At 39.0% G+C, this 46,775-nt stretch carries 43 protein-coding genes; 11 read left to right on the top strand and 32 right to left on the bottom strand.

From position 1 onward, the window contains the following. The first annotated feature begins 103 nt into the window (after positions 1 to 103). Entirely contained in the window at positions 104 to 280 is a 177-nt protein-coding gene (locus CLNEO_RS16000; protein ID WP_157723606.1) for a hypothetical protein, read from the top strand. Positions 281 to 335: 55 nt separating this feature from the next. Here the strand turns inward: CLNEO_RS16000 and CLNEO_RS14535 are convergent, their stop codons facing one another. The 10 genes from CLNEO_RS14535 to CLNEO_RS14490 all read right to left on the bottom strand — a co-directional run bounded on the left by CLNEO_RS14535 (position 336) and on the right by CLNEO_RS14490 (position 9,782). Next, complete coding sequence (locus CLNEO_RS14535) at positions 336 to 1,490, bottom strand: AI-2E family transporter (RefSeq protein WP_066090792.1); 1,155 nt, start codon at positions 1,488 to 1,490, stop codon at positions 336 to 338. Positions 1,491 to 1,511: 21 nt separating this feature from the next. Further along, complete coding sequence (locus CLNEO_RS14530) at positions 1,512 to 2,969, bottom strand: aminoacyl-histidine dipeptidase (protein ID WP_066090789.1); 1,458 nt, start codon at positions 2,967 to 2,969, stop codon at positions 1,512 to 1,514. A 273-nt stretch (positions 2,970 to 3,242) separates the two neighbouring features. Next, the gene (gene rnc / locus CLNEO_RS14525; protein ID WP_066090786.1) at positions 3,243 to 3,938 is read right to left on the bottom strand and encodes a ribonuclease III; all 696 of its coding nucleotides are present in this window, start codon (positions 3,936 to 3,938) and stop codon (positions 3,243 to 3,245) included. 2 nt (positions 3,939 to 3,940) lie between these two features. Beyond that, complete coding sequence (gene acpP / locus CLNEO_RS14520) at positions 3,941 to 4,171, bottom strand: acyl carrier protein (protein ID WP_083532060.1); 231 nt, start codon at positions 4,169 to 4,171, stop codon at positions 3,941 to 3,943. A 228-nt stretch (positions 4,172 to 4,399) separates the two neighbouring features. Further along, entirely contained in the window at positions 4,400 to 5,392 is a 993-nt protein-coding gene (gene plsX, locus CLNEO_RS14515; RefSeq protein WP_066090783.1) for a phosphate acyltransferase PlsX, read from the bottom strand. Between the two features lie 122 nt (positions 5,393 to 5,514). Beyond that, positions 5,515 to 5,694, bottom strand: coding sequence for a 50S ribosomal protein L32 (gene rpmF, locus CLNEO_RS14510; RefSeq protein ID WP_066090780.1), 180 nt, complete (start codon positions 5,692 to 5,694; stop codon positions 5,515 to 5,517). A 2-nt stretch (positions 5,695 to 5,696) separates the two neighbouring features. Further along, positions 5,697 to 6,203, bottom strand: a complete 507-nt coding sequence (locus CLNEO_RS14505) for a YceD family protein (protein ID WP_066090777.1) — start codon at positions 6,201 to 6,203, stop codon at positions 5,697 to 5,699. Positions 6,204 to 6,250: 47 nt separating this feature from the next. Beyond that, positions 6,251 to 7,447 (bottom strand): acetate/propionate family kinase, encoded by a 1,197-nt coding sequence (locus tag CLNEO_RS14500; RefSeq protein ID WP_066090775.1) that lies wholly within the window; start codon positions 7,445 to 7,447, stop codon positions 6,251 to 6,253. A 96-nt stretch (positions 7,448 to 7,543) separates the two neighbouring features. Next, a complete protein-coding gene (gene pta / locus CLNEO_RS14495) occupies positions 7,544 to 8,545 on the bottom strand; it encodes a phosphate acetyltransferase (RefSeq protein WP_066090800.1) in 1,002 nt (333 codons plus the stop codon). 190 nt (positions 8,546 to 8,735) lie between these two features. After that, positions 8,736 to 9,782, bottom strand: a complete 1,047-nt coding sequence (locus CLNEO_RS14490) for an ATP-binding protein (protein ID WP_066090771.1) — start codon at positions 9,780 to 9,782, stop codon at positions 8,736 to 8,738. A gap of 507 nt (positions 9,783 to 10,289) precedes the next feature. Here CLNEO_RS14490 and CLNEO_RS14485 point away from each other — a divergent pair. Together CLNEO_RS14485 and CLNEO_RS14480 are read left to right on the top strand one after the other, a co-directional pair. Further along, the gene (locus CLNEO_RS14485; RefSeq protein ID WP_066090768.1) at positions 10,290 to 11,516 is read left to right on the top strand and encodes a nucleotidyltransferase; all 1,227 of its coding nucleotides are present in this window, start codon (positions 10,290 to 10,292) and stop codon (positions 11,514 to 11,516) included. Between the two features lie 163 nt (positions 11,517 to 11,679). Further along, positions 11,680 to 12,783, top strand: coding sequence for a nucleoside recognition domain-containing protein (locus CLNEO_RS14480; RefSeq protein WP_066090765.1), 1,104 nt, complete (start codon positions 11,680 to 11,682; stop codon positions 12,781 to 12,783). A 4-nt stretch (positions 12,784 to 12,787) separates the two neighbouring features. Here CLNEO_RS14480 and CLNEO_RS14475 read toward each other — a convergent pair whose 3' ends face one another. Genes CLNEO_RS14475 through rsmD form a run of 3 tightly spaced genes read right to left on the bottom strand, consistent with a single transcriptional unit; the run spans position 12,788 to position 14,338 of the window. Next, positions 12,788 to 13,291 carry an ATPase gene (locus tag CLNEO_RS14475; protein ID WP_066090762.1) on the bottom strand — a complete coding sequence of 168 codons (504 nt, stop codon included), beginning with the start codon at positions 13,289 to 13,291 and terminating at the stop codon, positions 12,788 to 12,790. Between the two features lie 10 nt (positions 13,292 to 13,301). Then, the gene (gene coaD, locus CLNEO_RS14470) at positions 13,302 to 13,781 is read right to left on the bottom strand and encodes a pantetheine-phosphate adenylyltransferase (RefSeq protein WP_066090759.1); all 480 of its coding nucleotides are present in this window, start codon (positions 13,779 to 13,781) and stop codon (positions 13,302 to 13,304) included. Beyond that, positions 13,778 to 14,338: a 16S rRNA (guanine(966)-N(2))-methyltransferase RsmD gene (gene rsmD, locus CLNEO_RS14465; RefSeq protein ID WP_066090756.1), complete on the bottom strand. Its 561-nt coding sequence runs from the start codon at positions 14,336 to 14,338 to the stop codon at positions 13,778 to 13,780. Before rsmD ends, coaD begins: the two co-directional genes overlap by 4 nt. 439 nt (positions 14,339 to 14,777) lie before the next feature. Between rsmD and CLNEO_RS14460 the strand changes: the two genes are divergently transcribed. Together CLNEO_RS14460 and CLNEO_RS14455 are read left to right on the top strand one after the other, a co-directional pair. Beyond that, a complete protein-coding gene (locus tag CLNEO_RS14460; protein ID WP_066090754.1) occupies positions 14,778 to 15,593 on the top strand; it encodes an EFR1 family ferrodoxin in 816 nt (271 codons plus the stop codon). A gap of 71 nt (positions 15,594 to 15,664) precedes the next feature. Further along, on the top strand, positions 15,665 to 16,531 hold the full coding sequence (locus CLNEO_RS14455) for a DMT family transporter (RefSeq protein WP_066090751.1): 867 nt from the start codon (positions 15,665 to 15,667) through the stop codon (positions 16,529 to 16,531). Positions 16,532 to 16,639: 108 nt separating this feature from the next. Here CLNEO_RS14455 and CLNEO_RS14450 read toward each other — a convergent pair whose 3' ends face one another. The 3 genes from CLNEO_RS14450 to CLNEO_RS14435 all read right to left on the bottom strand — a co-directional run bounded on the left by CLNEO_RS14450 (position 16,640) and on the right by CLNEO_RS14435 (position 21,833). Continuing rightward, positions 16,640 to 18,568, bottom strand: coding sequence for a 5'-nucleotidase C-terminal domain-containing protein (locus tag CLNEO_RS14450; protein WP_066090748.1), 1,929 nt, complete (start codon positions 18,566 to 18,568; stop codon positions 16,640 to 16,642). Between the two features lie 458 nt (positions 18,569 to 19,026). Continuing rightward, on the bottom strand, positions 19,027 to 21,438 hold the full coding sequence (locus CLNEO_RS14440) for a M56 family metallopeptidase (RefSeq protein ID WP_066090742.1): 2,412 nt from the start codon (positions 21,436 to 21,438) through the stop codon (positions 19,027 to 19,029). Further along, positions 21,435 to 21,833 carry a BlaI/MecI/CopY family transcriptional regulator gene (locus CLNEO_RS14435; protein WP_066090739.1) on the bottom strand — a complete coding sequence of 133 codons (399 nt, stop codon included), beginning with the start codon at positions 21,831 to 21,833 and terminating at the stop codon, positions 21,435 to 21,437. Before CLNEO_RS14435 ends, CLNEO_RS14440 begins: the two co-directional genes overlap by 4 nt. A gap of 141 nt (positions 21,834 to 21,974) precedes the next feature. Here CLNEO_RS14435 and asnA point away from each other — a divergent pair, with 141 nt between their 5' ends. Beyond that, positions 21,975 to 22,982: an aspartate--ammonia ligase gene (asnA, locus tag CLNEO_RS14430; protein WP_066090736.1), complete on the top strand. Its 1,008-nt coding sequence runs from the start codon at positions 21,975 to 21,977 to the stop codon at positions 22,980 to 22,982. A 550-nt stretch (positions 22,983 to 23,532) separates the two neighbouring features. Here the strand turns inward: asnA and CLNEO_RS14425 are convergent. Both CLNEO_RS14425 and CLNEO_RS14420 read right to left on the bottom strand, forming a co-directional pair. Beyond that, positions 23,533 to 26,028 carry an EAL domain-containing protein gene (locus tag CLNEO_RS14425; protein ID WP_066090733.1) on the bottom strand — a complete coding sequence of 832 codons (2,496 nt, stop codon included), beginning with the start codon at positions 26,026 to 26,028 and terminating at the stop codon, positions 23,533 to 23,535. 38 nt (positions 26,029 to 26,066) lie between these two features. After that, positions 26,067 to 28,946, bottom strand: coding sequence for a transporter substrate-binding domain-containing protein (locus CLNEO_RS14420; RefSeq protein WP_066090729.1), 2,880 nt, complete (start codon positions 28,944 to 28,946; stop codon positions 26,067 to 26,069). Positions 28,947 to 30,034: 1,088 nt separating this feature from the next. Between CLNEO_RS14420 and CLNEO_RS14415 the strand changes: the two genes are divergently transcribed. Beyond that, positions 30,035 to 31,243, top strand: coding sequence for an FprA family A-type flavoprotein (locus CLNEO_RS14415; protein ID WP_066090726.1), 1,209 nt, complete (start codon positions 30,035 to 30,037; stop codon positions 31,241 to 31,243). Between the two features lie 260 nt (positions 31,244 to 31,503). Continuing rightward, a complete protein-coding gene (gene rd / locus CLNEO_RS14410) occupies positions 31,504 to 31,665 on the top strand; it encodes a rubredoxin (RefSeq protein WP_066090722.1) in 162 nt (53 codons plus the stop codon). Between the two features lie 906 nt (positions 31,666 to 32,571). Here the strand turns inward: rd and CLNEO_RS14400 are convergent. Beyond that, positions 32,572 to 32,991 (bottom strand): universal stress protein, encoded by a 420-nt coding sequence (locus CLNEO_RS14400; RefSeq protein ID WP_066090717.1) that lies wholly within the window; start codon positions 32,989 to 32,991, stop codon positions 32,572 to 32,574. A 41-nt stretch (positions 32,992 to 33,032) separates the two neighbouring features. Beyond that, complete coding sequence (locus tag CLNEO_RS14395; protein ID WP_066090798.1) at positions 33,033 to 34,496, bottom strand: SulP family inorganic anion transporter; 1,464 nt, start codon at positions 34,494 to 34,496, stop codon at positions 33,033 to 33,035. Positions 34,497 to 34,748: 252 nt separating this feature from the next. On the opposite strand from CLNEO_RS14395, the gene CLNEO_RS14390 reads away from it, so the two are divergent. After that, positions 34,749 to 35,291 carry a recombinase family protein gene (locus tag CLNEO_RS14390; RefSeq protein WP_066090714.1) on the top strand — a complete coding sequence of 181 codons (543 nt, stop codon included), beginning with the start codon at positions 34,749 to 34,751 and terminating at the stop codon, positions 35,289 to 35,291. 334 nt (positions 35,292 to 35,625) lie between these two features. Further along, the gene (locus CLNEO_RS14385) at positions 35,626 to 35,910 is read left to right on the top strand and encodes a hypothetical protein (protein ID WP_066090711.1); all 285 of its coding nucleotides are present in this window, start codon (positions 35,626 to 35,628) and stop codon (positions 35,908 to 35,910) included. A 398-nt stretch (positions 35,911 to 36,308) separates the two neighbouring features. Here the strand turns inward: CLNEO_RS14385 and CLNEO_RS14380 are convergent, their stop codons facing one another. The 12 genes from CLNEO_RS14380 to CLNEO_RS16810 form a co-directional block, all read right to left on the bottom strand. Next, a complete protein-coding gene (locus tag CLNEO_RS14380) occupies positions 36,309 to 37,289 on the bottom strand; it encodes an ATP-binding cassette domain-containing protein (RefSeq protein WP_066090708.1) in 981 nt (326 codons plus the stop codon). 14 nt (positions 37,290 to 37,303) lie between these two features. Next, on the bottom strand, positions 37,304 to 37,990 hold the full coding sequence (locus tag CLNEO_RS14375) for a GTP-binding protein (protein WP_066090705.1): 687 nt from the start codon (positions 37,988 to 37,990) through the stop codon (positions 37,304 to 37,306). A 32-nt stretch (positions 37,991 to 38,022) separates the two neighbouring features. Beyond that, positions 38,023 to 39,042: a FecCD family ABC transporter permease gene (locus CLNEO_RS14370; RefSeq protein ID WP_066090795.1), complete on the bottom strand. Its 1,020-nt coding sequence runs from the start codon at positions 39,040 to 39,042 to the stop codon at positions 38,023 to 38,025. Between the two features lie 240 nt (positions 39,043 to 39,282). Continuing rightward, entirely contained in the window at positions 39,283 to 40,299 is a 1,017-nt protein-coding gene (locus CLNEO_RS14365) for an ABC transporter substrate-binding protein (RefSeq protein ID WP_066090703.1), read from the bottom strand. 34 nt (positions 40,300 to 40,333) lie between these two features. Then, positions 40,334 to 41,332: an ABC transporter substrate-binding protein gene (locus CLNEO_RS14360; RefSeq protein WP_066090700.1), complete on the bottom strand. Its 999-nt coding sequence runs from the start codon at positions 41,330 to 41,332 to the stop codon at positions 40,334 to 40,336. Between the two features lie 19 nt (positions 41,333 to 41,351). Next, positions 41,352 to 41,951, bottom strand: a complete 600-nt coding sequence (locus CLNEO_RS14355; protein ID WP_066090697.1) for a class I SAM-dependent methyltransferase — start codon at positions 41,949 to 41,951, stop codon at positions 41,352 to 41,354. Between the two features lie 16 nt (positions 41,952 to 41,967). Further along, positions 41,968 to 42,834, bottom strand: a complete 867-nt coding sequence (locus CLNEO_RS14350) for an ABC transporter substrate-binding protein (RefSeq protein WP_066090694.1) — start codon at positions 42,832 to 42,834, stop codon at positions 41,968 to 41,970. A gap of 68 nt (positions 42,835 to 42,902) precedes the next feature. Next, positions 42,903 to 43,709, bottom strand: a complete 807-nt coding sequence (locus tag CLNEO_RS14345; protein WP_066090692.1) for an ABC transporter ATP-binding protein — start codon at positions 43,707 to 43,709, stop codon at positions 42,903 to 42,905. Between the two features lie 289 nt (positions 43,710 to 43,998). Beyond that, the gene (locus tag CLNEO_RS14340; RefSeq protein WP_066090684.1) at positions 43,999 to 44,337 is read right to left on the bottom strand and encodes an ArsR/SmtB family transcription factor; all 339 of its coding nucleotides are present in this window, start codon (positions 44,335 to 44,337) and stop codon (positions 43,999 to 44,001) included. Positions 44,338 to 44,914: 577 nt separating this feature from the next. Beyond that, positions 44,915 to 45,247, bottom strand: a complete 333-nt coding sequence (locus tag CLNEO_RS14335; RefSeq protein WP_066090682.1) for an SEL1-like repeat protein — start codon at positions 45,245 to 45,247, stop codon at positions 44,915 to 44,917. A gap of 300 nt (positions 45,248 to 45,547) precedes the next feature. Continuing rightward, positions 45,548 to 46,027: a tetratricopeptide repeat protein gene (locus tag CLNEO_RS14330; protein ID WP_066090679.1), complete on the bottom strand. Its 480-nt coding sequence runs from the start codon at positions 46,025 to 46,027 to the stop codon at positions 45,548 to 45,550. A 42-nt stretch (positions 46,028 to 46,069) separates the two neighbouring features. After that, positions 46,070 to 46,348: a transposase gene (locus tag CLNEO_RS16810; protein WP_408605495.1), complete on the bottom strand. Its 279-nt coding sequence runs from the start codon at positions 46,346 to 46,348 to the stop codon at positions 46,070 to 46,072. Positions 46,349 to 46,432: 84 nt separating this feature from the next. On the opposite strand from CLNEO_RS16810, the gene CLNEO_RS15995 reads away from it, so the two are divergent. Beyond that, on the top strand, positions 46,433 to 46,639 hold the full coding sequence (locus CLNEO_RS15995) for a hypothetical protein (RefSeq protein ID WP_157723605.1): 207 nt from the start codon (positions 46,433 to 46,435) through the stop codon (positions 46,637 to 46,639). The last annotated feature ends 136 nt before the right edge of the window (positions 46,640 to 46,775 follow it).

The raw sequence follows: 46,775 nt of genomic DNA, 5'->3' as shown, positions 1-46,775 counted from the left end.
TTCCCATGTTGTATGTGCTAAACTATTATTAGTCATTTTGAATCCTCCTTTTGGTCTTTGATGTGGTTGGCAAACCTACATTTATTCTACCAAAGGAGGATTCGTGCTTACATCTAAAGAACAAACCTTTCCTACCACCGGCATAGCCGGTGGTTTTCTCAAGCTAAAGCGAACAATAAAAGGCGGTTTGATTACCTCAAAACCGCCTTTTGCTGATGCTTTTTTTGAAATGACATTGAATTATACTTATGTTTCCTATCATTCATCACAAAGTTTTTGATTATTGTAAACCAGACGTTTGAATCAAAAAAAAGTAAAACTGGTTCTTTTCATTCTTAAATTTCCGCTTTTTCATCCTTCTTGTTCATGAGCCAGAAGAAAAAATTTTTCAACAACGCCCCTAGCGGCACCGCAATTAAAAGGCCCCAGAAACCGAAAAGTCTGCCAAAAACCGCCAGAGAAAGCAATACTAAAACGGGATGCAGCTCCACCTTTTTCCCAACAACCCTGGGCACAATAAACACACCGTCTATCTGTTGTAAAATCAAAATTAGAATCGAAGCATAGAGTGCTCGTATAGATTCCCCACTGATAAATCCAGCCAATACTGCTAATACAAATGCCATAATAGCACCAAAGTACGGAATTAAATTTGAAAAGCCGGAAATCAAACCCAATGCAACGCCATAAGGCAGCCCTACAATGGTAAAAGCAATAGAAAACAGCACCGCCATAATGCCTGCGTCCATCAATTGCCCCCCTAAATACCCCGTTACCACATTATCCACCTCTTGAATAATACGTCTTATTCGCCTTGTGGTTTTTTCGCCGAAAAAAAGCAATGACGCTTGGGTGCAAAAATCAAATATTTTTCTTTTTTCCATTAAAAAATAAAACGCTGCTGCAAGCCCAATTGCAATATCCACTATTCTGCTGCCAATCCGAGGTATATAAGCAGTACATCCAGATATTTTCACCTGTATCCAAAGGGCTGCATTTTCTGTCCATGCAGACAGAATACCCTCCACATTTTGCAAAATACCAAGCTCCGCCAGCTTTAGATTCAGCAAAACCAACATATCTCCCATTTTTTGAATGAATGTGGATAAATGCTCCGCCAATCCGTCCAAATCCGCCGTGCCCAAGCTTTTTGCTGCCCAAGAGCCCCCCAGAAACAGTATAATAAGCACAGCAAAGTATGCTGCTGATGTACCAACCTTTCTGTTTTTGATTTTACTTCGGCGTATTGCTGTTAACCGTGATTCGTAAAACTTTTGAAAAAACCCAGTAACTGGCTCTAACAATATGGAAAAGAAAACTGCCCATAAAAGGGGTGCAAAAACGGCAAGGATTCCCCTCACCGTCTGTATTATGACATTTTTCGCCTCGGAAAGCTTAAATAGAAACATCCCCATTACTACTAAAATACCAACCGTGAAAATCACATGGAAAGAAATAACAAGATATTTTTTGTTCCAAGGCAGCCGCATCGCTTCACCATTCCTTTAAAATCAGTGATCCATTTTCTTTAACACTTCTTTTAGAAATTCCCAAACACGAATTGTGGATGAAATAGAAAGCCGCTCATCTGGAGTGTGTACATCATGCAGTTCGGGACCAATAGATACCATATCTAAATTAGGAATTTTCTCCAAAAAAAGCCCACATTCAAGCCCTGCATGAATTGCGGAAATCTCTGCCTCCTTGCCATAAAACTCCCGATAGGTCTTTGCAAACAACTCTAAGAGCTGTGAATCCGGGTTAAACCGCCAACCGGGGTAATCATTTAAATTCTCAACGCTTGCACCGCAAAGATTAGCAATCCCATAAATTTTCTGGCAAATCAGTTCCTTTCTGCTTTCCACGGAGCTTCTGACTGCATTGTCGAAATAGATATGTTCAGAAGTCGTTCTTACAATGCCGATATTGTTTGAGCTTTCCACCAGACCCTCCATCTCCATGCTCATGGTCTGCACACCATAGGGGAGAAGTAGTAAAATATAAATGAGCTTATTTTTCGTATCCTCTGTTAAAACCTTGAAAACCTCTTCCTGCAAAGTTTCCATCGTTATAGTTATAGACGTTTCACGAGAATTATATTCCTCCTGAAAACCTTTCTCTATTTTTTTCAAAAGCTCTCTTACTGTTTCCTCATCTTTATCAGCAAATAAAACCGTTGCCTCTGCTTCACGGCAAATGGCATTGTCCATATTCCCTCCATCAACGCCAGCCAGTGAAAAATCAACAGCTTCCTTTAGCATATATAAAATTCTGCCCATCAAAGGATTTGCATTTGCCCTTTGCAAATGAATATCCGCACCGGAATGACCGCCCTTTAACCCCCGAATGGAGATCATATACCCCTTTCTTCCTACGGGACTATCGTTACGCTCAGCAGGCAAATAAACCCTGATCCGACGTCCCCCTGCACAGCCGGAGAGCAAAACCCCTTCTTCCTCCGTATCCATGTTTAAGAAACGCTTGCCTTCCAAATCAAACGTTTCAAAGGCCCTTGCACCACCCATGCCCGTTTCTTCTTCAACGGTGAAAATTGCTTCTATTGGCGGATGCGCCAAGGCATCATCCTCCAATAATGCCAGCATGTATGCCACTGCAATTCCGTCGTCTGCACCTAGGGTTGTTCCCTTGGCATGAATGAAATCGCCGTCAACATATATTTCAATGGGGTCTGTCAAAAAATTTAGCTCAGTTTCGGCATTTTTCTCGCAAACCATATCAATATGGCCTTGCAAAATGATAGGTGCTGCATTCTCATATCCCTTTGAACCTGCTTTTTTTATTAGTACATTATAATGCTCATCCTGTCGGCAATATAACCCGCGTTTCTTTGCAAAACCAACAATATAATCGCTTAAAGCCCTTTCGTTTTCACTTCCATGGGGAATATTACAAATTTCTTCGAAAAAATAAAATACCTTATCTCCACCTAATCCATCAAGCTTACCCATTTTTTGTTCCTCCCTTCGGCACGGCCTTTCCCATAATATTTCCATCTGTTTAAGATAATAACGCCGTTTTACCAATTTATTTTGTATAAAACAACCCAAAGAATGCTAATTTTATATTTATATTTCTTGACTCCAAAAGCTTATTTTGTTTCATTATGAGCTAAAAAATGCATTTTAAAATAAAAGGCTGTGTTGCTTCAAATAAAAGCAAAAACTCCAACAGAATTCTCTCCGTCGGAGTTTTCAGACAGCGCCCTCGAGCATATGCCGCTATCAACCGTTCATATGCTCCAATGCGTTATTTGCAGCATTTTGCTCTGCTTCCTTCTTGCTTCGCCCGCTTCCCCTACCTAAAAGCAGGTTATCATGGGTAACCTCTGCAATAAAAAGCTTGTTGTGATCCGGCCCTTGCTCATCCACAATCCTATACTGCAAGGGAATCTTACTAATTTTTTGTATGATCTCTTGTAAGTGAGTTTTTCCGTCCAAGTTTTTAAAATTATTTTTGGTCTGTTCAATTTGTTCTTCCATAAAGCGCATCACATACCGACTGGCGGCTTCAATCCCACCATCAATAGAAACTGCACCAATAATCGCCTCAAATGCATCAGCCATAATAGAATCTCTATTCCGTCCCCCTGTGCTTTCCTCGCCCTTGCCCAATAAAATGCAACGCCCTAAGCCTAATTTACGGGATAAAGCAGCCAAAGACCCCTCACACACAACTGCAGCCCGCAGCTTCGTCAGCTCACCCTCCGGCATCTGAGGAAAAAAACGATACATGTACTCACTTACCACCATATCCAAAACAGCATCGCCTAGAAACTCTAAGCGTTCATTATTTTCGTGTGTGCCCTTTTTCATTTCATTGGCATAGGAACTATGAGTCAAAGCTAAAACCAGCAAGCTTTTATCCGAAAAAGAGTACTCTATCTTACGCTCGAACTCCTCCAGATTCAAATGATTCATCATTAATTCTCCAATACATTTTTAATATAGTCAATGGCATCCCCAATGGTTTTGATTTTTTCTGCTTCGTCATTATCAAATTCCATATCAAAGGTTTCTTCCAACGCAGAAATAATCTGAAACAAATCCAAGGAGTCGGCACCCAAATCTGCAAAAACCGTGTCATGGGTTAAAGTGTCCGCCGATACATTTAACTGCTCTGCAATTACATTCATTACTGCTGCTTCATCCATATTGATAACCTCCTCAATCATTTTTCTTTCAATACTATAACCCATTTGCTGCCATTTGTCAGTAGAAATAGTAAAAATTAATAAACTTTTTAAGTGATTTTTCTGCAAAAAAATCTGCCAAATTAACTTTTCTTTTTTTCCTAGTATTCATTTTTACTACGATAAAATTGCCTACCAAAAAAGGTAGGCAAAAAATCTATCATTACATCTTGAAAATAGCTTTGCTATTTACAGCTTATCCTTAATTTTCTCCACAATATCCGCCTCTGTAAACAAAACGCATTGGCGCACAGCATTCTTAATCGCTCTTGCGTTGGAGTTGCCATGGGCCTTTACCACCAGCGCTTTCAGACCAATAAAGGGTGCACCCCCAACCTCATCAGAATCAAAACGTTTTTTCACATTCTTAAATGGAGTTTTCAACATTGCAGCGGCAAACTTATATGCCCCCGCAGTAATTTCTTCTTTAATAATATCAATCAAGGTTTTACTTAAGCCTTCGGCAAACTTCAAAATGGTGTTTCCTACAAAACCATCGCAAACAATAACGTCCGCATCTCCAAAAGGGATACTTCTTGGTTCAATATTGCCTGCAAAATTGATATCCTCGCTTACTTCCAGCAATTCGTAGGCCTCTTTGGTCAACGCGTTGCCTTTTTCTTTTTCCGCACCGATGTTAACCAAGGCAACCTTAGGTTGTTTTTTGCCGAAAATATTTTCAACATAAACAGAGCCCATTTTTGCAAACTGCTCTAAGTATTTTGCCTTGCAATCTACATTTGCCCCACTATCCAAAAGAAAGGTAACGCCTGTTTTCGTTGGCAGGCAGGTTCCAAGCGCAGGACGTTCCACTCCTTCAAGCCGACCAACAATTAGCAACGCACCCGTGAGCAAAGCCCCAGTACTTCCGGCAGAAACAAAGGCATCCGCTTCACCATTTTTTACTAAATTAAGCCCAACAACCAAGGAGGAATTCTTTTTTCTACGGATTGCCGACGTAGGAACCTCATCTGTGCCAATTACTTCCTCCGCATGAATCACCTGAATACACTCTTTTGGATATTCATATTTCGCAAGCTCGGCATTCACCGACTCCTGACGACCCACAAGCTTAATTACCACCTTCAATTCCTTTATGGCATCCACAGCACCCTTCACAACTTCAACAGGCGCCAAATCACCGCCCATAGCATCTAGGGCTACGATTACTTTTTTATCCATGAAATCACCTAAGTCCTTTCTTGTTCCTGTATTCAGTATAATCAAAAAGAATGCAAAAAACAATGAAAAAAGCAATACATAAGAAGAAAAGACAGCGTATATGCTGTCTTTTCGAATTTGACTTAGTCAACTTTGATAATCGTTTTCTTATTGTATGCGCCACAAGCCTTACAAACCTGATGAGGTACCATCAGTTCACCGCACTTGCTGCATTTTACCAAGCTAGGAGTTGCAATTTTCCAACTCTGTGCTTTTCTCTTATCTCTTTTAGATTTCGACACTCGTCCCTTGGGTACAGCCATTTCTACACCTCCTCGTCAACATTGAAAAGAGCTCTTAAACTTTCAAACCTCGGATCGATATAGGTTGTATCACAACCACACTCACCCTCATTCAAATTCTTTCCACAAACTGGGCAAAGGCCCTTACAATCTTCGCTGCAAAGAATTTTCATAGGTAGTGAACTTATGATACTCCTTTTGACAAAGTCCGTAAGATCTATTTGATCCCCCGAAAAAGTTTCTGTCTCTTCGTTTCCTCTGCCTGTATGAGCAAAACGTTCCTTGATCTCGAAGCAAAGCTCTTTTCTGACAGGTGCAAGACAACGGTCACACCTAAGATTGACCTCTGTTTTGCCCTTTGCTTCAAAAACGAAAATTTCCTTTTCGTTTTTAAGAGTTCCCTCTAACTTTACAGGCTGCAAAAATTCCACAACATCGGGATAATCCGATGTATCATTGATTTGCTCCTCCAGCATAACAGGCGTAGTAACCCCGTTTTTGCCGAACAATTGAGCCATTCCAAGTAACATACAAATCACCCCATAGTCGTACCTAAAATATTATACTGAAAGCGCTCTTATTTGTCAAGAAGTTCCTTCGTATCTCTTGCAATTACCAATTCTTCATTTGTAGGAATAACCAATACTCTTACTCTGGAATCAGGAGCAGAAATTTCCATTGCTTTCCCTCTTAAAGAATTGCTGTAGGAATCAATATGAACACCCAAGTAACCCAAGTAATCACAAATCAATCTTCTTGTTGAGCCGGAATTTTCGCCCAAACCAGCTGTAAATACGATACAGTCAACACCGTTCATCGCTGCTGCATACGCGCCGATATTCTTTGCTACTTTATATGCAAATACATCCAACGCTGCCTCTGCTCTTAAATTGCCGTGCTCACTTGCATCTTCAATATCGCGGAAATCGCTGGATACACCAGAAATACCCAAAACACCGGATTTCTTGTTCAAAATATTATCCATTTCCTGAGGTGTCAAATTTTCTTTTTGCATCAAGAATGTGATAACTGCAGCATCAATATCACCGGCTCTCGTACCCATTACAAGGCCTTCCAGCGGTGTGAAGCCCATTGTTGTATCGATGGATTTTCCATTTCTAACTGCACAGATGGAACCGCCGTTGCCCAAGTGACAAGTAATTATTTTTGTCTGCTCATAAGGTCTGTCCAACATTTTTGCTGCCTCTTCGGAAACAAATCTGTGGCTTGTTCCGTGGAAGCCGTATCTTCTGATTTTGTATTTGTCATAGTATTCATAAGGAATTGCATACAAATATGCTCTTTCAGGCATTGTCTGGTGGAAAGCTGTATCAAATACGCCAACCTGAGAAACACCGGGCATAATTTTTTCGCAAGCTTCAATGCCGATTAAGTTTGCAGGGTTATGCAAAGGTGCCAGCTCGCTGCATTTTTCCAAAGCTTCTTTCACTGCGTCATCAATAATGACAGAGCTGGAGAAATATTCGCCGCCATGCACTACACGATGACCAACTGCGTTGATTTCCTTCATGCTCTTAACCACGCCATGTTCAGCGTTTGTCAAAGCTTCCAAAACTTTTTTGACAGCAACATCATGATCTTCCAAATAATCGTCAAAAATCACATCCTCCTTGCCAGTAGGCTGATGTTTCAATCTGGAACCCTCGATACCAATTCTTTCGCAAAGGCCCTTTGCTAAAACGGTTTCCTCTTCCATGTCGAAAAGCTGATATTTCAAAGAAGAACTGCCGCAGTTCAATACAAGAATTTTCATTGTTTTCTCTCCTTCGTAATGTACCTTTTTCTGAGCTTTTTATACTTAACTGTATTTACCGCCAATTTAAATGCGGTCAAGAAATAAACGGGTAAATTACTTGCCCATTACATCAGCCTGAACAGCTGTCATTGTTACAACTGCAACAATATCGTTTGCAGAGCAGCCTCTGGACAAATCGTTCACAGGTTTTGCAATTCCCTGCAAAACGGGGCCGAAGGCTTCTGCATTACCAAATCTCTGTACTAATTTATAGCCGATATTTCCGGCATCAATATCAGGGAAAACCAAGCAGTTTGCTTTGCCTGCAACAGGGCTTGTGGGGGCTTTTAATTCGCCAACTTCTTTTACGATTGCAGCATCTAGCTGGATTTCGCCATCCAATTTGATTTCAGGATATTTTTCCTTTGCAATCTTTACAGCCTCCACAACCTTTGTAACATCAGCATGCTTTGCAGAACCCATTGTGGAATGGCTCAGCATTGCAACTCTTGCTTCCTTGCCAACAAAAGCAGCGTAAGACTTTGCAGAATCCCCTGCAATACAAGCCAATTCAGCCGGTGTTGGATTCTGATTCAAAGCACAGTCAGCAAATAACAAGATACCGTCATCGCCATATTCGGGTGTCTTTGTTACCATGATAAAAAAGGAAGATACCAATTCTGTACCGGGTGCAGTTTTCAAAATCTGCAACGCCGGGCGCAGCGTATCTGCTGTAGAGTGAATTGCACCGGAAACCATACCGTCTGCAACACCCATTTTAACCAGCATTACCCCAACAAACATGGAATCATCCAAAAGAAGCTTTCTTGCTTCTTCCAATGTCATGCCTTTGCTTTTTCTTGCTTCGGCAAGGCCCGCAACCATTTCATCCATTCTCTCGTAGTTTTCAGGATCAACAAAAATTGCGTCGGAAACATCAAAACTGCCGGCTGCTTCCATGATTTTTTCTTTGTTGCCGATTAATACGATTTCAGCCAATCCATCTTTTATGCATTCAGCTGCTGCTTCTAAGTTTCTTTTTTCAAAGGACTCAGGCAAAACAATTACCTTTTTATTGGCTTTCGCCTTTTCCTTCATTAATGCTAAAAAATCCACAGTAAAACCTCCTAGTTGATTGTAGAATTTTCTTTTGTTACCCACATCTATATTATTATAAACAAATTGTCCCACAGGTACAAGGGAAAAGAGATAAAAAAATGGCTGAATTTTACTCTTTTTTTCAGCCATCTCACAACTTTTTGCCAAAAAAACAACCGCATCTCCCTTCGCAGGAAATACAAATTCCTTATACAAACACTGGAAATTCCATAAAAAACGTGGTTCCCATATACTCTCTGCTCTCAATGCGGATTGTTCCCCCCAGAGAAGAAACAGCGGCAAATACAACATCTAGCCCTACCCCTCTGCCCGAAAACATGTTAGCCCTGCTTTTGGTTGTAAACCCGGGACGTAGCAAAAATGCAAATATCTCATTGTCTTCATATTCTTCTTCCGGCTTTTTCAAAAGCCCTTTATCTCGTGCCATTTGCAGTATGCTGTGTTTATCCAGACCTTGGCCATCATCTCGAAAAACCACAAATACCCTTTGACCAGCCTTTTGTATTTCCACAGAAATTTCACCCACAGGGGTTTTTCCCATTCGCTCTCTCATTTCGGTGCTTTCCAAACCATGATCCATACTATTTTTCATCATTTGCAGCACAGCCATAGAAATTTTGTCAAAAATATCTCTTGGAACCTCCGTATCTGCCCCGGAAATTTTAACCATAAATTCCTTAGACAGCTCCTTCCCCATAATGTTGGCAAGCCGCTCCATTTGGGGTATCAGCATGCTGAAATTGGTATATGGGATAATTTGCTTTCCCTTTCTTGTATAAGCAATTTGATAGCTGGGACCTTCGGGCTCATTTTCACTGTCCACATGGGCCAAAAAATTTTTAATTCTTCGCACCACTGTCCAGCCAAAATCCGTAACCTCATCATCCGTTTCCATGCGGCGCAACTCTCTTTTTAAAAAGCCTGATACCATACGCAGCAAGTGTATAATTGTTTTTAAATCATCTTGCGCCGGATTCTCTTCCTCACGCAAATAAGAGAACAAGTCCTCCGCACTATGCGCAGTTTCCGAAATAGATGGGAAACCCATCATGGATGCAGAACCTTTAATGCCATGCATCGTTCGGAATAAGCTGTCCACTTCTTCCCTTGAAACGCAGAGTTCTTCTTCTTTTGCCTTTTCTTCTATAAAACTATCAATTTTATCTATATTTTTCCAGGTTTCTTCCAAAAAAATATCCTGCAAGAAATCGGGATTATCCGCAAATTTCTCCACACTATCATCCTCTAATCATAAGCTATTATTTATGATTATACCCTTTTTCTCAATATTTTTCCATATGAATTTTTAACGGTTTTATAATCATTCTTTAACCTATTTTTGTTAATCCCTTCACACACCCCCTTCCCATTGCATAATAAAAGCATTTTAAACAACAATCTTCCTGAATTATAGGAAACTTATTTCTTCTTAACGGCCAAAAACATTCTTTTGTGTTATAATAAATTATTAAATATATTTTTTATAGATGATACTATCCTGGAAAAAAAATTGTATACACAGCATGCGTATCTTTTATGTTGTGATTTGATTTTAAAACTTTCGTTCTATGAAGAATACTCAGTCTGTCCTTTGCGAAACATTCTCCGCAAAAAAATTATCCAGCCACAGGATGTTATTTTTTGCTTTAAGAGGCACCTCTGGATGCTTACCTACGCAAGTTTATTTATATCAACTTTACTTTACACAATAGTATTTGATTTGCCAAAAGGAGATGTAAACATGAAAACAATTGGTATTATAACAGAATATAATCCTTTCCATCTTGGGCATCAATATATGATAGAAGAGGCGAAGAAAAAAACCGGTGCCGACCGTGTTGTTGTAGTCATGAGCGGCAACTTTGTGCAAAGAGGCGAGCCGGCTTTTTTTAGTAAATGGACACGGGCAAAAGCGGCCTTAACGAACGGTGTGGATATGGTTTTGGAGCTACCCGTCCTTTTCGCAACGGCAAATGCCGAAACCTTTGCGTGTGCAGCTGTTCGAATTTTAGAAGAAACAGGACTCGTAGATACCCTTTGCTTTGGCTCGGAAAGCGGCGACCTTGCCACTCTGCAAGAAGCGGCAAAACTTATGAGCAACGAAACCGAGGAATTTCGTTCTCTCTTGAAAGCAAATTTGGATGAAGGAATGTCCTATCCTACCGCCCGTTCCAAGGCTTTAGAGATGATCTCCAGTATTAACAGCGAGATTTTAAGCCAACCCAATCATATTTTGGCCTTGGAATACTTAAAGGCTCTTGCACGCTATCAATGCAAAATGCTTCCTATGACCATCAAACGAGAGGGGGCCGCCTACCATGGCACGTCTTTGGAGGACAAATTTGCTTCCGCATCTGCAATCCGAAGAGGAATTTCGGAGGATCAGACAAGGGCTGCATTAAAGCAGGTTCCAGAAAATTGTTTTGATTTATACAACGATGCCCTTTCCTTAGGAATGGCACCTATCGTTTGGAAAAATTATGCCGGGCCCCTAAACTACAAATTAAGAGCAATGTCCGCCGAGGAGCTTCGCAACATTTTCGAGGTAACCGAAGGCTTGGAAAACCGAATTCTTCGTTCCATAGACACTTGCTATGAGGTTGAAGATATCATAGAATTTATCAAGTCCAAGCGGTATACCCGAACCAAAATTCAACGTATTCTCCTTCATATTTTGTTGGATATTAAAGAAACTGAAGTGGATTACTTTATGAAAAAGTCACGAATGCCCTATATTCGTGTACTGGGCTTTCGTAAAGAGAATGCTGAAATTCTGGGAGACCTTACGATAAACACAAAGTGTCCTGTTTTAACCAATTTAAAAAAGGCTCCCGAAATATTAGACGAGGATGGACTGCACCTATTGGCCTTGGAAAAAGCCGCAACTGATCTACACGCAATGGCAGCACCCAACACTCTATATCGCAGCCCAAATCAAGATTTCACCATGCCCATGGCAATTATTTGACATATTCCTCACTTCCGCCTTTTATTGGCGAGCAGTATTGGCAGGCAGAACGACAGCAAAGGCAGACAATGTGAATTTAAAATTTCTACTCAACACTCCCTTTCATAGAACAACAAAACAGAGCATAGATTGTAACAATACATAACGGAAGAAGCAGTTTGACATGAGAAAAAATTCATTTGCCATTGGTTGTGCCTGTTTCTTAGTTTTTGCCTTATTGCGTTATCCCCAAGCCATGCTTGAAGCGGGTGCAAAAAGCGTTACCCTTTGGTTTCAACAGGTTTTGCCCTCCCTATTCCCGTTCATGGTTGCCTGTGGGCTGCTTTTGCGTATGGGTGCTGCCGAAATAGTAGGAGAATGGTTAAAGCCATTGATGAGGCCTATCTTTGGCTTGCCCGGAATCGCCGCATTCCCTTTTTTTCTTGGAATTTTTTCAGGATACCCCATGGGAGCAAAAATTACAGCATCATTATATGAAGAAAGAAAAATCACCCTTTCCCAGGCTGAGCATATATTATCCTTTTGCAACAATCCAGGTCCATTGTTTTTAGTGGGTACCGTTGGTGCGGCGTTTTTTCATGCACCTTTTTGGGGATATATTTTTTTATTTTGCTGCTTTTTAGGTGCAATTGCTACAGGCATGTTGTTTCGTTTATTTTATTTTTCAAAATCCGTGAATGATTTTATTCCCTATCAAAAAACCCCTTCTCCCTCCATTACAGAATGCCTTCCTCAAACCATTGCCGATTCTATAGATACAATTACCCAAATCGGCGGGTATATTATTCTTTTCGGCGTCGCTGTTGAAGCCATGAAGCAGACGGGAATTTTTCACTTCTTAGGCAATATTCTTTCTTTTTTGCCTTTTTCTGAGGAATTCCTTTGCGCAATGAGCGGTGGAATATTGGAAATGACCAACGGAACTTTTTTGCTAAGCACCGCCCCCGACAACCTTTCTTTTCGTCTTACCGCAGCTTGCATGCTGGTTGCTTTTGGCGGATTGTCTATTCTCTGCCAAACCTTAGGCGTTTTGCGCAATGTGCCTATCAAAAAAAGCCGCTACATCGCGGCAAAAATTTGTAATAGCTTATGTAGCGGCATGATCTTTTTTGCCATGGCTCCATTTGTTGAAAAATATGCACAAAAAACAGTCCCTACCATTGCTTTCCTAGCAGAAACTGCATTTACCATCCCAATTTTTTATATAAAAAGCAGTATATTCTTTTTTGCCTGCGCCTTCCTCTTCGCTTTATATCAAAGAAGATAACCGATTATTTGCCTAAACGCAACTCTTGAATATTTTCAGCCAATACATTCAGTGTTTGAGCAAAATAATCATCGGTTTTAATACTTTCAGTATATACCACCGTCTTAAGCTCTTTCAGCTTGTTTTCTGCATCAGCCAGAACGCCCTCGGCATACTCCATGGCACCCAGACGCATTTCCTTCGAGGTTTTCTTTGCTGCATCAATAATAGCGGCAGCCTGCTCGTATGCTTTTTTTGTAACTTCATTGTCGTCGATCATGCGAACCATTCGGTCTTCCGCATTTTTCATTAATTCATCTGCTTCTCTTTGTGCATCAATCAAAATTTTGTTTCTTTCTTCGATTACCCATTTAGACTGCTTTAATTCATTGGGGAGCTTCATACGAATTTCGCTGATAATATCATATATCTCCTCTTTATCAACAGATACCTTATTGCTAAAAGGCACCGCCCTGCTACTATCTAATATTTCTTCTAATTCGTCTAACAACTGCAAAACAGAATCCATAAGCACTCCCTCACTTCTTATATTTTTCTATAATAAAAGGTTTTATTTCCTGAGGAACCATAAAATCAATATTCCCACCAAAAACTGCAACTTCCTTTACGTTTGTAGAGCTTAGGCTAATGTGCTCTTCATCGGCGGCCAGGAAAACGGTTTCCATTTCCTTCCCCAGCTTGCGATTGATTAAATACATCTGGTATTCCGACGCAAAATCCACTGCATTACGAAGCCCTCTCACCGCAGTAGTTGCACCAATTTCACTGGCAAAGTCAGCCAATAGTCCTCTAAAAGAAGCAACCTCAACGTTTTCCATTTTACAAAGAACAAGCTCCAAATGTTTTTTCCTTTCTTCAACAGTAAACAAGGAACATTTGTTAGGATTTTCCAAAACTGCAACAACTAAGGTATCAAACAGCTTTGCTGCTCGGTGAATGATATCTAAATGTCCCAGTGTAACAGGATCAAAACTGCCCGCATAAATTGCTTTTTTCATAAATTATTTTCCTCCAAGCACAGAAACGTCAAAACCGTAGTTCTGTACTCCTTTTCACGCCAAACTCTAAGTCCTTGGATCGGTGCCAGTGGAATTTGCGCTGAGCGTTCAACAATAATATAGCCATCTTTTTTTAACAAGCCGCCCTTAACAATTTCCAACAAGGTTGGCTCTGCCAACTCTGCTTCATATGGCGGATCCAAAAAAATAATATTAAACTCTGCTTTTTCTTTGGCAAGCTGTGCTAAAGCATTTGGTACTTCCAAACCAATTACCCTGCCCTGCTTGTCCATCTTGGTGTGCATTAGATTGTCCTGAATCACCTGTTGGCATTGTGGGTTATGATCCACAAAAACTGCTTCCCTTGCTCCACGGCTTAAAGCCTCAATGCCAATTGCACCGCTGCCTGAAAATAAATCCAAAAAAACAGCCGCCGGCAAATCAAAAGCAATGATATTAAATAAAGTTTCCTTTATTCTATCCGTTGTGGGTCTAGTAGCTAAACCTTCAATGGTTTGCAGCTTTCGTCCTTTTGCCGCCCCAGAAATCACTCTCATAATGCATCACCCATTACTCTCTGTTTCGTTACATACATCATTACTATATCAAATAATTGTATAAAATACAATATAAAACTATTTCATTTTTCTTTCACTTGTAATAACCTTTTTAAGAATTCAAAGCTATAATATGCAAATTTCTTATTTTTTTCACCAATAATTGTATTTTCTTATCAATAGCTAACAAATCTTTTATCGTTGTTCTATTGTTTCATATTATATTATAACCACCCGAAATGCTAAGAAAAAAGCTTTGAATTAATGTAAAAAAGCAACAATACCATTTTAAGCTTCGAAAATATGAGCAAAAGGAAACCATTCTTTGTCTTTGAAAAATAAGTATGTATTGGCTTTCCAAATCAACTGCAAGGGTGTAAAATATTTATGATTAATTCTTGTTACATAATAATGTTTAGGGGTAAGGAGTACAATTGTTATGATAATTCGTTCGACAACAAAAATTTATTTTTCACCAACGGGCACTACGAAAAAAGTAATCGAAGCCATCGAAGAAGGGATGGGAATAAAGCATTCTGAAGTCATTGATTTAACCTTGCCGAAGGTAAGAAACGCAGCTGCTCCCATTATCAAAACAGATATGGTTTTCTTAGGCGTTCCAGTTTATGAAACAGGGATACCTAAAATATTAATCCCTTTTTTGAAAACTCTAAAAGGAAACGGAAAGCCTATTGTACTCGTCGCCGTTTACGGAAATATAAGTGAGGGGACAACCTTAAATGAACTTTATTCTATTGCACAGGATGGGAATTTTAAAGTTTTGGGCGCTGCCTCATTTATTGGCGAGCATTCCTTTTCTACAGAAGAAACACCCATTGCAAAAGGTCGGCCAGACAACAATGATTTAACTATAGCAAAAGAATTTGGAAGAAATATTATGTGTAAACTACAAAGCTTGGTTTCTTTACATAATAAAACGCTCCAGCTGCCACAGGGAAAGACTCCTCTTATGGCAAAAATTGTACCGGCGAATAGTGCAAAGTTTTTTGCCAAAACTCCCATTGCAGATAAAAACAAATGCAGTCATTGCGGTATATGCGTAAGGCTTTGTCCCACGGGCGCTATTGATAAAGATACTCTATCAATAAACAGCACCCATTGCCTGCGCTGCTTTTCTTGCGTAAAGGGATGTCCCAAAAAAGCCAGGGAAATAACCTATCGACCAAAGCTTGTTGTTTCTAAAGTATTGTTGGTAAAAAGCAAAGTCAGAAAAGAGCCTCAGCTTTATTTCTAATACCTATTTATATTACGGTTTCCGTTGCAAAACTATGGCTGTTTACAGAAGATTTTTTAGGAGGATTACAAATGGAAAACAAACAAAAAGTGTGGGGACTTGGGTTTTTAACGGTTTTTTTATGGGCATCCGCCTTTCCCCTCACTAAAATTGTTCAAGAACACTTTACATCAAACCCTTTGGGTTTTTTACGCTGCGGCATTGCCGCAATTCTACTATTAGTGATTGGCAAGGGCAAACATATACATAAACCAAAAAAAGAAGATATTCCCTGGTTTTTTCTCTCCGGAGGATTAGGCTTTACCCTTTATATGATTACTTTTAATACCGGTATACAAACCTTAACCTCTGCCACCTCCAGCATTATTATTGCCATAACCCCCATCCTTACGGCAATCGTGGCAGCAAAGCTTTACAACGAAAGGATACGTCCTCTTGGCTGGGTTTCTATTTTAACAGCGTTTATCGGCGTTTTAATTCTAATGCTTTGGGAAGGCGCTTTTTCCATTAATATCGGCTTGATTTGGACGATTATGGCCTCCCTTGTTTTTTGTGGCTACAACATTTTGAGCAGAAGACTTTCGCAAAAAGGCTACTCTTCTTTAGAAATCGTAACCTACAGTATGCTTTGCGGTACAATACTCCTTGGCTTTTGGTCTTTCGAAAGCTTTCGGCAACTGGCAAGGGCCAACGTTAAGCATATTTTAGCCCTCATTTACTTAGGCGTATTCCCCAGTGCAACTGCCTACTTTTTTTGGGGGAAGGCAATGACTTTTGCAAAACGAACCAGTGAGGTAACCAACTTTATGTTCATCACCCCCCTTCTATCTACCCTTATGGGATTTATTATTCTAAAAGAAATTCCAAATATGGGCACTTTTATTGGCGGTGCAGTGATTGTTATCAGTATTGTTGTATTTAATCTGAAAGGAAAATAATCACTTTAGCACTATTTTCATTGATACAAAATTGAGTATTATTATAATAAAGGCGGCAATTGCACACAATGCATTACCGCCTTTAAAACTCTTAAAATGAACTCTCCATTACTTTTTAATAATCAATTCCTGTCCAACATAAATCATAGCTGGATCTTTAATTTGGTCTTTATTATTTTCGTAAATAGTTTTCCACTGGTTTCCATCGCCTAAAAGTTCCTTAGCGATTTTCCATAGGCTATCGCCTTTTACAACCTTATAAACATCCGTTGCAACCTGTACGGGTTCCGTTTTAGGAGCTGTTTCCGGTACTTTTACAGGCTCCTTAACCACTTCTGGTGCAGGCGTTGCTTCGGGTGCAGGTGCTACTTCAGGTACAGCCGGAGCAGCAACAGGTTCGGAAACAATATTAATTCTCCCCTGAGGTTTTGCATATTCCTTGCCAATGACACCCTTCATTGAATCAACATACTGAATCAACGCTTCTGCATCAATAATGCCAGTATCCTGCTTAAATGAGCCTTGTGTCAATGCATAATATGTATCACCGCCCTCAGCCTGGAAGCTGTTTACCACAACGGTATATTTCGCCTTCAGATCGAACGCCTTGCCGCCTACGCTTGTAATGGTTACACGGCTGCCAGGTGCAGCGGGTGCATAATAAGTAGAGTCTGGATATTGTGCTCCGTTTTTATATTCCATAGCAGTATTTACGGTAAATTCTGCACCTGCAATCTGAGGGAAACCACCCAGCGCAGTTGGTGTAGCGAAGGTAGAAGCCTCCAAAACTTCAAGGAGCTGTTGGCCTGTAACCGTTACCAAAGCAACTGTATTGCCATAGGGAAATACAGTATATAATGTATTCATGGAAATATCTCCCGTGGGAATGCTGGCACGAATGCCGCCACCATTGGAAAGGGCAACATCTACGCTAATTCCTAAATTCTGCTCCTGGGCATATTTTTTACCCACATACAAAAACGCATCTGCGGCAAAATCACCTAAATTTGTTTCTTCTGTACGAACGCCGGGTTCTCTTTCACCGTTCAAATCCACCTCAGTTTTTGCAAAAAGGCCCGCATAATACGCATCCACTTCTGCTTTATCGGCAGCTACCATTTTTGTTAAGGCTTCATCGTACTTTCCAATACTTGTAGCATAATCTGCTGCACTAATCAGCTTTGCTGTTGCTGCTTTTGAGGACTCCTCAATTACAACAGTGCCAACGTTCTCCAAATAAGAACCTGTGCTTACGATTAAAGTGTCATTTACCTTTTCTCCGCCATCCATTACAGTATGGCTATGACCGTCAATCATAAGGTCAATACCTTTTACCGCCTTTGCAACATCAGTGGAACGTCTGCCAACGCTTTCATCGTCAACACCTAAATGTACCAAGGCAACAATGTAATCACAGCCCTTTGCTTTTAAAGCATCTACCTCAGCTTGTGCCTTTTCATACATTGCTTCACCATCCAAGAAAGTTACATCCTTTACGCTGCTTGGACTAGACTTTGTTTGTGTTTCAGCTGTATCCAAGCCAAACACGCCAATCTTCATTCCACCCTTTTCCAATACAATGCTGGCATCAAAATAAGGCTGATTTGTACCCTTTTTTAGAATATTTGCATCAATCACAGGAACATTCCCCGCTTTCAATACAGCAACCATATCCAAAAGGGAATCAAAACCAAAGTCAAACTCGTGATTTCCAAGAGAAGCTGCATCATAATCTGCTGAAACAAGATACTCCGCAGCCTTTAACCCCTTTGAATAATTTACTAAGGTCGTCCCTTGGGAAAAATCCCCTGCATCTAAGAGAATAACGTCAGCACCTTGGGCAGTATAATAGTCCTTTAATCCCTTCACTCCCGCAATACCAATACATTTTTCTCCTGTCTGATAATAGCCATGCATATCATTGGTATGGATTATTACAAGCTTTCCATCCATTGTGCCTGCTAACGCAGGAACAGACATGCCTAATACCATTGCCGTGGACAACAGAAAGGATAAAACCTTTTTCCCGTATTTCATAGTACTCCTCCTTTTTTTATGGAAATTTGTTACTCTTATAGCATAGCACTTTTTTCAAAAAAATGGAACAACCTAACGGTTTTTTCTTCCATATATAACAAACATTTGACATGTTTCTTTGGGTTATTTTGTTTTGTTGCACCAATAATAAAATAATACAGGACACCCTAACAGGGCGTCCCAGAACGTAGACAAAGTCAAAACCATGAGGGCTTTGCCCTCAAACACCTACAAGGGTTTCACCCTTGACCCTTTATAAACCGCATAGATATGCGGTTTCAATAAAAGTTTTTGGTCTTGCTTTTTTCAAAAAGCAAGCAGGTTTGGGCAGCGCCCAAGGTTTGTCTTCAGTCTGAAACCCGCATAGAATGCGGGTTCTGTAAAAGTTTTTGGTCTTGCTTTTTTTCAAAAAGCAAGCAGGTTTTGGAATGATCAGCCGTGAATTGTGCGGTGTTGCCTTAAATTTGCACAAACGAAATATATTGGCTAACCTCTTGAATATCCTGTTCTTCCATATGAGAATCTTTATAAACTGTAATTTGTGTTTTATCCTTTAAATAAAAAATCAAGTTTTGCATCAACAACATCTGCATTTCTCTTCTATCATAGGTAAGCATAGCATTTGCCACACCATTTGTCCCCTTACACATCTCTTCAATCGAAGGGGCGTACTCCGAGCCATCATTGACCTCCACCCATTCCACTAAAATCCAGCCGTCCTCCTTCCGCTCAAAATCCAAACGACTAGGCACAAGGCTTCCTCCACCTTCCACCAGCTGATACCCCACATTGGGTGTCCGTATAAAAGTATATTCAGTGAAGCCAATGACTGCATAAACGGAAAGCTTATCCTCACTTTCAGAAATATGGCTGATGAGCGGTGCAAAAATTTGAACCTCCCGATTGCTCTTATCAGAAGAAAAATGTTGCTCCATGGCAGTGTAAACTGCTTTCATCACATCACTGTGTCTTGTGATCAAGCCTTCTTTTGTTGCATTTTTCATTGTCAACAATCCGTCTTTTTCCAAGTCCTGTGAATAGCGTTCTTCATCATAAAGAAACGGCTCTGCTACCATAGAATCCAAAGCACAATAGGCTTCATACCACTGACTTGGCTTCATTTCCTCCACCAAGGTAGGACTCATGGTAGCCGGTATCTTTAAAAGCTCCAAGCACGCTGTCATCATAATATATCCCCTTGTATCATCGGGCTGGCCTTTTTGGAATTCAATGAATAACGCCGTCAATGCACCATCTCCAAGCTTTAACAGCTCATCATACTTTACGTTTTGTTTTAATAAATCATAGGAAAAGGTTTCCCCCATTTCTTCAGCAATTTCATTGAGTAGCACATTACATTCAATTTGCTTTCGAGCATAATCGCCACTCTCTGGAAATAACAGCTCCAATTCCCTTAAAAAATTACGAAAGGTACTCTCATCCGCAGCCATACTTCTTAAATCCGTATCGCCGAAATATTGTGCTCCATCCTTTCGGTCAAAATATATCCCCGATTTCTCTCCATTTTCATCGGTAATGTAATATTCAAAAAAAGATGCATTATCCACTAAGGCCAAAAATATCATGGCATCCTTTTCAAACCAGCCATTTTCAGGAATACTTGCTCCTTTTTCTAGTGTTAAATAGCGCCTTGCGCCATAAGGCTCTTTACTTGTAAATAATTCAATTCCTTCTGTGCTTGATTGAATCCCCTCAGGCAAGGTTAACTTCCGTAAAATATCTCCCACGCCGTCATGGTTACCGATATAATCCAGCTTACATTGATATAACGCCCCAGCCCAATCCACTTCTTCATTTGAAGTCTGGGCCGTCTCCTCGTTTTGAGAACAGCCCACAAATGCCGTTCCAACCCATACAAGCAACAACAACATCAAAAGCAGCAAAATCCCCCGCTTTTTCTTTCCCATATCAAAAATATAATCAATTCGTGCTTTCAGCTCTTCTTTTCCGCCGTAAAATGCAGTAGAAAGAGGATTTGTTTGCCCACCTTGACGAATGCTTTCTAAAATGGTCAACCCATACTCCTGACGTTGGGAGAAAGAGCATTTTTCCAAAACCAAGCTATCACAAGAATATTCTATATCCCGTTCAGCCAAGCGCACCATCCAATAAATAAAGGGGTTGAAAAAATGTACCCCTCTCGCAAAAAGCAGTAAGGCTTTATACCATATATCCCGCCTTTTCAAATGTACCAGCTCATGCTTTAAAATAAATCGTAGCTGCTCCCCAGGATACTCCTCCTGATTTAAATAGATTTTTTGATGAAAAAATCCGATGCAAAGGGGACTGGGCAATATGCCGCAGAAAAATATTTCAGGTCTTTTTATCATATTCATTTCACTGCAAGCAGCATAGAATACCTCTAAAACCTCCGCATCTCTGATGCAACGACTATTTCTTTTGAGATTGATTAAAAAACTTCTGTATTTCTTCCCTTGGTAGATAAAATAAATTGCCATGCCAAATAGCCAGAAAATCCAAAGACTTTCCCTTGCTTCCTCCAAAATTGTTGGCGTATTTTCCGTTGGAAGTGGCTGTGTCAATTCATTTTGCGTGTTATTGCTTTCAACCACAGGAAATGATGCTTCACTGAAATAGTCTGTTTCCGGCAAGGACACTTCTGTATCATCAATCGTGTGCATCCTCACTTGGGGCACAGGTATTTTCATAATGGGCCGAGGTAGCGTAAAGCTGATTGGCATAATTAATCGAAGAGCGATCATCAGCCAGACGAAATACCTCCATTTAACGCCATATCGCTTACCCAAAAAATGGGAAAGCACCCCAAGAAAAACTATGGCAACAGAAGTAAAAACAGATATTTCCAATACATTTTGAAATAATATCATATATTTTCGCCCCCTGCTTTCTGACGAATATAGGTTGCCAATTCGTCCAAATCATTTTGAGAAATTGCGCGACTATCGTAAAGAGAGGCAACCAGCTTCGTTAGAGAATTATTGTTTACTTTATTTAAAAACAGTCGATTTTCCAAGGCCAAATATGCATTTTCTTCTACGACAGCAATATAAAACCGATTTTTTCCCTCCTTATAGGATTCTATAAAGCCTCTGTCAATCAATCGGTTTAACAGTGTTTGCAAAGCCGAACTATTCCACGGACGCTTTATTTCCAATTTTTCTTTGATTTCTGAAGTAGAAAGGCTTTTCGCCTCATTCCAAATGACTTTCATAATTTCCAGCTCTGTATCCGGTAAGCGAGAAATTTCTCCTGCTTTTCTCATGCAATCAACTCCTACAAGTGTATGTTTTAATAACATCATACAATTGTAGGACTTTAATGTCAAGTATCATTTTACTTGAATTAACATTTTTACTGTGTTATTCTAAAACAAGTAAAATTAATAGGAAATGAGGATTATTTTATGGGTAAAACATTTATTCCCGAGAGCTATCAATCAGCTCTTACGCTGTATGAAACGCAAAACGCAATTGGTTTGATTCACAATACCTTTGAAGAAAATCTTTCACAAAACTTAAATTTGAAAAGAGTATCCGCTCCTCTTTTTGTAGATCCCGCTACGGGTCTGAATGACAATTTAAACGGCATTGAACGTCCTGTTAGCTTTGAGGTACCTGCAACAGGGGTTACTGCCGAGGTTGTGCATTCTTTGGCAAAATGGAAGCGTATGGCTTTATATCGTTACGATTTCCGCCCTGGCAAGGGTATTTATACCAATATGAACGCAATTCGCCGGGATGAGGTTTTGGACAACCTTCATTCAATTTATGTTGATCAGTGGGATTGGGAAAAGGTAATAACTCCCGAAAAAAGAAATTTGCAGGAATTGAAATATACTGTACAGGGGATTGTAATCAGTATTTGTGATACATTGGATGTGATAAAGAAAAAATATCCTCGTATTGCCACCGAGATTTGCAGAGAGGTAACCTTTATTACTTCCCAGGAATTAGAGGATAAATATCCTGATTTAACGGCAAAGGAAAGAGAAAATGCTTTTGTTAAGGAGCATAAAACCGTTTTCATTATGCAAATTGGGGATGCTTTAAAATCCGGGAAGCCCCATGACGGCCGCGCCCCCGACTATGATGATTGGAAATTAAACGGCGATATTTTATTTTACAATCCCGTTTTAGACTGCGCTTTTGAAATTTCCTCTATGGGCATCCGTGTTGATGCGGTAGCTATGGATCAGCAGCTGCGCAAAGCCGGCTGCGATGATCGTCGTACGCTTCCCTTTCACAAAATGCTGTTAGAGGGCACGCTGCCTTGCACCATCGGCGGCGGCATCGGCCAATCTCGTTTATGTATGCTGCTTTTAGGCAAAGCACATATTGGCGAGGTTCAATCCTCCATTTGGGATCAAGAAACCATTGACTCTTGTAAAAAAGCAGGAATTCCTCTTTTGTAATTTAAAAACAAATTTTCAACACAAATGCAAGCGGCGAACTAAGATAATTGGTTGCCGCTTTGTTTTTCGTAAAATTTTTAGTATTATAAACATATTGAAGGGAGAAAACAGGTGGACAAAAACAAATAACGAAGCAAAGCTAACTTTTGACTGCCTTGCTGAGCATTCACCTAAAATCAGGAGGCGAACCTGCAATCAAACATCCATAATTTTATCATAGAAAGCAAATTCCAGAGGTTTCTTCACAGCCTCCACTAATATTGACTGCTTAATCCCCTTCTTGAGAAAATATGATCATTTACCAAGTACCACATTGTAACAACTATCACCACATGCCATATAATGATTCCCATGCGCCACTTCATCTCATGGGCGTTCCCTAAAAAAATACATAAAAAGATGATACATGTAGTACTGGCACGTATGGAAAATAACAAAAAAAATGTTTGCCTAATTTTGCCTAATACTGATTAAAACAGTATCCTTTAAATCCGTGGCGAATAACCTCGTCCTTCAATAAACACATCCCCATTTCGTTTGTACTTAAAAGCTATATTTCCTTTTCTGTTTGATGTTCAAGGAATTTAATAGCCATTTCTTCGGAAAGCGGCTTGCTAATCAAATATCCCTGTATTTTATCACAGCCATATGCTTTTAAATACTTCAATTGCTTTTCATGCTCTACGCCCTCGGCCACAACAGAGTGTCCTAGCTTATGCGCCAATGAGATGATATCACCTGTTATTGTTTCTTCCGCACTGAGAAATAAGAGTTTATCAATAAACGACTTATCTATCTTCAAGCAACTAACATTTAATTCTCGTTCTCTGGAGAGAGAAGAATAGCCTGTACCAAAGTCATCAATGGAACACCTGATACCATAATCCCTAAGCCGACCAAGAATTTTATTAATTTCTTCGAATTTTGATGAAAAAACTGATTCCGTAAGCTCCAGAATGATATGCTCTGGATCTACCTTCATCTTCGTAATGGTATTCATCAGGTCTTCAACAAAGCCTTTATTAAGTAGTTGGATCGCCGAAATATTAATTGATACGTTTATTGCATGGTATCCAATGGATTTTAACCTACTTATAAATTCACAGGCTTTATAAATAATACTATTTCCGATAGAGATTATATACTTTGTTTCCTCGGCAATGGGTATAAACTCCAAAGGGGATACCATGCCAAGCTCGTCACTATTGTATCTTGCCAAGGCCTCAAATCCACAAATGTGATTTTCGTGGAGATCCAATATGGGCTGATACTGCAAAAAGAGGCGATTTTCTTTTTTACCCACAGAAATTTGGGAAAGCTCCCGTTGTAATATTTCTCTGCGGATGATCCGTTGCTCTAGCTTTTTGTCATAGAAACAGATATAATTTGCTTCTTCTCCAAGATGAACAGCTTCTTCAGATGTGATCAAAAGATTCTTAAGTAAATGATCAACATCATATTTATTCCCTTCATTTATTTCAAGTACACCTATACCAACATTGATTCTTTCCACCGCGAGAAATGAACTAAGGGTACTTGATACTCTTTCGCAAAAATCGGATAATTCGTTCTTATCTTTGTATGCCTTCATATAAAATGCAAAACGATACTCATAAGTATTAAATAACAAGCAGTGATCGTTACAGTAAGGTTTTAATACATCTGCAACACTTTTTATCAGGTTCTGACTGTATTGAAATCCATACGTAATTGTTAAAGAATGCAGCGTGCTGAGGTTAATACTGATAAGCGCTCTTTTTTCTGTCAACTCTAATTTTATATCATTTGTTAACATGGTTTCTAAAAATCGACGATTGTATAGGCCTGTCCAGTCATCATGCTGACTATTATAGGTAAGTTTATTTTCCATTTCTTTACGATCTGAAATATCAATAATAATACCTTCAAGGGCTTCGACTTCACCTTGGTCGTTATAAATCCCTTGGGCAATTTCAAGCACCCATTTACGCGTTCCTTTTGCCGTTATTATTTCATATTCATACCGAAAGGGTAGTCTCTTGGAAAGAATTTGTTCCCACTCTTTCCATAGCGACTCACGATAATCCTGGGTAATAAGATCGTTGAAAGACAGATCTCTGTTATACAATAAATTTTCCGGCATATACCCTGTTAATTCAAAGCAACCGGACGAAACAAATTGCATAGTCCATTCACAATCATAATTACACCGATAGGCCATGCCTTGAAGGTTTGATAGAAATACTGATTTACTGCGCTCGCTTTCAGCCAGCGCTTTCTCAGCTTCTTTTCGCTTTGTAATATCATGAATCAGGCAGATATAACCGAATTTTTTATGTTTTTCCATGGATAAATTTGCCACAACAACATCTACCCAAACAACTGAGCCATCTGGCTTAATTAATCGTTTTTCTACGGAATAGCTTTTTATCTCACCTTTTTTCAGCTTGATAAAGCTATTCATATCTGCCTCTACATCCTCAGGATGTGTAATTTTCGCCCATCCTATATGATTCAGTTCCTCATTGGTTCTCCCAGTTATTTGCTCAAAAGATGGGTTCGTGCTAACAAAATCATTTCCAACGTTAGAATAAGGTTCATTGCTTTGGGAAATGGCTATACCAATAGGCGCTTGTTGGAGAACAGTATCAAAAGTTAGTTCGTGTTCAAACAACTTTTCTTCAAGTAGTTGTTGAATTTTGAGCAGCTCCCCCTGGATTTGAATTCTTGCTTTCAAGGATTCCATATGAATAGGCTTCCTAATATAATCCACAGCACCAAGCTGAAGACCCTTGATTTCATTCTCCAATTCATCGTAATTGCTTAAGATAATGGCACGTATCTTTTTGTACCGCTCATCAGACTTAAGCACCTTAAGAACTTGGAAACCATCCATGTTGGGCATATTAAGATCAAGTATGATTAAGTCTATATCAGAATTATCTTCCACTATGCGCAGTGCTTCCATTCCATCACCAGCGAGCAAAACATCGTATCCAACAAGCAAGCTTTTAATAATTTTCCGATCTGTTACAGAATCGTCAACCACCAATATTTTTATAGACATCATCCATACCCCCTTTATAATCATCCCATACTTTGCTTTCAATCCTGCGCTTTAGAAATTTCCGCCAGTAGCTTTTTCAATCTACGACTATACTCTTTTTGCAGTAGTGCTATTTCGTCTTCTTTTTTCTCATCCAAAGCTTTTTGCAGCTTTATTGACAATTCATATAATGATTTAGCACCTATGCTTCCCGAACTGCTTTTCACTTTATGAACAATCTGCGCAGCATCTGCATATCGCATTTCATTGACTGCAAGGGAAAGCTTCTCCAGTGTTTCCTGATTTTCATTGTAATATTCGTTAAGCACCTGTCGATAAACTTCAAGGTTCCCGCCCATGTTCCTCAGACCCGCAGTTTCATCCAATATCTTCGGTTCATCAAACATTTTACCTTGATTTTCTAAAATGACCTCTTTTATCTTTTGAAGAAACTGATCTGGATCAAAAGGCTTGCTAATATAATGGTAGATTCCACTACGGGCACACTTCTCCTTAACTCCCAAAATCACATCAGCAGTCATAGCAACAATCGGTATATTGGGGGATGTTTTTCTGATTTCCTCCGCCGCATCATAGCCATTCATGACGGGCATATGCAGATCCATGAGAATTAAAGCAATTTTATCTTTATATTGCAAATATAGTTCCACACCCTCTTTTCCGTCAGAGGCAAGAATTGACTCAACACCAATTTGGTGTAGAAGTGTTTTTGCAATCAATTGATTGGTTTTATTATCCTCAACCACTAATACCCTGTATGATTTTTCAAGACTCACCAACCCATTTTTTTCACACTCAGAAGGTTGTGTAGCAGATACAGCCTTTAATTTAAATATGTCCAAAATTCCGTTAAAGAGGATTGAAGGGATGATTGGCTTGCCCATGGCATTATCTATCCCATATTCGTTAATCCTATCAAACAAATCCTCTCTCATCATGGGCAGCAGCATGATAAATTTGGGGTTTTTAACAATCTTTTTGTTGCTGCGAACGGTTTCAACGAATGCAAAACCACCTTCTGCTGGCGTTTCGTAATCGATGATGAACAAATCAAAGGGTTTGGCAAATTTTCCGTCAGCCGCTTCAAGCATACTCAGCGCACTTGCCTGAGAAGTGGTAAGTTCACAATGCATACCGAACGCACTTAAGTAGCTCTCGATCAAATTCATATTTGCCCCTGTTTTCTCTAATACAAGGGTTTTAACAGCTTTAAAGTGGTCTCCCGATAGTGATTTGATATATACTTCCTCTTTTTCTTTATCTACCCTTAGGGCTAAATGAATGATAAATGTTGATCCTTCTTGTGGAGTGCTAAAAACTTGTATTTGTCCGCCCATCAAATCCACAAGGTTTTTAACAATAGATAATCCCAACCCAGAGCCACCGAAACGCCGATTGATGCTGCTGTCCCCCTGCATAAAAGGAAGAAAAAGATTATTTACCTGTTCTTTGTTCATTCCAATGCCAGTGTCTTTGATTGTAAATGACAAGTGGTATTTATCATTTTCTTTTGCGATAAGACGAATATCCAATGACACCTCGCCTTTGACAGTAAACTTTGCGGCATTGTTCAAAACATTAAGGAGGATTTGCTCGATACGCTTGGAATCCCCTAAAAACCAATTGGGAACAAGGGGGTCTTTTGCTAGCTTAAAACCAATTTCCTGCTCTTCAATTTTATAAGATACTATATTGACAACATCCTGGATTACTTGATCCATACTGAATGGAGCGGTTTCTAATTCAACCTTTCCCGCTTCAATTTTCGAATAATCCAAAATATCGTTTATAATGCTTAGCATATTTGAGGAGGCCTGGGTAATTCTATCGGTATACATTTTTTGAGTCAATGTAAGATTGGTCTTCTTCAAGAGATATGCCATTCCGGTGATCACATTTAGCGGTGTTCGAATTTCATGGGACATCCTGGCCATAAAGCTAGACTTGAATTCATTGGCTTCCTCTGCATCTTGCTTCGCCTTTTCCAAATCCTTTTGAATTTGCTTTCGTTGTCGAATCTCACTTCGCAGTCTTATAATCCAAAAGGAGGATACCCCCATTACAACAGCGAGTAAGGTACCAATGATAACAAGGATACGAATCATTGGGCCATAGTCAATATGGGTTTCCAAGTCAATCCATTTGTTGTTAATTGCAAGCTTCTCGCTCTCCGTAACGCTATCCATTGCCTTGTTAAAAATACTTACTAGCTCAGGCCAATCTTTTCGAACAGCAAAATACAAAGCTTGTTGTTTCTCAGCTTCAAAAGATACAATTCTGAGATTGGTTAGGCCATTTGAGCGGATCAAGTAATTTGTTGTGGCTAAATTTCCAATAAAGGCTTTTTCTGATCCCGTTGCCACTGCAGTAAGCCCAGCTTCGACTGAATCATAAAGGCTAAGATTTATCTTCGAATATGGTAAAAGGTAGCTTTCATGGGAACTATTGCGTTGCACAGCTACAGTAAATCCTTCTAAATCCTTTATCGCTGATATTTGGGTATCTGTATCTCTGGTTACAATCACTCTTTTAAAGTAGTAGTACGGTTGGGAAAAGAGAAAATAATCTTCTCTTTCTTCTGTTTTACCAATCGCAGGTAGTACATCAATATCTCCAACGAGAGCCAAATCATATGCTTCCGGCCATGTTAAGTCTTGCACAACTTCAAATTGCAAGCCGGTTTTTTCACAAATCAAAGAAAGGTAGTCGGCAGCAATTCCCTCATATGCGCCATCTTCATTAATAAACTCAAATGGAACAAATCCAGGGTCCACACCAATTCGAATTACAGGATGCTCTTCAATAAAAGCATGTTCTTCTTCTGTCAAACTGATTCTACTCTCAGCACCATAGCAAGGACAGACATTCGTTGACATTGTTACTATAAGAACAAATAATAAGGCAATGATCCTTTTCATACATATTCTCCTCATACGTAAAGTCCTAAGTAAAGTACTCTGCAACCCTCTCTATAATTCACGATACACAATAGAGTTCCCACTCATCTTTATCTAGAAGTACTTCCTATTCAATCGTTCAATCGCAGTTTTTTGTGTTTAAGCGCTTTACATCGTTTCTTCTTTGATTTATTTGAAGTTGTATAAAATAAATTCCTATCATCTTTACTAACTGACTTATGTATCAGTCTTTTATCTCTAACACTGTAACTCCTAGTACGGTTCCAAAATTATGAAGTCTGAGTATCTATTATTGATTTTGCCATTGAACCAAACACCAAGAACGTCGGGAACGCTGTTATTAAATTGTTAAATGCCTTTTCTTGCTACATATAGCCCCTAGTAATAAATTTGTTTACATATTCGCCATATAGCTTACTCCAATATTTTAAGAAAACAAGTCTGTCGTCTATGGTTTATATTAACCAAAAAATGTACCGGCTAAGCTGATTTCATTTTAGATTCCGGCTAAATTTCTAATACAATTTTAACATAAATCAGTGAGGATTTCCACAATATTCATTATTCCAACAATTTCTTTTCACCGGTGCGTTCACGCCTAATTAAATTCCACTTCAAATCTATTCTCACAGACAGTAATCTTTCAACCAGTCCACCTACTAGCTACTCATGGAACTTTTCAATTTCAGTTTGTTCGTTTAAGAATTTTGCTATCTCATCGAACGCTGTTTAAATCCACCACGCTTTGCGCTTTCTGACAAGGCATTCCTCCTCAGTTTTCTCAGCCGGTTTTGGTGCCTGGGCAATTGGCTATAAAATGGATATCCTTGGGTATGGGTTTTGAAATGTTAAAAAAGAGAATGATAAAAAAATGGCAGATTATTTTAAATAACACAAAGTTTATTAAAAGGAATGAGAATATAATCACGCAAACAGTTAAGTTTGCTTAAACACAAAAATTATTGGAAAGTATATTAACAAACGTATCATTTTGGTTTATTATATAAACACAAGATTTTTCCTAATGGTAAAAAAAGTTAAGTAGACTAAATTAGATGCTTTCATTAAAATGGAAAGGGGCGGAATATATGTATTGTTTGAGAAAAATAACCGATGATTTGACTTGGGTTGGAGGTAATGACCGCCGTTTGGCGATGTTTGAGGGTGTGTACTCTGTGCCGGACGGAGTTTCTTATAATTCCTATCTGATGATGGATGAAAAAACAGTTCTCTTTGATACAGTAGACAAGGCAATCAGTAAAGTTTTTTTTGAAAACTTAACTGAGATGTTAGGAGAAAGGCCTTTGGATTATCTTGTGGTTCATCATATGGAACCCGACCATTCTTTTACCTTGGAAGAGGTGGTACTGCGTTACCCGAACCTTAAAATTATTTGTAATACTAAGATTGTGACAATGATTAAGCAATTTTTTGACTTTGATATTGATTCTCGTGCCATTATAGTGAAAGAAGGGGATGTATTCTCCACAGGGAAGCATCAACTAAAATTTTATATGGCTCCTATGGTACACTGGCCTGAAGTAATGATGACATATGATACTACCGATGGTATTTTATTCTCCGCAGATGCTTTTGGCTGTTTTGGAGCGCTAAATGGTGCTATTTTTGCAGATGAAGTTGATTTCCAGCAGCACTATATGAAGGAAGCTAGGCGGTATTATGCCAACATCATTGGGAAGTATGGTTCGCAGGTACAAGCAGTTTTAAAAAAAATAGCATCTTTAGACATTCGCTTATTATGCCCATTACATGGATTTGTTTGGAGAAAAGATATTGATCAATACGTGGAAAAGTATGAACGGTGGAGCAGCTATACTCCGGAAGAAGAAGGTGTGGTTATTGCATATGCTTCTATCTATGGGAATACAGAAAATGCAGCGGAAATTCTTGCCGCTCGCTTATGGGATAGAGGAATCAAGGCGGTCATGTTTGATGTATCCGTTACCCCCGCGTCGGACATTATCACATCGGCATTTCAATACAGCCATTTGGTATTTGCCTCGACTACCTATAATAATGGAATTTTTGTTAGCATGGAGGCATTAATATTTGATATTGTTGCGCATAATCTGCAAAATCGTACGGTAGCCGTGATAGAAAATGGCTCATGGGCACCTGTCAGTGGTAAGTTAATTCGGGCTGAGTTGGAAAAATGCAAGAATATGAATATTTTGGAAAATAAGTTAAGTATTAAGTCTTCTTTGAAAAAAAATCAAATGATAGAGATTGATGCAATCGTGGATGCCATAGAAGAAACCATCGTAAAAAATAAATAAAAAATTTTTCATTTGGTGTATTGGTTTCTTATTTATTGCTACCGGATATACCTTTATAAGTTTGAGCTTCTTTCGAAAAATGATTGGAGAGTCTCTTCTGAAAATATAGAGATTTTATAAAGAGGATATATTAATTTATTTGTAAAATATTGTTGTATATGGTATATTAAAAGTATCTCAAGGAAAGTATGGATTTGATAAAAAATCAATACTCTAAGAGGTTTGGCAACGTTAAGTGATTGAGAAGGAGATGATATCATATGAAAAAGTATGAATGTACAGTTTGCGGTTATATCTATGATCCTGCAATTGGAGATCCAGAACACGGCATTGCTCCTGGCACACCCTTTGAAAGCTTGCCTGATAATTGGGAGTGTCCCTTATGTGGCGTTGGGAAAGAAGATTTCCAAGTAAAAGAATAAGTTAATTTACATTATAAAACAGTAATTTATAGCTCAGGGTATGTTTTCAACATGAAAATAGCCTTGGGCTACTTCTGTGTTAGAGAATAAAAATCAGCCACGCATCAGTCCGTTATATATGAGATAAAAAAACACTGAAGATGCAATCGTTGTCTGTGCCTGCATTTGTAAAATATGTGGAGATGTAAAATATTTACTTATTCCATTATGAGGAAAGAAATTTGAAAACATTTATAGAAATCACCAAATATATTTCAGCGTATAAGTCTGTTAATATATCCTTAAATAAAGTGTTTTACCAAATTAAATGTATAACTAGACAAAACTGGTTTCAGTGGATAGCAGAGGATTATAATGTAAACATAAGGTTTTACACAAAATCCCAGAAAAAAGTTATAATAAAATTATGAGCAGAGATAAATCTGCTCCCCAGGAAAAAGCAAATACTTCATTGGAAATCTTGCGTGAAATGTCTACGCTGACTGTGATTTCAAAAACAATGAAATTGCCCAGCCGGTACTGAGTTGTTTGAAAGCTGACTTTAACGCCAACATAGAGGATAAGATATACATTATTACAGATGAGTATGAGAATTTCTTAGTCGAAACAAAGCTATTCCCAGAGAGATAGACATGATTTTTTTTACTTGGCGTCTGTCCACGAAAAAAAACGTCCCGGCATTGGCAATCAAGATGTAACAAGGCAAAGTTTGGCATCAAACAAAAACAGTCTCTTATCAAACTGGGTAATCCTTGAACCAACCTCGACAAAAGACAAGAGAAATCAATACAAAAAAATCATTTTTAGCAAAAGAATCCACGAAAACACCCGAAAAAGGTTGTTTCGTGAATTCTTTGATAGAGATGAAGTACCTGTTAAGGTATTCGCTAAATATATCATCCTAAATTATTTTACAATCAAAACAGGGCATTTTACTCTTTTTGCAATTTTATGACTTACGCTGCCCAAAACCATTTCCTGTAATGCGTTTAATCCACGACTTCCGATCACTACCAAGTCAAAGTTATTTTGATTCACATATTCAACAATAGCAGGACCTGGTTCTCCATGCAGTTCTTGAATTGTATAGGATAAATTTTTTTCTTGTAACATCTTTTCTGCAGGGAGCAATTTTTGTTTTCTCAAAAATTTTAATTCTTCTTTTCCGTGTGAGTGCAAAATTTCATCCTTAGATTTTGAAAAATCAACTACTGTTACCAGTTCAATGGAACAAATTTGGCTACAGGAAGCAATTTTAATTGCTTCGACTAAAGCTCGTATGGAATTTTCAGAACCATCTATACCTACTAAAATATTTTGATACATTTTTTCACCCCTAATCTTTTATCTATAAGTTTTTCTTAGTTTTAGTGAGCAGATACTTTTGCATTTGGGTTATTATAAACACCTAAACGGTCTACCAGTTTTTGACTAGGATGATTGAGTCCGTTTACAGAAACGTGATTATTGTTGTCCATAAACTTAATTACTGTTTTATCAATAGCTCCAACACCCGAACCATCCCAAACATTTGCATTCTCAAAGTTAAGAATCACATTGCTGTCTTTGAGGGAAAAGTCAAAGGACTCTAAAAATCCTTCAACAGAAGCAAAAAACAATTGTCCCTCTATTTCATATAGCGTACGATCAGACTGTTCTGTTTTTTTAACCTTAATTGTCGAAATTTTTGATACAAAGAAAAGCGCACTGAGTATTACACCAGCAATGACGCCTTTTGAAAGGTCATGGGTAGCTACAACGATAACAACTGTAGACAACATAACAAAAACATCCGTTCTTGGTGCTTTTTTCATATAAGAAAAAGAGGACCAGTCAAAAGTACCAATGGATACCATAATCATAATGCCAACGAGTACCGACATTGGAATTTGCACCACCAAATCGCCTAGCGCTATGATTAAAAAAATCAGAAATACGCCTGCAACAAAAGTTGATAGTCTGCCACGGCCGCCTGATTTTACATTAATTACAGACTGTCCTATCATAGCACACCCTGCCATACCGCCAAAGAAAGCACTAATGACATTTGCAATTCCCTGCCCTCTAGCTTCTTGATTTTTATTGCTATCGGTGTCTGTCATATCATCTACAATAGATGCAGTCAATAAGGTTTCTAATAAACCTACGATGGATAACGCAATAGAATAAGGAAGAATGATACGCAAGGTATCCATTGTAAAAGGAACTTGCGGTAAATGGAATACAGGTAAAGATTTTGTAATGGTACCTAAATCACCAACAGTCCTTAATTCCACTTTAGCAAAAATAGAAATTGCAGTTAACAAAATAATGGCAATCAATGGTGCTGGCACTGCTTTCGTAAAACGAGGTAAGACGTAAACAATGACTAATGTGATTGCAACAAAAACATAGGTCATGTTGGAAATGCCCACAAAGTGTGGTACTTGTGCTTTAAAGATTAAAATTGCCAAGGCATTTACAAAGCCTATCATTACTGCGCGAGGGATAAATTTCATTAGCCTTGCAATTTTACAAACACCAAAAATTATTTGAAAAACACCTGTTAATATTGTGGCTGCTAATAAATATTCTACTCCGTGGTCTTTTACTAACGATACAACTACTAATGCCATGGCACCTGTTGCAGCTGAAATCATAGCAGGGCGACCGCCTAAAAAGGAAATAACAACTGCCATACAGAAAGATGCGTATAATCCAGTCATAGGGTCTACCCCTGCAATGATGGAAAACGCAATTGCTTCGGGAATCAAAGCCAATGCAACAACAATCCCAGCAAGGATGTCACCTTTGATATTGGAGAACCACTCTTTTTTTACTTGTTCAATCATTTTTTCATACACCTCATATTTTTTATTAAGCAAGGAATCAACGGATTCCATTAAAGTATTGCATTTATAGATTTTTTTAGTTATTTTCTAACTTTCCGAAAGGAACTACTCTAAATAATGCTTGTCTAGTATATCATACCACTTCCCAAAATGGAACCTTTTTTATACTTAAATTTTTAGAGAATATATGATATAATAAAAGCAGTTTTTACAAGTGAAGCTAATGAACTTTTCTCATAGGAGGATATAATAATGGTAATCGGTTATATAAGACCCTGCTACGATGATTTACACTGTGAGGTGCAGGAAAAATTACTTAGTGATTTGCAGTGTGATCGGATTATAAAAGAAGAACATTCTTCATCGAAAAGAAGAATTCAGTTAAAACAATTGCTTGAACTAATAGAAAATGATGATGTTATCGTCGTTGCAAGATTGTTTGCTTTGGCTGATTCTACGAGACATTTGCAGGAGCTCTTAGAAGTGATTGAAGAAAAAGGAGCCATATTGAAATCGTTGGACGAAGATATTGATACATGCTCTAGTGTTTGCTATTCTTTTGTGGATATTTTAAAACATCTTGTGAAGTTTCAAAGCGATGTTGTAAGTGAAAAAACGAAAAATGGAATGTATGAAGCAAAACAAAAGGGCATTCATTCAGGACGCCCAAAAAAATCGGATGAAAATGTAACACGTGCAATAGCAATGTACCAAAGTAAAAAATTTAGTTTAAATGAAATTACAGAGGAAACGGGAATTAGTAAATCAACGCTATATCGATACTTAGAGCACTAAACAGTAAATTTTGATAGTAACATTGGAATACTAATTTCAATTTAATACAACTAAGAATGCAAGCCCATATTATTATAATGAATGAAATAAGTGATTGTATAATTAAGGGGATTACCATGCAATCACAAGTGGGGCGGACATACAGTTGGACACTGCTATTCCATAAAAGATATAAGGGCATATCAATGGGAGATCTGTTTTGGAACCGTTGTTATTATAATAGTGAATCTCAAAACAAAATCTCATACAATTTTCAAGAAAATTTTCTATTATTAATCATTTAGAATGCACTTCACTAGAGGTGCTTTTTTGCTGCCCGAAAGAAGGCGGCCCAATGGCAAACGACATCAAATGCATTACCATGTCAATCAGTACTGACACCACCGACCTTGGCAAAGCAATGAGCAGTATCAATAAGGAAATCAGTGCAACCCAGGAACAGCTGAATGTGGTGGTGAAAGCCTTAAAGCTTGCCCTCTCCAATAAGAATCTTTTGACGCAGAATTACAGACTTTTAAAAAAAATGGGGGAAACAAAAAATAAATTACAGACATTGAAAGACGAGCAGGCTGAGGTAGAACAGCAGTATCAAAACGATAAAATGGACCAGGGCAAGTAGCGAAACACTTTTTTAGTTCCATAGAAATATCAAATATTTTACGATAAACCATTGATATTTCTTAACTGGACTTCTAAAACAAAGCAATTATCCTCACCTAGAAAGATAATTGCCTTGTTTACAGCCGTATTATTTTTTTCCCGATTTACAGTTGCAAGGATGATCTTTCGTGCTGCCATGACATTTTTGTATTAATTCTTCACTGCATTTACTATCAGCAGGTCGCCTTTCAGGATGTTCGCATTCAATTTTTTTGTTACTGTTACACATAAACTACACCTCCATTCAAAATTTTGTTTTTACATTATAAACTTGGATTTAAGTTAGTATTAACTTAATTAAATTATAATTCACTTATATGGTTGTGTCAATATATGTTTCTAAAATAAATAACTGAATTAATCTAGCAACTCGCCTTTACGAAGTCGTTCTCTATATTGCATCATTACATTGTCTATTTCTGTTAATTGTTCCAAACGCTGTTTCTCACTTTCCGTGGTTTCTAAGACTTTGTAAATGCCACCATTTTTGATAACAATGCGCTTATCTCCAGTAAGAGCCAGTAGAGGATCATGGGTCGCAATCAGTACGATTTTATTTTGGTCTACTAAAAGCTCTAAAGCCTTTTTACGATTAATTCCGGCATTCTCAATTTCATCAATCAAAACAATGGGGGATGTGCTTAAAAAAGCAGTATCAGCCACCATCAAGGCTCTGGATTGTCCTCCGCTCAGTGAAGTGAGGGGAGTATTCAAATCAAATGCCTCTCCTGATAATTCATTGGCATGGTGGATGATTTTTAAAGTCTTATCGTCAACATCATCAATCATTCGACTCTGTGCATGCAGTTTTATAAAATCCCCCACGCAAATATCCATAACGAAATTCATATTCTGTGATAATTGCGCCACCAGCTTATGCTCAATGGAAAAGCGCCAGCTTTCCGGCGGGATACAATCGTCAATCAATATTCGCCTGCCGGTAGGTGTATCCTTTTGTGCCATCCATTCAATATCTGCAAGTAGCCTGCTTTTGCCCGAACCGGTGGGTCCAACAATACAAATGATTTCGCCCATTGAAATCTTTAACTTATCCTGCTCTTTCTTTCCGTTTTTATCTGTTCCACCCAAAACAGTAAGAGAGTGAATGCTAAAATTACGTTCTTTTCTAATATCCTCCATACGCTGCATAAAGACAAGGAATCGTTTAAAAAGCCCCTGGTGGTTAATGCCCATATCTTCTAAAAACACATAAGGAAGCGTATTTATGTACTCTTGTATTGTTTTCTGCTTATCCTCAATTGGCAATCCGTTTACATCAAAAAATTCAATGGCATAAGGATACCGAGAAAGAAGCTCTTCTATTGTTAAATTCTCCATATAATTCCCTCCGCCTAATCTAATTTCATTTTTCTTACATTGCCCTTTTGTTTCTCTTTTCCAATTTGCGTTTCGCCAAGACAGTAGGAACACAATGCAGAGGGCATGCTGATTCGGAGTTCTTCCCCGCGCAGCGTTTCTACCTGTGTCCCATTCTCTATCAGTGCAGCTAATTGGCTTGCACCTTGCCCGGTGATGCCATTGACGTGCAGAATGATACCCTCCGGATTCGCCTGCCTAATCTTTAATGCAAATATCTCTCTTTCTGCCTGAGAAACAATATCTCCCTTTGTTATGACTACAATGTCCGCCATTTTTAGCATAGGCCCAATCTTTTTTGGGGTGTTGATCCCCATAAGGTTATCAATAACGCACACTGCTGTGCAATTTTTGATATGGGGAGAACACCGATTGCACAAACCCGCACTTTCACTGATAAGTACATCGTAAGCATGCCTGCTTCCCCAATCAATGCAGTCATCTATATTGCTAACAAAGAAATGATCCGGACACAAACTCCCTGATAGCCCTACTCTGCTGTCAATATTTTGTGCCGCATATAGCTTGTCGTCATCCGTTGTCAAGCAATCAAATTTCAACACACCTACTTTCAAGTTTTTCGGTTTTAGTTCCTCCATTGCTTTCAGTATAACCGAAGTTTTTCCCGAAGAAGGAGGACCCGATACAGTAATGAATTTCATAATTGTTTTATCCTTTCTTGATGCTTGCTTTGCTATATTTGTCTTTCCTTCCCTTTTTTGTACAGCAAAAGAAGGAAGAATGGTGCGCCTAATATAGACGTGATGATACCAACCGATAGTTCGACAGGTTGAAAAACGGTTCGTGCCACAGTATCTGAAGCGATCAGTAGAATTGCCCCAAATATGGCGGACAACGGCACCAAATATCGATGATCGTTGCCAATCAGAAGTCTTGCCGAATGGGGCGCAATCAGACCAACGAAACCAATTGTTCCTGCAACGCTGACCGCACTGCCCGCCAAAACAGCAGCTACAAGCATTATAAGAATCCGATAAAAGCGAACAGGCAGGCCGATACTGCTTGCCATTTCATCTCCCAATCCAAAAAGATTTACCTTTGGGCTAATAAAAAGAGCAGCCATAAGAGCGATTACACTATATGGCCATATGGTATTAACTGCCGTCCAGCTTCTGCCAGAGAGACTGCCCAAAAGCCACGAATATGTAATCTCCAGTAAATCACTGTTGATCATCATGAGCCCAGACGTTACTGCATTCATAAGATTTGAAACCGCAATTCCAGCTAAAACAATGTGAACAGTGCTGCTCTTTCCGGAAGTATTGGAAAGTAAATAAATTAAGAACGCAGCTGCTAAAGCACCTGTAAAGGAGGCGATGGGGATTGCTCCTATTTTACCAGGTACAACAGTCATAATGATTACGGCAGCTAACCCCGCCCCTGCATTTACGCCAATAATGTTAGGGGAAGCCATAGGATTTCGCAAGATTCCTTGCAACAGAACTCCGGCCACCGCAAGATTCATTCCCACAAATACACCTGTAAAAACTCTTGGCATCCTTACATTAACAATGATTTGATTCACTAATTCCCCCCGCAATTCACCTTTAAGCAATCCAAATATTTCATGTACAGTAAATTGTACAGTTCCGACCATTATGCTAAGTAGAATAACAAATACCAAAATGATTGCTGCTATCAAGATTACAGTCAATCGATATGACCTTAGATGCGTTGGAGATTTTTCAAGCATATTCAAAAACAATGCCTCCTCTCTTTTATTTCGCTATTCAAAGAATATGGAACGAGAGGCAGATAGCCCTTTCGTTCCATACTTTTAGGGAAATACCCCATAATTCTGTTTGTCCAACTGTATAGACTGACGGAAAAGATGCAAGCAGATTGGCGTACAGGGCGCCAGATGCAAATTGTGCGGTGTTGCCTTACCAGTATTTATTTACCGCTTCTCCTTAAGTCTTCATTTGTATAAGAATTATTGCACGGTGGATAGAATTTTTTCCGCAGTCAGCTGTATCATTTGTTCCCGCGTTGATCGGTTTGGATTAACCTTAAACGGTAATATCATTAACCGATTTTCTTTGACAGCATCAAGACTGGCCCACTTCGAATCACCCATGTATTTTTTCAAAAGAGCCTGATTTTGCTCTTTATCATTACTTGTGGCCATAACCAGTACAATATCTGGATTCTTATCCAAAATAGTTTCTATGTCAAATGCTACAAATGTGGATGTACTGGAACCCGGAAGTCCTTCCGGAACAACATTTTCAAGACCTAACGCAGTAAGTACCGATCCAAAGCCGGAGGCTGTCTGTGCAGCAGTAATGGTATCTCCATCTCTTATGATGACAGCAGTTTTAATGTCTGTTTGAGCGGCTATTTGTTCCTTATAGTCCTCTGCAAAGGCATTGATGTGACTGACATAAGCGTCCGCTTCTTCTTTTTTTCCAAGAAGATCAGCTAAAAACATCAGTACGTCATCCTCGGAAGTTTCTGTATCCACGACTGGATCGAAATAATACACCGGGAACCCGGTTTCCTCCAACGCTTCAGCAATGCTGCCCTGATTTCTGCTGTGAGCAATGATTAAATCAGGCTTCAACTGATAAATAGCCTCAATATTAATATTTGTAGCCGAACCCACACTGGGTAAATCGATACCTTCTTGCCTAATTTTATACTCGTCTACCTTTCCCACCGGCGTAATGCCCAGATTGAAAAGGTCTTCCATACGGGCAGAGACCAAAGCCAAAATTCTTTGGGGCTTCGCAGGAATTGTTACCTCCCGTCCTAAATCATCCACAACCGTTTTACTTTCGGATTCTGTTGCTACTGAGCTTTCCTCAATTCCCGAGCTAGGCTGATTTGCGGAAACATCAACTGGAATTGATGAGGGCGTAGCCTGCTGATTACCGCAGCCGCTGCAAATGACAAGTAACATCATCACAGACAGGACAAGGGCAGCTAATTTTTTGTTTTTTCTGTTCATATAGCAATGTCCTCTCTAAAAAATCTAAATGAATTTACTTGTTACTTTTCAATATAGCCTCTGCCGTTGCCTTTACCATATCTTCCGGGGTAGACCTGTTGGGGTTTACCGAAAATGGCAATATCAATAGTCTATTATTCTTAACGGCATCCAAGCTTGACCATTGTGGATCATTTTTATACTTTTTCAAGATTGCTTTATTGTTTTCCGCATCCTTACTTGCTGTCATAATATAAATGACATCCGGATTACTTGCTATAATTGTTTCTACATCAAAAGAAACAAAAGAAGCTTTTTTTGCGTTAGGTAAATCATCGGGAACAATATTTTCAATTCCCAAGAGTGAAAGCATAGAGCCATATGACGACGCGCTTTGTGCCGCCGTAACAGTGTCTCCATCCTGAATAACAATACCAGTTTTAATTCCTGTTTCAGTTGAAATCCTCTCTTTTAATTCATCTGCCATAGCATGGACAGATTGTACATATTCATCAGCCACATCTTCTTTACCAAGAAGCTTCCCGATATATGGAGTCAATTCTACCAACGGAATTTCTCCAACTTTGTCCGGGTCAAAATAATAAACCACCGCTCCCGATTGTTCAAGCTCCTCTTTAAGTGCAGCATGGAATCTGCTGCTGGCAATAATGAGGTCGGGATTAAGGGCATAAACAGCTTCTATATTGATCTCCTGCGTCTTCCCAACAGAAGGAAGCGCCGAACCCTCTTCGGTAACTTTATATTCTTCAACCTTACCAACAGGCTCAACTCCAATATTATAAAGCGCCTGCATCACTGCGGAAGTAAGCGCCAAAACCTTCTGAGGATCTTCAGGAATGGTAACTTCTCTGCCAAGCTCATCTGTAACCGTATTTGTTGTACCTGCAGACTCTTCCGATGAAGGTGTAGCAGATGCTGGAGTAGCTTCACCAGAATTAGACGACTGTCCGGAATTGCTTCCGCCGCAAGCAGTTAATCCTAAAGCTAGCAGCATAACCAATAACAAAGATAATACTTTTTTAGAAATTTTCATAATCTTCTCTCCCCTTTTATTATTTCCTAATTTCCACCCATCGACCGCCGCCACCTTCACCATCGGTTAAAATCTGATAGTTAGGCAGCGCCGCTTTTTCAACAATCCCTTTAAACGCTTCGAGATCAGGCCTTTTTTCATTCCGTTGAATAAGTCCCTGTTTCAGAGCTTCCTGCAATCTTGCTCTCATGCTTGCTGGAAGATATCTTCCCAAGCCGCCACCGACAATTGCAACGCCGCCTGGCTTTAAAATGCGATATATTTCTTGCAAGCCCTTTTCCGGCTCCTTCCAAAACCAGATCGATCCCCTGCTCATAATAAAATCAGCAAAATTGTCTTCCATGGGAATCGCCTGAACATCTGCCTGAACGAAATCCACCTCGTTGTCAACATCCAAGGCTTCAACGTTCTTTTTTGCCATGTCCAAGGATTCCTGACTGATGTCTAAGAAAATAATTTTCATGTCGGTAATCTTGGCCATCTCCATTCCAAGCCAGCCCGGACCAACGCCAATATCTACGGCAATTCCTTTGCTAAGATTATAATCATCCACAAATTGTTGAATTAGAAGTGGATACATGGGTTGTAGCTTTGAATAATTGCTATTTGACTTCAGCATTTTGTTTCCCCTTTCTTTACACAGTAAATTTATCAAACTCTGAAACTGCTTTTACATAGGAATCCCAACCTTGCCAGTCGGTCAGTTGCTGGTTATATGCAATTGTATCGCTTATCGGAATGTCCCTACGAGCGGGCCAAGCCCCTTGTTCGGCCAGATAAAGCTGCATTTCTTCACTCGTCATCAAATCCGCAAGGGCGGTTAACTTTTCATCTGCGTCTTTTTTCCATACAAATACTTGGGGAAGAAGTATGTATCCCTCTTTGGGAGAATTAATCTCAATCCGCTTCCCTTGTGCCATCTCAGCAAAGGAAACATTTGTTATAGCCATATCGTATTCTCCGGAAGCTACCGCTTTCACTACACTATTGGGAGAACCGTCGTATAGAACCCTCTTCTCAAATGCTGGAAACTGCTCAGGAAATTGTGTCTTTAAGAAAGCTCCCACAGCTCTGCATAATGGCTTATCACGGTCAGGAAAAATCACTTTGAACTTATCATTGAACAAATCCGTCCAAGAGTGCTCCAGTTCCTCTTCCTTTATTTTCTCAGTGTTATAGATCATGACCAAGGGTGTTACAGATATGGGATAGAAGATTTCCTGTGGGTCTTTCAGCATGCCCAATTCATCTCGTACAGGGTTATCTTTTAAATACCTGCCTGCCAAATTAGAAAACAAACCACTATTCGCCCTATGTTCCAATGCGGCAAATTCAGTTGCATGCGTAAGTATTACATCCGGAGCAATTCCCTTTTCAATCGCCGGAGCCAGCCATTCTTCGCTGCAATCCTTTGTATATTCCGGGCTGTGGGGCGTATAGAGGGAGATTTTGTCACCGATTTTTTCTTCCAAACGCGGAAGGTTATCTTTAACATAATCCATCATTCGTCCTCGCATGTTAACCGGAGTGTGAATCATAAAACGTATCAATTATATCAACCTCTTTTCTTTTATATTTCAAGCGGGGTAATTGAAAAATCATTATGTACCCCCGCTGGAACAACAACATTGCGGCAGCATCTTTTAAACTTGCAAACATGGGCGGATACGCCGTATACATCCTTGATAGACTGTTCAGTGATTACCTGCGAGCTGGTTCCTGACTGGTACACACGTCCATCTTTTAGCAGATAGACATAGTCAGATATTTCAATCGCATGATTAATGTCATGGAATACACCAATAATAGTTTTATGAAAAGACTCTTTTAAATCTTTTATTGTTCTCAGTAGTTCACATTGATATTTCAAATCCATATATGTAACAGGTTCATCCAGTAAAATGATAGGCGTATCTTGGGCAAGAATCATGGCAATCCATGCCCGCTGTCTTTCCCCCCCCGAAAGCTTCTCTACTGAGCGATGCTTTAGTGTTCCCAGTTGCATATAATCAATTGCCCATTCTATTTTTTTACGATCTTCCTGTGTATTTATCCATCCAGAACTATGGTAGGGCGCCCGTCCCATACAGATAAGTTCATATACAGTTACTCCCTGTAATTTTTCATGAGATTGAGGAAGGAAGGCTATGTGCCTTGATATTTCTTTTGAACCCATGCTTTCTATTGGTTTGTCAAATAAATATACAGTATCCCTTCCCGTAGGAATTAATCCGCATAAGCAACGAAGTAATGTTGACTTTCCCGAACCATTTGGCCCAATTAAAGAAATAATTTGGGATTGTTCGGCCGAGAAATCCACACCATTTAAAACATTTTGTTTCCCATATCCAAAGTTAATTTTTTTAGCCGTCAGCAAATCATTCACCACCTTAATTATATTCGTTAGTTAGCTGTATTTAACTATTAATCAAAATTTATCCCTTCTTTAATTAAGAAAGGCAATAAACAAATAAAAACACCATTTTGTTAGCAACAGCTAACCACACATCAAACCATTCATCATCTTTTACAGCTATCTCCATTTAACATTAAAACGCAACAGTATCGCCACTTAATTTTGTTAGGCATAACTAACCTTTGCCCTTTATTTAAACCTTCCTAAGATTAAAAAGGTTTATAATATAAAAAATAAAAATTATTAAACATCATTTATTACTTGTGCACTGACACTGACAGCTGCATTCACCGGTTTTTTCTCTCAAACATCCTTGATCAGGCTGTTTTGAAGCTATTTCAATCAGTTTCTCCCCTACTTGTGTTAAGAGAGCCCTGTTAACAATATAGTGTGTAAAATAGCCTCTTTTTTCACCAGTAACCAATCCCATTTTTCTAAGCGTTTGGAGATGCTGCGACACCGCTGGCTTAGAAATATCAAGTTGCTTAGCCAATCCACCAACACATAAATCTTGCTTAAGTAATATTGTTATTATCTTAAATCTGGATTCATCTGATAATGTTTTTAAGACCTCATAATATTGCTCCATAGAATTCTTGCCCCTCTCCAGATAAGCAGCAACTAATCTAAATATAATATACTTAATTTAGTTTGTCAATAACTTATCTAAGTAATTTATAATTACAAATTACTATACAATTCAATTGTGTTGTAAATATCTCCCATTGTACCGACTTTATTGCTTCTAATTGTTTGATCATTGGCTCTAGCATTGTCTCCCGTGGTGGAGAGCATTAGGCAAATGCCCAGCAACAATACCGCTACGCACAAAAACGCACCAAAGACTGCGATTCCCTTCCTCCTGATGAAAAAAACGGATGGATTGCTGTTTCAGTTTTGCTTACCTTTCACATAAATTACTTTTCTCTATTATATTTCTTAAACCAAAAATAAGCAAGCAGCAGAAAAATAGATTAGGATTGAAAAGGCTGACTACAAAGTATTTCATTTGTAGTCGAAATATTTAGGAATAAAACTTATTTTCCGCTATTTATACTGGATCACATAAACAGTTCAAGAGGGGCTGCAAAACGGACTCGCCCCCGCCCACTAGAAAACCGCCTATTTTTTTGTCAATTACTAAGTGCTGTTTGTTTTTCTGTAATTTAGAAAAAAGCGTGAACGGTGATACATAGCGTAGACCGCATTGCCCTATTATAAGAACCAGAACCATCCAAGCTATTTTTATTTTCCTGTATCATTTCCGTAGCATACTGGGCAAACTGATTTCCCCTAACCGATGGGGTATTCAAATACTCACTGGCAGTTTTTAAATCTTTTGCAGCTGTATTTTCTTCAACAAGAATAATTTTAGGCGGTAAATAGTAGATAAAAGCATCTCCTAGCTTTGCGGCTTTTTGAAAGTATTCTTTTGCCTTTGGCAAATTTTTCTCTGTTTGGATGTCGTTTTGCAGCATCCATCCAAGGCGATAACCCAAGTATTTTTCTTCTTCTTCAATCGGTGCTTTGTACCCCCCATCACCAATGAGTTCACTAGGGTATTAACCCCCCTTTTGTCTTGCCCATATCTTGGGTTCCACCAATACCTCCGGCTGTACGAGGGTTAGCTTTAATATAACCATCATCTTTCATGAAGCATTCAAAATCCGTTTCATCAATTAAACTTCAAGTATCTTTTCCCAAATACACTTATCCCCCAACGGCGAACCCTGCGCAAAAAAGCCATCAAATTTAATATTTGATGGCTTTTTCAATATAAATCCTTGTTGAAATGTACGCTAATCATCTAAATCCCTATCACTTTGCCCTAATCGTTCAAGACCACCGTTTCCAAAAATTTCTGCTAACTTCATATAGGTGGCTGCTGCTTCCCACTGACCAATTTCGCCATAACTGGTTCCTAGGCGCAAACATACAAAGCTGCTTTCGCCACCGTCTATCCGCAGTGCATTTTCAAACCAGAAGATAGTTTGCTTCCATGCGTGTCTTTTATAGAAATATTCCCCCAGCCTCATGCAAACCTCAAGTGAAGGTGTTTCTTCCTCAACGCAGGTGAATAACAATTGAAACCCTTCATCATCAATCTCTTTTCCTACCAATCGACCCAAAAGCTGTCTAGTACGCAATGCCCGCAGCTCCGTCTCCCCTTCCCTTTGGTCAAAAAGTATAATTGCATCGGCCAAGGGCCTAATGCATGCTAAGCACCGGGAAAGTGCTTCGTCATTTTCAAACGTTAAATATACACCGATGGAACTCAACCCCATCACCCCCTGCATTTAAAGTATATGCAGGGACAAAATTCATCGTTCTAAAAACATAAAAAAATACCACATAAAGGGGTGTCTAGCCCGTGGAGTAACACCATTTTCAAACCGAAATATGGGGGTATTTTGAATTTCAAACTTATTTGATGTGTTTTTTATAAATACGCAAGCAGATTTGAATCTCCATGTTACCATCTTTTTTAAATTCATTGCCGCAAATTCAAGCCTTATCCAGTTGGTAACTTTTGCAAGACTTTTATGGTATTTGTATCTCATGGAGTGTTTCTGTTTTGCATTAGCAAATACTTGCTCTATCGTTCCACTTCATAAAGCATAGCTTTCTTTTCCCTCTGAACAATTCCGTATATCTTTGGCGATTTCAATAGAGGCTTTCCATATGTGCTTCAGAATGATTTTTTCACTGCTTTTGCTTTCGGTGCGATTATATTTATACGGGCATTGCTTACAATCATGTGGATTGCTTTTGAATTTACAATAGCCCTCTCAAAAACCATTTCTCCCCCCTGCATAGCAGGTGGTTTTCTCAAGCTAAAGCGAACAACAATCATCACCACCAGCTCAGCTGGTGGTTTGCTCTGCCCCTAGAAGGGGCTTTTACCAACTTGCATCTAAAGATGCATTGAACGGTTTGCCAACCGTTTCTTATTCTCTGGCTACTGCTAAAGCAGTTTACTTCTTGCCTGTGCTCACTTGCTCACCCGTAAACGGGTCAATGTATTCT

This window comes from Anaerotignum neopropionicum (genome assembly GCF_001571775.1).
GTDB lineage: Bacteria > Bacillota > Clostridia > Lachnospirales > Anaerotignaceae > Chakrabartyella > Chakrabartyella neopropionicum.
This window is presented reverse-complemented; position numbering and strand designations above follow the sequence as displayed.

What these genes read in the sequence shown, in the direction of transcription:
- CLNEO_RS14535 (WP_066090792.1), bottom strand. Translation starts at nt 1,490, where the DNA reads ATGCGGCTGCCTTGGAACAAAAAATATCTTGTTATTTCTTTCCATGTG.
- CLNEO_RS14530 (WP_066090789.1), bottom strand. Translation starts at nt 2,969, where the DNA reads ATGGGTAAGCTTGATGGATTAGGTGGAGATAAGGTATTTTATTTTTTC.
- rnc (WP_066090786.1), bottom strand. Translation starts at nt 3,938, where the DNA reads ATGAATCATTTGAATCTGGAGGAGTTCGAGCGTAAGATAGAGTACTCT.
- acpP (WP_083532060.1), bottom strand. Translation starts at nt 4,171, where the DNA reads ATGGATGAAGCAGCAGTAATGAATGTAATTGCAGAGCAGTTAAATGTA.
- plsX (WP_066090783.1), bottom strand. Translation starts at nt 5,392, where the DNA reads ATGGATAAAAAAGTAATCGTAGCCCTAGATGCTATGGGCGGTGATTTG.
- rpmF (WP_066090780.1), bottom strand. Translation starts at nt 5,694, where the DNA reads ATGGCTGTACCCAAGGGACGAGTGTCGAAATCTAAAAGAGATAAGAGA.
- CLNEO_RS14505 (WP_066090777.1), bottom strand. Translation starts at nt 6,203, where the DNA reads ATGTTACTTGGAATGGCTCAATTGTTCGGCAAAAACGGGGTTACTACG.
- CLNEO_RS14500 (WP_066090775.1), bottom strand. Translation starts at nt 7,447, where the DNA reads ATGAAAATTCTTGTATTGAACTGCGGCAGTTCTTCTTTGAAATATCAG.
- CLNEO_RS14485 (WP_066090768.1), top strand. Translation starts at nt 10,290, where the DNA reads ATGAAAACAATTGGTATTATAACAGAATATAATCCTTTCCATCTTGGG.
- CLNEO_RS14480 (WP_066090765.1), top strand. Translation starts at nt 11,680, where the DNA reads ATGAGAAAAAATTCATTTGCCATTGGTTGTGCCTGTTTCTTAGTTTTT.
- CLNEO_RS14475 (WP_066090762.1), bottom strand. Translation starts at nt 13,291, where the DNA reads ATGGATTCTGTTTTGCAGTTGTTAGACGAATTAGAAGAAATATTAGAT.
- coaD (WP_066090759.1), bottom strand. Translation starts at nt 13,781, where the DNA reads ATGAAAAAAGCAATTTATGCGGGCAGTTTTGATCCTGTTACACTGGGA.
- rsmD (WP_066090756.1), bottom strand. Translation starts at nt 14,338, where the DNA reads ATGAGAGTGATTTCTGGGGCGGCAAAAGGACGAAAGCTGCAAACCATT.
- CLNEO_RS14460 (WP_066090754.1), top strand. Translation starts at nt 14,778, where the DNA reads ATGATAATTCGTTCGACAACAAAAATTTATTTTTCACCAACGGGCACT.
- CLNEO_RS14455 (WP_066090751.1), top strand. Translation starts at nt 15,665, where the DNA reads ATGGAAAACAAACAAAAAGTGTGGGGACTTGGGTTTTTAACGGTTTTT.
- CLNEO_RS14450 (WP_066090748.1), bottom strand. Translation starts at nt 18,568, where the DNA reads ATGAAATACGGGAAAAAGGTTTTATCCTTTCTGTTGTCCACGGCAATG.
- CLNEO_RS14440 (WP_066090742.1), bottom strand. Translation starts at nt 21,438, where the DNA reads ATGATATTATTTCAAAATGTATTGGAAATATCTGTTTTTACTTCTGTT.
- CLNEO_RS14435 (WP_066090739.1), bottom strand. Translation starts at nt 21,833, where the DNA reads ATGAGAAAAGCAGGAGAAATTTCTCGCTTACCGGATACAGAGCTGGAA.
- asnA (WP_066090736.1), top strand. Translation starts at nt 21,975, where the DNA reads ATGGGTAAAACATTTATTCCCGAGAGCTATCAATCAGCTCTTACGCTG.
- CLNEO_RS14425 (WP_066090733.1), bottom strand. Translation starts at nt 26,028, where the DNA reads ATGTCTATAAAAATATTGGTGGTTGACGATTCTGTAACAGATCGGAAA.
- CLNEO_RS14420 (WP_066090729.1), bottom strand. Translation starts at nt 28,946, where the DNA reads ATGAAAAGGATCATTGCCTTATTATTTGTTCTTATAGTAACAATGTCA.
- CLNEO_RS14415 (WP_066090726.1), top strand. Translation starts at nt 30,035, where the DNA reads ATGTATTGTTTGAGAAAAATAACCGATGATTTGACTTGGGTTGGAGGT.
- rd (WP_066090722.1), top strand. Translation starts at nt 31,504, where the DNA reads ATGAAAAAGTATGAATGTACAGTTTGCGGTTATATCTATGATCCTGCA.
- CLNEO_RS14400 (WP_066090717.1), bottom strand. Translation starts at nt 32,991, where the DNA reads ATGTATCAAAATATTTTAGTAGGTATAGATGGTTCTGAAAATTCCATA.
- CLNEO_RS14395 (WP_066090798.1), bottom strand. Translation starts at nt 34,496, where the DNA reads ATGATTGAACAAGTAAAAAAAGAGTGGTTCTCCAATATCAAAGGTGAC.
- CLNEO_RS14390 (WP_066090714.1), top strand. Translation starts at nt 34,749, where the DNA reads ATGGTAATCGGTTATATAAGACCCTGCTACGATGATTTACACTGTGAG.
- CLNEO_RS14385 (WP_066090711.1), top strand. Translation starts at nt 35,626, where the DNA reads ATGGCAAACGACATCAAATGCATTACCATGTCAATCAGTACTGACACC.
- CLNEO_RS14380 (WP_066090708.1), bottom strand. Translation starts at nt 37,289, where the DNA reads ATGGAGAATTTAACAATAGAAGAGCTTCTTTCTCGGTATCCTTATGCC.
- CLNEO_RS14375 (WP_066090705.1), bottom strand. Translation starts at nt 37,990, where the DNA reads ATGAAATTCATTACTGTATCGGGTCCTCCTTCTTCGGGAAAAACTTCG.
- CLNEO_RS14370 (WP_066090795.1), bottom strand. Translation starts at nt 39,042, where the DNA reads ATGCTTGAAAAATCTCCAACGCATCTAAGGTCATATCGATTGACTGTA.
- CLNEO_RS14365 (WP_066090703.1), bottom strand. Translation starts at nt 40,299, where the DNA reads ATGAACAGAAAAAACAAAAAATTAGCTGCCCTTGTCCTGTCTGTGATG.
- CLNEO_RS14360 (WP_066090700.1), bottom strand. Translation starts at nt 41,332, where the DNA reads ATGAAAATTTCTAAAAAAGTATTATCTTTGTTATTGGTTATGCTGCTA.
- CLNEO_RS14355 (WP_066090697.1), bottom strand. Translation starts at nt 41,951, where the DNA reads ATGCTGAAGTCAAATAGCAATTATTCAAAGCTACAACCCATGTATCCA.
- CLNEO_RS14350 (WP_066090694.1), bottom strand. Translation starts at nt 42,834, where the DNA reads ATGGATTATGTTAAAGATAACCTTCCGCGTTTGGAAGAAAAAATCGGT.
- CLNEO_RS14340 (WP_066090684.1), bottom strand. Translation starts at nt 44,337, where the DNA reads ATGGAGCAATATTATGAGGTCTTAAAAACATTATCAGATGAATCCAGA.